Source organism: Halorubrum sp. CSM-61 (genome assembly GCF_003781945.1).
GTDB lineage: Archaea > Halobacteriota > Halobacteria > Halobacteriales > Haloferacaceae > Halorubrum.
The window spans coordinates 1-55,492 of record NZ_RJJW01000013.1 but is presented as its reverse complement, the minus strand read 5'-3'; the positions used below and the strand labels follow the sequence as shown (position 1 = coordinate 55,492).

The window sequence follows — 55,492 nt, the reverse complement described above, 5'->3', positions numbered from 1 at the left end:
GGGCGCAGCTCCGGGAGCGCCTCGGTCTCAACGATCCCCTCTGGGAACAGTACGTCGACTTCATCACCGACTTCATCACCTTCAACTTCGGCCAGTCGTGGGTGGTCCAGGCCGAGCGAGACATCCTCGACATCGCCGTGAACGCCGCGCCGGCGACGCTCTGGCTCGGCTTCTGGGCGATCCTGCTGCCGCTTTTCATCGGGATCCCCCTCGGCTTCTACGCCGGGCTCAACCCCAACACGCTCGGCGACTACACGGCCTCCCTCGGCGGCATCGTCTGGCAGGCCCTGCCGAACTTCTGGCTGTGCGTGATCGCGCTGGCGGTGCTCCGGCGAACCCGGAACGGCGGCGGACCCTTCGGGTTCGACTGGTACGCGTTCGGTCCGGACTTCGCGTCTCGGAACATCAGCATCACCGGGACACCGAACCTCGAGTGGTTCTCGACCACCGATATCCTCATGTTCCCGGTGCCGTACGTCAGCGACTGGACGGCGCTGGCGATCGACGTCAAGCTCATCCTCCCGCCGGCGATCATTCTCGGGTCGGCGTCGATGGCGGCGGAGCTGCGCATCGGACGGACCGCGATGCTGGAGACGGTCAACTCGAAGTTCGTCGAGACCGCGAAGGCGAAGGGGGTCACCGACCGGGTGATCGTCTGGAAACACATCTTCCGGAACGCCCTGATCCCGCTGTTGCCGGTCATCACGAGCGAGGCGTTCCTCCTCATCGGCGGCTCCGTGATCGTCGAACAGATCTTCAACATCAACGGGCTCGGGCGGATCTTCTTCCAGGCGCTCACGCAGGGTGACCTGCCGATGGCCGGGGCCCTGCTGTTCCTCTTCACGCTGATCATCTTGGGACTCAACATCCTCCAGGACTTCCTGTACACCGTCATCGATCCCCGGGTGGGGTACGAACAATGAGTACGACACAGAGCGATTCCACGGACGGACTCGAGGAACCGGACGACGACAAGCTGTTCCGAGACCGCGTCCGGGAGAACCCGCGGCCGGCGATGGCGTGGCTCGCCGGGCTCGCGTTCCTGCTCTTGCTCGAGATCGGTCGCGTGTTCGCCGGCGTCGGGCAGGCGTTCGGGATCGTCGGATTCACCGTCGAGCTCCTCGCGAGCGTTCCGACCTCCGTGGGCGACAACGTGGCGGGGACGCTCGGCTCCGCGGCCGGGTTCGTCGCGACCGCGGTTACGGCCGTCCTGATGGCCTTCGCGGTCACGGTTCCCGTCGCCGGAAGCGTGCCCGACGGCGCCGTCGACGTCCTCGGACTCGACCTCTCGCGACGGGGCCGCCGCTGGGCGAAGCGCGCCGAGCTGACGTTCGTCCTCGTCGCCGCAGCCGGACTCGTCGCGTACACGCCGGTCGGCGGCGCGTTCTCCGCGCTCATCGGCGCGATCACGGGCGGCGTCGACGCGCTCGCCGCCTCCCTCCCCTCGATCACCAGCCGCGATCTGATCCCGAACACGGGACACCGGCTGCCCGAGGGGGGCTGGGAGGGGACGTTCCTCGGCCTCTCGCCCGCGACCGCGTGGGCGATCCGGACGGGGCTCGTGTTCGCGTACGCGACGACGGCCCTCGTCTGGCTGTGGCGGGGCTTCGACGTCTACCGGACCCACTACCGGCTCGCGGACTGGACGCCGCGAGACGACACGGTCCGCCGGTTCCGGAACAACTACTGGGGGCTGTTCGGCTTCGCGATCGTCTTCCTGTTCGTCGTGATGGCGCTGTGGGCGCCGGCGGTGAGTCCGGTCGAGGCGCAGCACAACATCTACGAGCCGAACTCCCACGAGTTCCAGTACCTCTCCGAGGACGGCGAGGTCACCTCGACCACGCACGTGTTCGCGAACCTCCAGAGCCGCTCCGACGGCCAGAACACGATCGGACCGATGAGCTACGACGACTACGACAGGTGGGCACCGCTGGGGACGACGAACCGAGGCCAGGACATGATGACGCATCTCTCGTACGGCGCCCGGACCTCGCTCGTCATCGGGTTGACGGCGATCGGGCTCGGCGCGCTCATCGCGGTCGTCCTCTCGCTCCTCTCCTCGTACTACAAGGGAGTCACCGACATCGTGACGGTGATGGCGAGCGACACCATTCAGGCCGTCCCGGCGCTGCTCCTCATCATGCTCGTCTCGGTCGTCTTCCAAGAGGCGAACCACCCGATCGCGCAACCCCTCGACGGCGGACTCCTGTTGGCGCTCATCTTCGCGTTCGCCTACTGGCCGGGGATGTGGCGTTCCATCCGCGGCCCCTCGTTACAGGTGTCCGAACAGGAGTGGGTCGACGCCGCGAAGAGCTACGGACAGACGCCCTTACAGACGATGCGAAAACACATGGCACCCTACATCGCCGGCTACATCCTGATCTACGGATCGCTTCTGATCGGCGCCGTGATCATCTCGACCGCGGCGCTGACCTTCCTCGGACTGGGAATCAACCCGCCGACCCCCGAGTGGGGGCGGCTCATCGACGGCGGGCAGTCGTACGTCGCCACCGACTCTTGGCACGTCGCGACCATTCCCGGCATCGCGATCGTCTTAGTGGTCATCGCGTTCAACGCGCTCGGTGACGCGATCCGCGACGCGATCGATCCGGAGGCCGACGTGGACGAGAGCGAGGCCGCCGCCACCGGAGGTGGTGCGTGATGGCCGCCGAGGAGCGGTCCGCGTCCGCGACCGGGACGGCCGACGGGGCTCGGGACGACGACCCGCTCATCGACGTCCGGAACCTCCAGACCGCCTTCTTCACCGACAAGGAGACGATCCGCGCCGTCGACGGGATCGACTTTTCGATCGACTCCGGCCAGACGGTCGGCATCGTCGGCGAGAGCGGGAGCGGAAAGAGCGTCACGGCCCGCTCGCTGATGGGGCTGATCGAGTCGCCCGGGCGCGTGCTCCGGGGGAGCAGCGTCCGCTACCGCGACCTCGACGCGGTCCGCGAGTTCGCCCGCACGTTCTCGAAGCGGACGGTCGCGGTCGAGGCGCTCGACGCGAGGTACGACCCCGCCGAGGTGTTCGGTGAGACCGACGCGACCCCCGAGGAGTTCGGCTACGCGGAGCCCGGCGACGTGCCGGTGGTCGACGTGGCCGCGGCCGGGTACACCGACGAGGTCGGGATCACGGACGGCGACGAGTGCGTCTTCGTCCTCGACGGCGACGCCGGCTCGCCGGAGTCGATCCGCGACGGGTTCGTCGAGATCACCCGCCTCTCCGGCGAGGCCCAGCGCAAGATGCGCGGCGGCCGGATCGCGATGGTGTTCCAGGACCCGCTGACCAGCCTCAACCCCGTCTACACGGTCGGCAACCAGATCGAGGAGGCGCTGGAGCTCCACCAGGGGCTCTCCGGGAAGGCGGCCACGCAGGAGGCCGCGGAGCTGCTCGAAGCGGTCGGGATCCCGGACGCCCGCCGGCGGGTCAACGAGTACCCGCACCAGTTCTCGGGCGGGATGCGCCAGCGCGCCGTCATCGCGATGGCGCTGGCGTGCGAGCCCGACATGCTGATCTGCGACGAGCCGACCACCGCGCTCGACGTGACGATACAGGCCCAGATCCTGGACCTGCTCTCGGAGATCCAGGAGTCGCGGGACGTGGCGGTGATGTTCATCACCCACGACATGGGCGTGATCGCCGACGTCTCCGACCGGGTCAACGTGATGTACGCCGGCGAGATAGTCGAGTCCGCCGACGTGGAACCGCTGTTCGCGGACCCGAAACACCCGTACACGAACGGGCTCCTCAGCTCGATCCCGGGCGGGCAGCTCGGCGAGCGGCTGTCGACGATCGACGGCAGCGTTCCGACGCCGAACGAGCCGGCGACGTACTGTCGGTTCGCGCCTCGGTGCCCGAAGGCGTTCGACGAGTGCGATTCGGTCCATCCGGTCCCGACGCCGGTCGACGAGGAGACGGACGACCACACGGCCGCGTGCCTGCTGTACCCCGAAGGCGTCCCGACGGAGGAGGCCGTCGCGCGTCATCGGGAGCGGAACCGACGAGGTGATCGAGAATGAGTCGACACACAGCTCCGACGACGCCGGGCGACGAGGGGAGACCCGCGCCCGACACGATGGTGAAGGTGCGGGACCTGAAGACGTACTACGAGGGGGGCGGCCTGTTGGACGACCGTCCGGTCAAGGCGGTCGACGGCGTCAGCTTCGACATCCGGCGGGGAGAGACCCTCGGGCTCGTCGGAGAGTCCGGCTGCGGGAAGACCACCCTCGGTCGGACGCTCATCCGGCTCGAAGAGGCGACCGACGGCGAGGTGCTGTTCGACGGCACCGACATCACGTCGCTGCGCGGCGACCAGCTCTACGAGTGGCGTCGGAACGCACAGATGGTGTTTCAGGACCCGGACTCCAGCCTGAACGACCGGATGACGATCGGCGAGATCGTCCGAGAGCCGCTCGACGTCCACGACTGGAAGACGCCCGCCGACCGCCGGGAGCGCGTCAAGTCCCTGCTGGACGAGGTCGGGCTCTCGCCCGAGCACTACTACCGGTACCCGCACCAGTTCTCGGGCGGGCAGCGCCAGCGGATCGGCATCGCGCGGACGCTCGCGTTGAACCCCGAGTTCATCGTGCTCGACGAGCCGGTGAGCGCGCTCGACGTCTCGGTGCAGGCCGAGATCATCAACCTCCTGGAGGACCTCCAGGAGGAGTTCGATCTCACGTACCTGTTCATCGCGCACGACCTCTCCGTCGTCCGGCACATCTGCGACCGGGTCGCGGTGATGTACCTCGGCAACATCATGGAGATCGGTCCGACCGAGGAGCTGTTCACCGACCCCGCGAACCCGTACACCCACGCGCTCCTCTCGGCGATCCCGAAGCCGGACCCCACCGCGAGCCGCGACCGGATCACGCTCCACGGGACGCCGCCGAACCCGCGGTACCCGCCGACGGGCTGTCCGTTCAGCACGCGCTGTCCGGTCCGCATCCGCCCCGACGAGCACGAGAACCTCGACGACGAGGTCTGGGAGGGGATCAACGGGCTCCGCGAGATCATCCGCGAGCGCATGCGCGCCGACCGGTCGATCCGGGAGCGCGTCCGCGAGCGGTTCGGTCTGGAGACCCGGTTCGCCACGATCGACGAGACGTACGACGAGCTGTTCGGCGACCTCGCGGTGCCGGACGAGGTCGATCGCGTCCTCTCCGAGATCACCGACGCCGCGGGCGACCACGAGGAGCGGGAGGCGCTCGACCGGCTCAACGCCGAGTTCGGGAGCGTCTGTGACGGCGTCGACCCGGACGGCGGCGACGAGCCCGTCGAACCCGAGTACTACGAGGTGAGCGACAGCGGCCGCCTGAGCTACTGTCACCGCCACGACGAGCGGTACCGGGAGACGGCGACCGTGATCGACGACCGCAGCTAGCCATGGACGTTCCCCGGCGGCTCTCGAAGCGCGCTCGCGCGTGGGCCGACGCGTTCGCGTACGCGTTGGCGCTCGCGAGCGTCGTGACCCTCGGCGCGCTGGCGCTCGGGCTCGCGACCGGCGGTGGATTCGTCCGGGGGAAGATGTTGGCGTTCGTCGCCGGCTGGCTCCTCGTCGGCTACGCCACGGTACGGCTGTGGCCCGCTTCCGTCGACGACCTCGACGGGCCGGCGGTGAGTGCGCGCGGCACGCGCCTCGAGGGGCTCGTCCGCGCGGTCCCGCCGCTCCGGTGGATCCGGCTTCCGGCCCCGCCGGAGCGGGTCCGGGTCGCCGGGAAGGTGTTCCTCGCCGGCGTCGCGACGCTCGCGGGATCGCTGCTGATGGAGACGGCGTTCGGCGTCGCCTGAACGGGTCGAAAAGAGTTATCCTTCTCCCGCGACCAGTCGCAGACAACAATGGACCCCGAGGAAGACGCCTTCGCCCGTCAGCGACAGCGGTACGGCGAGGAACACATCGCCGCGTGGGAGCAGACGCTCGAAGAGACCGACATGCTCGCCGAGGACCGCCGCGAGGACGGCTGGGAGGCGACCGTCGTCATGGTCCCCCACACAGACACGGTAAGCAGGGACATGAAAGAGCACGACCGGTTCGGGCTGATGCACGTGGTCCCGAACAACTACGCCGACGCGTTCGTCGAGGCGTACGACGAGGAGGCGTACACCGAGTACCTCGTGTACGGTGACGCCATCGACGGGGTGATGTACGTCGCCATCGAGCTCATCGACCCGGAGGAGGAGCGGTCGATCTTCGTTCCGTGTAAGTACGACATGACGACGTCGGAGGGGATGACGCAGTCCGCCCTCGACGAGGGCGCGCTGTACAGTCACTTCAAGACCATCTCCGGGGAGATCCTCGGCCGCTTCCGGTACGAGGAGTTCGAGCCGCTCGTCGCGCCCCCGAACGAGGACGCCGCCACGAGCACGGTCACCGTCGGCGACGGTACCGACGACGGCGACGCCTGACCGGCCGCGTCACTCCGTGCGATCGTCGGTCCCGTCGCCCTCATCGTTCGCTTCTCCGTCGACCTCCCCGATCGCCCGCACGGTTCCGACCCCCTTGCTCGACCCCTCTCGGAAGACGAACCGCTGGCCCTCCTCGATCAGGTACGGGCGGAACTTGAACCGGACCGTCGTCCGCCCGGTGTCTCCGGGGAGGAGCCGCCCGCCCTCGGGCGAGAAGACGGCCGCCTCCGAGACGGTCTCGACGTGGACGACCGGCTCGTACCCCTCCCGTATCCGCGTCGGGTGGTTCAGCACCATCACCTCGGCCTCGAACTCCCGGACCGGTCGGGGGTCGCTCCCGCGGGGGACCAGCGCCATCCCGCGCTCGATCTCCGCCTCGTCGACGCCCTTCAGCGCGATACCGACGATCCGGCCGGCGGTCGCCTTGTCGACCCGGTGGTAGTGCATCTCGATCGACCTGACCTCCACCTCGCGGAAGGAGCCGTCGGCCATCGGTCCCAAGAGGAGCTCGTCGCCGGCCTCCACGGTACCGGAGTTGACCGTGCCGGACGCGACCGCGCCGACGCCGGTCACCTTGTAGCTCCGGTCGACGTACATCCGGAACTCCGCGCGCTCCGGCGTCGCCCGCTTCGGGAGCGTCTCGAAGAGCCTGTCGAGCGAGTCGATCCCCTCCTTCGCCACCGCGCTGGTGCGGAGCAGGGGAACGACGCCGTCGCCGGCCTCCGCGACCGCCGTGTCGATCCCGTGGCGGTCGACGAGGAGGGGGGTCTGGCCGACGTCCCGGAGCATCGACTCGACCTCGCGCTCGGCCTCGGCGAGCCGCTCGTCGCTCACGGCGTCCGCCTTCGTGATCGCGACGACCGTCGGGAGCTCGGTCGCCAGCAGGATGCCGAGGTGCTCGCGGGTCGTCTTCGTCGGCCCGTCGTCGGCGGCGACGACGAGGAGCCCGTAGTCGAGCTTCTGGCCGACGAGCCCGCGGATCGTCGTCCGGAGCCACGGCTCGTGGCCGACGGTGTCGACGAACGAGACCAGCCGGTCCGCCTCCTCGACGATCCGCGCGCGGTCGGACTTGCGGTGCGGGTTGTCCATCCGGACCGGCTCGTCGCCGTCCTCGTCGAAGCCGTAGACGGCGTACGACAGGTCGGCGGAGAGCCCGCGTTCGACCTCGTGGGGCTGCACGTCGAGGAAGCCGCGCGTGCCGCCCTGCCCGTCGTCGGCCCGGCCGGTGACGAGGGTGCCGACGAGCGTCGACTTCCCGTGGTCGACGTGGCCGGCCGTGCCGATAACGAGGTGGTCGTCGTCGGTCTCGAACATCCCGCCGTCGCGGAGGGTAGCGAGGCCGACGAGCCCTCCCGTACTCCCGTCGCCGTCACCGGACTCCGTTCGGTCGCTCGCGACGCCGGGCGACGCGCCGGCGGAGCCGGCGCTCCACGTCTCCACGTCGGCGATGTGGGCGTCCGCCTCGTCGGCCAGAAGCGAGAGCACGTCCATCGTCTCGGAGAAGGCGTCGGGGGCGATTCCGGCCAGCCCGCCGTCGTCGGTGACGCCGAGGACGTAGGTGGCCTCGCCGTCGCCGGAGAGCACGCGGTGGCGGAGCTGGGCCACGAGCGACTCCATCCGGCCCTCCGCCAGGTGGACCTCGCGAGTCAGGCGCTCCTTGAACTCGATTTCTCCGCCGTCCCGTTCGCCGCGCTCGATGGCCCGCCGGAGGGCGGACCGGTCAGCGCTCATGTCCGCTCGTAGGCGACAGCCGGGCTTAACGGTTTTCGTGCGATGGGTCCCCATGCCACGTGATCGGTATCGAGGGCTCGGAAGCGGTCCGGAGTCGTCGCCGCCCCCGACCGACGACCTCGACGCACCTTTTAAGCGATCGCCGGATGGAACGGACGTATGGACACATCGGTCCCCAGCGTCGCCGAACGGCGCGATCGATAGACCGATAGCTCGCGCTTTCGGCGGATCTCGACTCGCGGCACAGAAGACGACTGTCCCTTCGATCACTTCGCAGTCGGGGCTCCGTCCCGGCTCACTCGGCGGTCAGGTCCACGTACGTTCTCCGGACGGTCACGGGCGTCACGTCGGCGACGTCGGCGGCCTCCCGCTGGGTGCACTCGGCGTCCAGCTCGCGGGCCGCGGTGTACAGGCAGGCGGCGGCGACGCCGACCGGGTTGCGGCCGTTCGCGATCCCCTCCTCGACGGCGCGCTCGGCCAGTTCGCCGGCGCGGCGCTCCACGTCGGCGCCGCAGCCGAGGTCGCTCGCGAACCGCGGGAGGTACTCGGCCGGGCCGGTCGGCGCGATCGGCAGCCCGAGCTCGCGGTTCATCGCGTCGAAGGCCGCTTGATGCTCCTCTTCCGTCGCCTTCGCCTCGGCGCAGATCTCGCCGACGGTGCGGGCCACGTCCGCGGTGCGGCAGGCGACGTACAGGCAGGCGGCCGCGAACCCCTCCAGCGACCGGCCGCGGAGCAGGCTCTCGTCCTGCGCCGAGTCGAACAGCGTGCAGGCGGTGTCGCGGACGCTGTCGGGGAGCTCCAGGACGCCGGTCAGCCGCCGGATCTCGGTGTACGCGTACACCTTGTTGCGGTCGCGCTTCGTCGAGATCTGCGCGCGGTTGTGCTGGGTGCGCATCCGGGCGAGCCGCCGCCGCTTGCGCCCCTTGACCTTCGTCGACCGGCCGATCTCGGTCGAGAGTCCGCGGTCGTGTCGCGAGCGCGTCAACGGGGCGCCGGTGCGCTTGGGGTTCGTGTCGTCGTCGTCGAACGACCGCCACTCGGGGCCGTGGTCGATCCGGTCGGACTCGACGACGAGCCCGCAGTCGGCACAGACGCGCTCCGCGGCGTCGACGCGCGTCCGACCGCCGCATTCGGGGCAGGTCTCGCGGGCGGCGGTCTCGCCGGCGTCCGCGGTTTCGTCCGCGCCGGTCGTCGCGGCGCGGTCGGTCTCGTCAGCGCCGGTCGTCGCGGCGCGGTCGGCGGTGGCAGTCTCGCCGGTGTCGACGGTCGCGGCGCGGTCAGTGGTGCCGGCGCGGCTCGCGGTCGCGGCGTCGTCGGTCTCGGTGCGGGGCGAACGGGTCTGGGTCGAGCGTGCCTCACTCATCACACGTCGAACTCGGGCCCGATGCCTTACTTAAACCCGGGAGAATTCGGGGCGGATCGGCCGGAACGGCGCGCTCGAACCGACCGGTAACCGATCGGTGATATCCCGACTTACCCCGCCGCAGTACGGTGGTTTTAACCCTCCGAGCGAACCATCGGTTCGCATGACGCTGTCGGAGATCGCGGACGGCCTCGAAGTGACCGCGAGCCAGCGCGACCGGGGTGTCGCCGTCGCGGACGACACGGAGACCCCGCTCGTCGATCGGCTCGCGGAGCACGCGGACGACCTCCCGTGCACGCCGGAGGCGACGGCGACGCTCGTCGACGCCTACACCGCCGGACGGAGCGTCGGCGACGCCGCCCGCGAGGCCGGCGTGACGCCGATGACGGGCGCGAAGGCCCTCCACCGCTGCGGCGTCGAGGGCGTCTGTCCGCTCGCGCCGACTCGCCGAGAGGTGGTCCGCGACTGGCTGGACGGCCGGATCGCGCGCAGCGAGGCCGTCGCGCTCGCGGGCGGAGACGAGGCGGACTTCGCGCTGGCGACGTACGTCGAGACCCACGACCCGCCGTCGGAGATCGTCGAGGCGGTCGACGCCCACGTGGCCGGTTCCGCCCCGCTCGGCGGCGGCTCCGCGGGATCGGCCGGACCCGCCGGAAGCGACGGCGACGCGCTCGGCGGCGCGCTCGGGTCGCCCGACGGTCTCCGCTGAGCGCCGGGCGCGCTCTCCGCTCGCTTCGCCCTCTCTCCACTTCTCGCCTCTCCTCGCCTCCACTCAGGGCGTCAGCCGATCGACTAGCCCGGGCTCCTCGAACTCGATATCGACGGTCGCGTCGAAGGCGTCTTCGAACGCCGCCGCGACGGCACGCGCGTATTCTCCGTCCCTCGTCGCCGCCGTCGGCGCGCTCGCGACCGCGGGATCGGTCGGCGGGAGGCGAACGTCGGCGTCGCCCTCCGCGTCGCCTCCGACGGTCCCGTCCGCTCCGACGCCCCGCGCCACCGCGATCGACCGGTCCACCCCGCCCCCTACGTCGGCGACGCGGCCGCGGAGCCGCTGGAGGGCGTCGCGCCCGTGCGTCGTCGCCGGGTACACCGCCGCCGTCCGGTCCGCGGCGGTGACCCCCGCGACCGCCTCGTTCGAGCCGACCGGCGCGGCGTCGACGATCACGGCGTCGTAGCCCGTCGCGGCCTCGTCGATCCGCCGTTCGAGCTTCCGGGCCGCCTCCGCGGTCTTCGCCCGCGCGGCGCGCTCGAAGGGGGCGCGGGCCGGGAGCGCGTCGGCGCGGCCCGGGAGGTCCGGGGCATCGCCGTCTCTTCCGCCGGGGTCCCCGGCGTTCCCGACGTTCCCGGCGCGTCCGCCTCCCGCGACGATCGGGTACGTCGCCGCCGACAGCGACGCGCCGGTCTCGTCGGTTATCAGGGTCGTGAGGTCGGTTCCGATCCGGCCGGTGACGTACTCGGAGAGCCCCTGCGTCGTGAACGCGGCGTCGACGACCGCCACGTCGCGACCGTCGCGCGCGCCGAGCGCCGCCAGTTCGACCGCGGTTCGCGTCGTCCCCGCACCGCCGGTCGCCCCGACGAGCGCGAGCGTTCTGGTGTGCATGGCTCCGCTCACTGGAGTCGATTGTTAAGCGTCGCGGATCGCTTCAGCGCTCGACACAATATTTATATCATATTTATTAATAACGGATTGATACATGGCCGCTATCGCAGACGGAAAGTGGCGCGCGCTCGCGCTCGTCGGCGTCGCGGAGCTGTTCGCGATGACGCTCTGGTTCAGCGGCACGGCCGTCGGGCCGGAGTTGGCCGCGGCGTGGGGACTCTCCGCGGCCGAGACGGCCTGGCTGACCAACGCGGTCCAGCTCGGCTTCGTCGCGGGAGCCCTCGCGTCGGCGTCGCTGACGATCGCCGACGTGGTTCCGCCGCGGTACCTGTTCGCCGGCTCCGCCCTGCTCGGCGCGGCGGGGACGGCGGCCATCGCGGCGCTCGTCGCCAGCGGTCCGCCCGCGATCGCCCTGCGATTCCTGACGGGCGTCGCGCTCGCGGGGGTGTATCCCACCGGCATGAAGATGATGGCGTCGTGGTTCGACGGGGGCCGAGGGCTCGCCATCGGCGTTCTGGTCGGCGCGCTGACGGTCGGATCGGCCTCGCCGCACCTCCTCCGGGCGGTCGGCTGGATCGGTCGCCCCGACGCGGTCCTGTACGGCACGGCCGCGCTGGCGGCGCTCGGCGGCGCGCTCGTCCTCGCGTACGAGGACGGGCCACACCAGCCGGAGACGGCGCCGTTCGATCCCGGCGCGATCCGGCGGATCGTCACCGACCGCGGCGTCGTCCTCGCGAACACCGGCTACTTCGGTCACATGTGGGAGCTGTACGCGGTCTGGACGTGGATCCCGTTCTATATCGCCGCGAGCTTCGAGGTCGGCGGGATGGCCGACGCCGACGGCCGCGCCGCGCTGCTGGCGTTCGCGACCATCGCTATCGGCGGCGTCGGCGCGTGGCTGGCCGGATCCGCGGCCGACCGCTGGGGTCGGTCCGCCGTCACCAGCCTGTCCATGGGCGTCTCGGGGACCGCCTGTCTGCTCGCGGGCGTCGTCTTCGGTTCGCCGCCGCTCGTGGTCGTCCCGTTCGTCCTCGTCTGGGGATTCTTCATCGTGGCCGACTCCGCGCAGTTCTCCGCCGCCGTCTCCGAACTCGCCGACGAGAGCTACGTCGGCTCCGCGCTGACCCTGCAGACCGCCGTCGGCTTCCTCATCACCATCGCTTCGATCCAGCTGGTCCCCCTCGTGCGGGACGCCGCCGGCTGGCGGTGGGCCTTCGCCCCGCTCGTCGTCGGCCCGCTCGTGGGAACCGGCGCGATGCTGTGGCTCCGCACGCTTCCGGAGGCCGACCGACTGGCCGGGGGACGGGGGTGACGGACCGGCGGGCGTTCGACCGCCGGTCGGCGCCGTGAGCGACCGCTCGGATCGACCGCCCGGATCGACCGCTCACTCGGCGATCGCCTTGGCCACCGCGTCCAGCTCGTCGTCGGAGAGCTCGGGCCGCTCGCCGCCGACGGCGTGGAGGGGCGCGCCGCCGTCCCCCTCGAACCGCGGGATGATGTGGACGTGGACGTGCGGGACCTCCTGGCCGGCCGCCTCGCCGTCGTTGATGCCGACGTTCGCGCCGTCGGCGCCGACGGTCGACTGGACGCGCGGCGCGAGCTCCGTCACGGCCGCGAAGAGGTCGCTCGCGAGGTCGTCGTCGAGGTCCCCGACGTGTTGGGCGTGCGACTTCGGGATCACGAGCGTGTGCCCGCGCGCGAGCGGGTTGGCGTCGAGGAACGCCAGCACGTCGTCGGTCTCGTGGACGGTTCGAGCCGGGATGTCGCCGTCGACGATCGAACAGAAGACGCAGTCTTCGGACATACGCGAGAGGTCGTCGCCGCGACCCATCAAGGTTTCCCGGGGCGCTACTCCGGTTTCCCCTCGCCCTCGCGGACGGTCCCGCCGACGACGATCGCCGCCCCGATAATGACGAGGTTCTTGATGATGTACTGCCCCTCGACGGTCAGCTCGTGGGGGAACGTGACGAACACGACCTCCGGCAGCAACACGATCGGGAGGAACGTCCCCGGCATCTGGAGGAACAGGAGCAGGATACCGACCCGGATCAGCGGTCGGTACAGCAGACACAGCCCGATGAGCACCTCCCAGACACCCAAAATCGGGACGAACAGCTCCGCCGGCACCACGTACACCGTCGCCGCGACGAGGTCCGCGGCCGGGCTCCCGCCGATCACCTTCAGGCCGCCGAACCAGACGAAGACGATCCCGAGCGCGACCCGTAGCGCCGGGATCCCGAGTCGGTTCATCTGCCGCGTTATCTCGCGATCGACGCGGTCGAACCGCTCTCGGGCCGTACGGAACCTGTCCGTCTCTGTCGAGTCGCCGTCGGCTGTCTGGGGTGTTTCCATAATCGCTCGTGTCTTCTTGGCGCTAGAGATGCAAAAACCTAGATAGAGCGGATCAACTACCCCACCCTACTTCGCTCACCCTGACGGGTTCGCTCGTGGAGGGTGTCGCCAGAACTCTTCGAGTTCTGGCTGCTAACCAGAAGTCACAGACTTCTGGTGATGGGGCTTGTCCATGAACTCGGCCTCAAACCCTTCCGGGTGGGCGTTGAGTTCCACTCCGCACAGCACCTCACACCTCCCCAGCCTCGCGGTTCGCGCTCTCCGAGCGCTCACCGCGTCCAGCGAGGGACGGAGTCCCTCGAGTAACCGCTCGATCCGGCAAAACAGCCGAACGGTCGATTCAGGACCGGAAACCCGGATACAATCCGATTTAAACCGGCTTAACGGAGTTCCCTTTTTATAGGGTAACGGTGCCAGGGCCCGAGTGGACATGAGCAAACGCACGATTGGTCTGCTGTTGATCGCGGTCGTCGCGCTCGGCGCGATGACCGGCGTCGCGGCCGCCGACGGACACCTCGGCGTGGCCGTCGACAAAGACGCGGACGGGACATCGACGGTCACGGTGACCGAGAACGACACCGCGGTCGAGAACGCCACCGTCGACGTGAGCGTCGTCGACTCCGCCAACGAGTCGTACGCGGGGTCGGACGAGTACGTGACGGACGCGAACGGAACCGTCGACCTCCCCGCCCCCGAGGAGGACGTGACGGTGAACCTGACCGTTGAGTACGAGAACGACACCGTCACTCAGACGGCCGACCTCGAGGCCCCTGACGGCCTCGAGCTCGACGTGTCGAACACCGACGGCGAGCCGGTCGTGACGGTGACGGACAACGACACCGCGGTCGAGAACGCCTCGGTGAACGTCACCGCGGCCGACAGCCAGAACGACACCTACGTCGGCGCGGGCGACTACGAGACCGACGAGAACGGCACCGTCACCCTCGACGCGGCCGAGGAGGACGTGACGGTCGACGTGACCGCGGAGTACGACAACGACTCCGTCTCGACGACGGTGGACCTCGTGGCCCCCGCGGGGCTCGCGATCGATGTCGAGAACGCCAGCGGGGAGCCCGTCGTGACCGTCACCGACGACGGTGAGGCCGCGGAGAACGCCTCGGTGGACGTGACGACCGCCGACGGACAGAACGCCACCTACGCCGGCGAGGGCAGCTACGAGACCGACGAGAACGGCACTGTCACCCTCCCCGCAGCCGAGGATAACGTCACGGTCGACGTGACGGCGACCGACGAGAACGACTCCGTCTCGACGACGGTCGATCTGGGTGAAGAGGACGGTGAGGCCGAGGACCAGCCCTTCGGCCAGCTCGTGCAGGACTTCATCGACCGCCTCGAGGACCGCGAGGGCGGTATCGGTGCCGCCGTCTCGGACTTCGTGACGGAGAACAACCCCGGGAACGCCCCCGACCACGCGGGCGGCCCCGGCGGCCCGGACGACGCGGGTAACGGAAGCGACGCGGGCAACGCCAGCGACGGTCCCGGGAACGCCCCCGACCACGCGGGCAACGGGAACGGCAGCGAGCAGGGCCCGCCGGACCACGCCGGACCGAACGGTGACGACGGTGACGACGCGAACGAGAGCGACGACGACACCCGCGGACCGCCGAGCGACGCCGGTCCGGACGGTGACGACTCCGACGACGCGGCGGAGGACGACGCCGACGAAAACGACGAAGATGACGATGACGACGATGACGACGATGACGACGATGACGACGACGGCAACGCCGGGAACGGCCCGGGTAACGGACAGGGCAACGGCCCCAACAACTGACGGCGCGTCCCGCGTCGGTCCGATGCGCGATCGCTGACGGCTCTTTTTCCGGACTCACTCGGTGTCGGCAGGGTTTAGTGCGCCGTGAGCGAACCGCATCGTATGAGCGAGACTTCGTATCCGCCGGTGTCACAGCACCTCTCGGACCTCGAAACGGCCCGCGAGGAGGGACGCCGGAAGATGGACTGGGCGCTCCAGCACATGCCGATTCTGAACGCCCTCCGCGAGGAGTTCGTCGACGAGCAGCCGCTCGCCGGCGAGACGATCGCGATGGCGATGCACGTCGAGGCGAAGACGGCGAACCTCGTCGAACTGCTCGCCGAGGGCGGCGCCGAGGTCGCGATCACCGGGTGTAACCCGCTTTCGACCCACGACGACGTGTCAGCCGCCTTAGACACCCACGAGTCGATCACCTCCTACGCGGTCCGGGGCGTCGACGACGAGGGGTACTACGACGCGATGCACGCCTGTATCGCCCACGGGCCGACCATCACCGTCGACGACGGGATGGACATGGTGAAGCTCGTCCACGAGGAGTACCCCGACCTGATCGACTCCATCGTCGGCGGCGCCGAGGAGACGACCACCGGCGTCGACCGCCTGCGCGCGATGGACGCCGACGGCGAGCTCCACTACCCCGTCTTCGCCGTGAACGACACGCCGATGAAGCAGCTGTTCGACAACGTCCACGGCACGGGCGAGTCGTCGCTCGCGACCATCGCGATGACGACGAACCTCTCGTGGGCCGGCAAGAACGTCGTCGTCGGCGGGTACGGCCAGTGCGGGAAGGGCGTCGCCAAGAAGGCCTCGGGCCAGAACGCGAACGTCATCGTCTGCGAGGTCGACCCCCGGAAGGCCCTCGAAGCGCACATGGAGGGGTACGAGGTGCTGCCGATGGTCGAGGCCGCGAAGAAGGGCGACGTGTTCATTACGACGACCGGCAACCGCGACGTGATCACCCGCGAGCACTTCGAGGAGATGGGGGACGGCGTGCTCCTCGCGAACGCCGGCCACTTCGACGTCGAAGTGAACCTCGACGACCTCGACGAGCTGGCCGTGGACCGCTACGAGGTCCGCGACGGCGTCGAGGGCTTCGAGATGGCCGACGGCCGCGTCCTGAACGTGATCGCCGAGGGGCGGCTCGTCAACCTCGCCGCCCCCATCGCCCTCGGCCACCCGGTCGAAGTGATGGACCAGAGCTTCGGCGTGCAGGCGGTCGTCGTGCGCGAACTCGCCGAAAACGGCGAGAGCTACGAGCCCGGCGTCCACGACGTGCCCGACGAGCTCGACCGCGAGGTCGCGGACATCAAGCTCACCGCCGAGGGCGTCGCGTACGACGACCTCAGCGACGAGCAGCGCGAGTACATGGACAGCTGGGAGCACGGGACATAAAGCGGGTCAGCGACGACCCCTGAGAAAGGCCTTTGTGAGTCTGCATACAACCGTATGCACATGTCGAAGAGCATCCGCCTCTCCGAGGAGGCATACGATCGGCTCGCGGCTCACAAGCGGGACGATGAGACGTTCTCCGACGTCGTTCTCCGGCTCGCCGGCGAGCGATCGCTGCTGGAACTCGCGGGGGTTCTGAGCGACGACGAAGCCGACGCGCTCCGCGAAGCTGTCGAGGAACGACGTGATCGACGCGCCGCTGAGCTAGAGGACACCGCCGACCGGCTTCGAGAGGCGTAGCGTGCTGCTTGACACCTCGTTCCTCATCGATTTGATGAACGGAGACGAGGACGCCGTCAAAAAGGCTCGGGAGTTGGAGACGGAACTCGTCCAGCAGCGCATCTCCTCGATGACGCTGTTCGAACTGTACTACGGTATCGCCCGAGCGACCGAGTCAGAGAGCGAGCGTCAAACGGTCGAAGACATCCTCGCCTCGAAGCCGATCCATCCGGCCGACACCGCCGTCATGCGGAAGGCCGGGCGGCTCGCGGGTGAGCTACAGAACGAAGGGACGCCTGTGGGCGACGGCGACGTGATCATCGCCGCCACTGCCGAAGTCGTCGACGAACCGGTACTGACCCGAAACGTCGAGGACTTCGAACGACTGGACGTCGAGATTGAGAGCTATTGAGTATAAATGGCGCGCCCCGGCGAGCGGTCCTCTGGGCCGCGAGCCGCGAGGGACCGAAGGTCCCTCTGGCAGCCGGCGGCGAAGCCGCCGGCGACGCCGGTGCGAGGGAGTCGGTCGCCGCAGGCGACCGACGAGGCTGGGGAGGCGTGAGGTGCTGTGCAGTTGCGGGTGGGACTCAAAGGGGCAGTCGTTGAGGCGGGCGCAGGGGACGCAAGGACCGCAAGGAGGGAGCGGTAGCGACCGACTGAGGACCGCAGCGAGCGTGCGCCCGCCTCAACGACTGGGGCTTTGGAAGTGTCCGCCGTCGATCCGTCGGTAGCCATTTATAAGCGATCGACAGAGACGCCGATTTCGTACAGCGCGCCATCGCCAACGACGACTTACGACCGACCACCCTCACAAACCTCTCCCTCGCGCCCTTTTTGAGCCGCAACCCCCTACACGCAGTAGTGACAGTCACTAGCGTCCACGACCCGAGCCACCGCGAGGCCCTCTGGGAGCTGGAGGACGCCTTCGAGCGCGGCGACCTGATAAGCGTCTTCGGTCGCTGTACCGTCAGCTACGAGGGCCGCGCCGCCTCCGACCTCGGCGACGGCGACCGACTGCTCGTGTTGAAGCCCGACGGCGCCGCCCTCGTCCACACCGACGAGGGGCGTCAGCCCGTCAACTGGCAGCCCCCGGGGTCCGAACACCGCGCCGCGGTACGCGGGGGACGGCTTCGCGTGCGCTCGACACGAACCAACCCCGACGAGACGCTGACGGTCCGCTTTTCGGACGTGCACCACCTCTCCGCGATGTCGGTCACGGGCGGGCGCGACCTCACGCTCCACGGGAGCGAGGAGGATCTCCGGACCCGGATCCTAGAACGGCCCGAACTCGTCGAGCCGGGGTTCGAACCCCGCGAGGTCGAGCGTCCCTCCAGCGCCGGACCGATGGACGTGTTCGGCGTCGACGCCGACGGCACCCCGGTCGTCGTCGAACTGAAACGGCGGCGGGTCGGCCCGGACGCGGTCGGCCAGCTCGCCCGGTACGTGCGGGCGCTCAGAGAGGAGTTGGGGGTGGAGGAGCGCGACGGCGACGACTCCGCCGCGGACCGCGACGACACCTCCACCGTTCGCGGCGTCCTCGTCGCGCCCTCGATCACCGACCGGGCCGCCGAGCGGCTCGCGGAGCGCGGGTTCGACCACGTCGCGCTCGAACCGACGCCGGGGGAGTGATCGAGCGGCGCGACCCGGTCCGAGGGCGCGATACGGGGGCATGTCAACACGCGCCGCGATCCGGTTGCGGGCCCGCACAGGTCTCGAAGCATCCGACGGTGACGCCTCGCTATCGAAGGCTTTATCGCCGCTGCACCGGCTACATCGGACAAGTAGCCATGTCTGATAAACCCGCCTCTATGTATCGGACGATCGATAAGCCGTCGTACACCCGCCGCGAATACATCACGGGTATCCCCGGATCGAAGATCGCCCAGCACAACATGGGCGACCTCTCCGCGGAGCCGGACGACTACCCCGTCCAGATCAGCCTCCGCGTCGAGGAGGAGCTCCAGATCCGACACGGCTCGCTCGAGAGCGCGCGCCTCTCGGCGAATCGCCACCTCATCAAGGAGCTCGGCGAGGGCAACTACAAGATGACCCTCCGCAAGTTCCCCCACCAGGTCATCCGGGAGAACAAGCAGGCGACCGGCGCCGGCGCGGACCGCGTCTCCGACGGGATGCGACAGGCGTTCGGCAAGCCGGTCGGGACCGCCGCGCGGCTCGACAAGGACGACGTCGTCTTCACGGCGTACTGCGACGTCGACCAGGCGCCCGTCGTGAAGGAGGCGTTCCGCCGCGCGTACAACAAGCTCTCGCCGCCGTGCCGGATCACGGTCGACCGCGGCGAGACGCTGCTCGTCTCGTAGAGACGATCGGTTTCCCGTCCGTTCGAGGCGGGTTCTTTTTCCGCGCGATCGCGACGCGTAGCCGCGGCGACGCGCGCACGGCACCGGTTTCGAGTCCCGAGCCGAACACCTGAAATACCTCGCTCGCGTACCGAACCGCAGTGTCACAGCAGTTGGCCGAGGTCGAGACGCTGTTCCTCCACGAGGCGCGGAGCGACTACACCGTCGTCGCGAACCGCGACGGCAACCGCGTGCTCCGCGGGCGGCTCGAACTCAAGGAGACCTCCGCGGGCCCGCGACCGGGCAAGTTCCGGGTGATCCGCGACGGCGAGGACCAGCCCCGTCAACCCGACGAGTTCGTCGACCTCGCCCGCGCGGCCGGCCGGATCCGGATCTCCGAGCAGACCTCGCCGGAGAACCGGACGCGGCTGAAGGCAATGCTCGACGGCTACCAGTTGGAGGCGACGGCGGTCCGGACCTGCCGGCGCTGCGCGAGCGACGGGCGGTACGGTCCCATCACGAGCGAGAGCGCGATCGAGCACAACGGCGAGCTGATCTGCCGGGACTGCGCCCGCCGGGAGTTAGAGCGGGAGCTGTCGTACAAAGGCGAGTTCACGGGCGCCGCCGAGGAGCGCCTCGAAGAACTGCTCTACGAGTCGGGCGACTTAGACCGGATCGTCAACCTCCTGCAGGGCGGGCTCGACCCCGACCTCACGAAGTACGACGAGGTCTCCGCGAACGTCGACGACATCTCGCCGGTCCGGACCGAGGACCTGGACCTCCACCCCGATCTGTCCGCGCACCTCCAGGGCCGCTTCGAGGAGCTGCTCCCGGTCCAGAGCCTCTCGGTGCGGAACGGCCTGCTCGAGGGGAACGACCAGCTCGTCGTGAGCGCGACCGCGACCGGGAAGACCCTCGTCGGCGAGCTGACGGGGATCGACCGGGCGCTGAAGGGGGACGGCAAGCTCCTCTTCTTGGTCCCGCTCGTCGCGCTCGCCAACCAGAAGCACGAGGACTTCGAGGACCGCTACGGCGACCTGCTGAACGTCTCGATCCGGGTCGGCTCCTCGCGGGTGAACGACGACGGCAACCGCTTCGACCCGAACGCGGACGTGATCGTCGGCACCTACGAGGGGATCGACCACGCGCTCCGGACCGGCAAGGACCTGGGCGACGTGGGGACGGTGGTCATCGACGAGGTCCACACCCTGAAGGAGGGCGAGCGCGGCCACCGGCTCGACGGGCTCATCTCCCGACTGAAGTACTACAGCGAAGAGCGGATGGCGACCCACGAGGGCTACGACGGCACGCAGTTCGTCTACCTCTCCGCGACCGTCGGGAACCCCGAGTGGCTCGCCGAGAAGCTCCGGGCGACGCTGATCGAGTACGAGGAGCGTCCCGTCCCCATCGAACGCCACGTCACCTTCGCGGACAGCCGCGAGAAGGCCCAGATAGCCGACAAGCTCGTCAAACGCGAGTTCGACACGAAGTCCTCGAAGGGGTACCGCGGGCAGACGATCATCTTCACGAACTCCCGGCGGCGCTGCCACGAGATCAGCCGGAAGCTCCGGTACGACTCCGCGCCGTACCACGCCGGCCTCGACTACAAGCGCCGGAAGACGGTCGAACGCCAGTTCGGGAACCAGGACCTCTCGGCGGTCGTCACGACCGCGGCGCTCGCGGCCGGCGTCGACTTCCCCGCCTCGCAGGTGATCTTCGACTCGCTGGCGATGGGGATCGAGTGGCTCTCCGTCCAGGAGTTCTCCCAGATGCTCGGCCGGGCCGGCCGGCCGGACTACCACGACCGCGGCCGGGTGTACCTCCTCGTCGAGCCCGACGGCGTCTACCACAACTCCATGGACCGCACCGAAGACGAGGTCGCCTTTACGCTGCTCAAAGGCGAGATGGAGGACGTGGCGACCCACTACGACGAGACCGCCGCGGTCGAGGAGACGCTGGCAAACGTCGTCGTCTCGGGTAAGAAGGCCAAGCGACTCAACGACCGGATGATCGGCGAGGTACCGACGAAACACGCGATCGGGAAGCTGCTGGAGTGGGAGTTCATCGACGGCTTCGATCCGACGCCCCTCGGTCGGGGGATCACGAGACACTTCCTCGCGCCCGACGAGGCGTTCTTCATGCTCGACGCGATCCGGAAGGGGACCGACCCCTACCAGATCGTCGCCGACCTCGAACTGCGCGACGACGAGGAGTGAGGCGCGGACGGGAAACCGGAGGGGTCCCGCGTCCGCGCAACGAAACGCTTTACCGGACGATGCGGGTACGTATGGGTGCGGGGCCGTGGGGTAGTGGTATCCTCGCTGCCTTGGGTGCAGTGGACCTGAGTTCGACTCTCAGCGGCCCCATCCGTTATTCTTGCCCGGTACAGACGATCTGTTCCAGTTCTGCATGAAGATCCGGGTGGTGTTGTCTGAGAACCTCTACGTCAGTTTGGAGTTCTTCGTGAATCCGGTTTCGGATTCGTGACACGGCCTGATACTGGTCCGAACCAGTGGTCTCCGATCGGAGGTGTTCACGCTCGGTCTCGGTAAGCAGAGCACGTGTTCGTGCCATAGCCCGTGTACACTCCTGTCTGGTAACTGTTTGACGCTGTTCGATCAAAAGATTTGTAAATATACAAATGTAAGTGTCATGACTCCCAAACCGGATACCGAATCACGACAGATATGGAGTCACACAGGCGAGGCGATCTCACCGAGCAAATTGTCATCACGGAGTTAAAGAAACGAGATATTAGCGTATCAACACCGGTAGGCGACAACGAACGATACGATCTCGTCTTGGAAACACCGGACGGCGGGCTGTTGCGTGCACAGGTCAAAACGGGGCGATTGAAAGAGGGGGTCGTCCGATTCAAGGGAGTAAGTCAGCATACGAACTCGTCTGGCCACGTCTACAAGCAGTACGGTGACGATGTCGACTGTTTCCTCGTACACTGCGACGAGACAGGAGAGACTTATCTTGTCGATTCGGGGGAGGTTGGCACCTCGATGCACTTGCGTGTCGATCCGCCCACCCAGAAAACTAACCAGATCAATTGGGCCGGGGACTATCGTCTCGACCAGCAGTGGCCACCAAGTAACCACAACAGACGTGAGGCAGCGGTCTCCGCGGCTATCGGCGCGCTTGAGAGTGTAGGGGGCTCCGTATACGTCGATCCGACCAAAGAGGACAGCCGGAATCTATTGTTTGTGGACACAGACGGTGAAACACATCAGATTGGAGTCGAGACCGGATGGATCGTGAACGGTCGAGTCAGGTTCACGCCGAGCGAATCCGCGGAGTACCATCTCATATATTGTGAGGACTTAGGTGATCTACTGTCCGTACATTCTGACGAATTTAATGAATCGATCTCGTTCCGGGTAGACAACAAAGGTACCCGAAACACAAGATCGAATCCGGCCGGTGAGTACACGTTTGAGAACAACTGGCCCCCAGAAGTTGTCGGGAGTTCACCGACAGATCAAACGCCGGAGCTGACACAGTTCATCAGTAGACTGGAAGAAGGCCAAATGGCGTACGACCGAGTAGAATGCGACGGGGAAAAGACGGCAACGGTGTATTGTGAGGAGTCGACTTTTCGAGTCCGCGTCGAACCGGCGTGGATTGAGGAAGGGCTACTCCGGTTCAATGCAAACGGCAACGATGCCGAGTACTACTCGTTCAAGAATCATGAAAAAGAGGAGTGGTATCTCGTGTCAGATGATTCGTTTGAGAGCTCCATCTCGCTTCGGATAGAGCCGCCCGAAAAAGAGGATAGCCGGATTAATTTTTCAGAGAATTACCTATTAGAAAATTTGAGGCCAATATAAATGGACATGCCGTCTCGGCTATTTTCCAAAGAATCAGCACCGAAAAAGGACCTTACCGCTCTAGCACCGTCCCGCTGGCGCCGACGACGTAGTCGCGGTCGCCGTCGAACGCCGCGACGGCGCGGAGGTTCTGGCCAGAGGGCGTGTCGACGACGCTCCAGTCCCCGCCCTCGCGCTCGACGACGGTGCCGCTCCCACCGACGGCGACGCCGCCGGCGTCGCCCGTGATCACGTCCTTGAGGCCGGCCTCGGCGATCCGGTCGGACCGCCACTCGACGCCGTCGTAGGCGTAGAGCGAGCCGCCGCCGACCACGGTCACGTCGTCGGGGGCGTCGGCGTCGAGTCCGGCGAAGGTGGTGTCCGCGTCCTCGACGCCGAACGGCTCCCACGTGGTGCCGTCGTCGGTAGCGAACACCGTCCCGTTCGTGTCGATCAGGGTCCCCGCGCGGGCGCCGTGGAAGTCGACGGCGGGGATGCCGGCGCCGGAGCCGGGCGTGAGGTAGTTCCAGGTGCCCTCCTCGCCGTTCTCGAAGCTGTAGTACACCAGTCCGGAGTCGTCGACCACGTACACGTCCGCGTCGCCCGCGGGGCCGGTGACCGCGACGGAGTTGAACTGGTTGGAGGCGTCGTCCGGCTGCGACCGGTCGACCAGGTTCCCGGTCGTCACGTCGTACTCACCGACGGCGCCGCTGTTGCCGACCATCCAGAGGCGCTCGCCGTCGTCGGTGACCCCGGCGCCGCGGAGGCCGTTTCCGTTGCCGGAGACGCCGCCGCGGAACGCGGTCTCCCAGCCGGCCGCCGTCCGCTCGATCAGCACGCCGCCCGCGCCGACAGCGTGCGGGTTCGTGGCGGTGTACCGGACGTCGTGGAGGCTCTCGTCGACCGGGGTCTTCGCGACGGTCCAGTCCGAGGCCGACTCCTCGTCCGCCGACGCGACGCCGGGGACCGCGGCGGCCGCGACCGATGCGCCTGCGAGCTTCACGACCGAACGTCGAGTGTGTCGGGTCATCGCATCCGGTCGATGTGGCGGAAGGGTAGTAAAAACCGGAAACCGTGGCGTTGAATTGAACCGATTTCGGGCGACTTGAACGGAGTTGATCGGATCAACGGCCGTTGCTTTCAAGTAAGCGATCGAAACGAACAGTGCTTTGAAGTGGAAAAGCGGATTCGGGGGGCGGTGGCGACCTCGATCGGGTTCGAGGCGGGGCGAGCGGAACCGGCGCGCGGACGACCGCGAGGCCGACGCGACTCGCCGATCGGTCCGCCGCCTTTCGAAATCCTTTTGTCTCGAATCGGCGTTGGTCCGAGTGCGAGCCGCCTTAGCTCAGACTGGGAGAGCACTCGACTGAAGATCGAGCTGTCCCCCGTTCAAATCGGGGAGGCGGCATATTTCGAGACGGTGAGCGTAGCGAACCGTCGAGAAAACGACGCCGAGTCGATTTGAGCAGGCGAGTCGCAGCGCGCGAACGGAGTGAGCGCGATCGTCTTCCGGAGTTCAAATCGAGGAGGCGGCATATTCTGAACACCTGAGCGGCGCGAGGGCGATCGGAGAGAGCCCTCGACGGGGAACGGCGAAGCCGTGAGCAGCGAACGGTTGAACCGCTCCCGGCCGATGCGAGCAGGAGTCGGTCCCAATTTCACAATCGGGGGTCGTCGCCGGGAGGGCCGACACGGGACTCGTTCTCTGCCAGACGGATTCAGTGAGACCTAACGACGCCGTACGGGGGCATAACAATACGCGAACGCGGTCAACGTGTGGCCGATGAGAGACCAGATTACGAGCGTAACGCTATCCGAATCGCGGTTCACGGTGGCGCGACCGTGCTCGAACGCAACCGAACGCGGTACCACTCGATCACGATGAAACGCTCACTCAAAGACCAGTTGATGAGGAAACGGTCGGAGCTCGAAGACCGCCTCGAAGAGGACGAGTCCGAGGAAGGCGATCCGGTGACGGAAGCGATCGCTGACGCCCTCTCGTCGAACGACAGGATCATCGAGATCAGGCCCGCGAAACGGTCGGGAGGGATGAGACTGAAAAAGCTCTTGCTGTTGGGAGCGGGGGCGCTCGGGTTCGCCTACTGGTCCCGGAACTCCAAGAAGCCGGACGAGGTCGTCAGGGGCGTCAAAGACATGACGGCCAACCGGATCCACCAGGCCGCAGAGAGCATCGAAGCGGGGAGCGAGGCCGCCTCCGAACGGATCGAGGAGGGCTCGGAGCGGGCCAGCGAAGCGGTCCAAGAGGCCGGCGAGAAGGCGGCGGATCGGGCGGAGGAAGCGGGCGGGAAGGCGTCTGACAAGGCCGAAGAGACCGGGAAGAAGGCGTCCGACAAGGCCGAAGAGGCCGGTGAAAAAGCATCGGAGAAGACTGAAGAAGCCGGTGAGAAGGCGTCCGACAAGACTGAAGAATCAGGCGAGGAGGTAGTAGAGGAGATGGTGGAAGGCGACGAGAAGGCGGCGGACGAAACCGACGGCGCCAGTAGTTCCTCGGAAGCCTAATCGCTCTGGGCACGGACCACTCCCGATCAGGACGCCGTCCGGTACGCCCCCGCTTCGCTCTCTTCGGTGGGAACGGGAGGAACCGATAAGCGACGATTACCGGGCGATAGCGTCAGGGAGAGGGGTGGAGGGAACGCGCGGTAACCGCCGTGTTCGGCGTGGCGACCCCGCGAACGGGGACGTGAGTTCGCGAGGACCGCCTCGCGTTCGGCTCGCTAAGTGGTTTGTAACCTTAGCGAGAGGCCGATACCGATAGTGAACGATGACTCCACGACCCGTCGCGTCTGGTTCGGCCTCCCGTCGAGCGGTGCTGAAATCGGGCGTAGCGGTTGCCGGCGGTAGCCTCTGTGTGACGGGCGGCGTGGCCGCTCGTTCACCCGAGACTGTGAGCGTGCTGACCCAGAACCTCTTTCTGGGAGCGGCGCTCGCGCCGGCACTGGAAGCGGAGACGGAGGCCGAGTTCGAGAGGACGACCGAACGCATCTACCGAAACGCCCTCGAGAGCCGTTTCGACCTGCGTGCCGGGGCGTTGGCGGATCGGGTCGCCGACGTCGAGCCGGACGCGATCGGGCTTCAGGAGGTCGCCCGTTTCGAGGAACGGGGCGGCGAGGCGACGACGCGCGATTATCTGCAGACCTTCCTGGAGGAACTCGAGTCGAAGGGGCTGTCGTACGGCGAGCGCGCCGCCGTCGAGACGTTCGACGCCGAGTTTTCGGTCGCGGACGACTCGCCGCTCGATCGGGTTCGGTTCTCGAACCGCGACGTGATCCTCGCCCGCGAGGGAGTGGAAACGAGCGGGGCCGACGCGGGGGCGTACTACACGGGAGGCAGGGAGTTCGGCATCGGGCGCGGGTACTGTTCGACGACCGTGGAGGGCGCGTTCACGTTCGTCAACACCCACCTGTCTCCGCCCGGCGTCCCCGTTCTCCAACGCGTTCAAGCGGCGGAGCTGGCGGCGCGGTTTCGGGACCCGCCGACCGTCCTCGTCGGGGACTTCAACAGCGGCCCGAACACGCCCACCGCCCGGGCGTACGACGTGTTGACGCGGCGCTACACCGACGCGTACGCCGCGGCGAATCCGGACGAGAGCGGCCACACGTGCTGTCAGCGACCGTCGCTCACCAACGAGGAATCGACGCTGAACCGGCGGATCGATCACGTGTTCACGCGGGGCGATGTGAAAGCGCTCGGGGCCGAACGCATCGGGAACGATCGGACCGCTCGCGTCGAGGGGCGGTGGCCGTCCGACCACGCGGGAGTCACGGCGGAGCTTGAGCTGCCCTGATCGCGGCGGTGTTCGATCGAAGGGGTAGGGGGATCGCCGTCGGGTCATGCGCTCGGGGGAACGCTCAATAGCCGTGCGCGGCTACCGTCGCGGATGAGCGACGAGACGGAGTCAGACGGCGACCCGGTCGGACCGCTCGCCGGTCGGAAACGCCCGCTTCGCTACGCGATGAGCGCGGCCTACGTGATCGCGGGGATCGCGCACTTCCTCGCGCCGAAGGCGTTCGCGCGGGTCGTCCCGCCCGGGCTCCCGAGACCGCGCGCCCTCGTGTACCTCTCCGGGATCGCGGAGGTCGGGTTGGGCCTCGGGGTCGCCTGCGATCGGACGCGACGCGGGTCGGCGTGGGGGATCATGGCGCTGCTCGGCGCCGTCTTCCCCGCGAACGTGTACATGGCGACCGACGGCGTGGCGGCAGAGCTCGCTCCCGACCGCCTCTCGGGGGTCGCCCGGGCGGCGGCGTGGGCGCGGCTCCCGTTGCAGGGCGTGTTGCTGCTGTGGGCGTGGTGGTACACGTGCCCGGAGTCCGAATTCGGATCCGGAAGCGACGACGCCCAGACGGGGTGATCAGACGAGTCGCGAGCTCGAGGGGAGCGAGGAATCGGTTTTAAACCGGACGATTATGAAGGACTAGTCTCTCTGCGAACGAGGCCGTAGCAAACGGTGTATGCTCGATATTGTACTCCACACGGGCCTCGAACACCCGGATATTTGGTGGATCGTCGTGCCGAGCCTGTTGACTTTCCTCGCGGGGGTCGGTATCGGATCGGCGGGCCGAAACGAGACGAGCGCGCGAGTCACCGACGGGATCGACGACAGCTGACCGCGGAGCGGCGAGCGGTCGCGCGCGGGAGTATTGGCCTCGAACGACGTGTTACACACCACAACGATGGCCACATCCGAAGACGACGAACCGACGACACCAGAACTGCCCGAGGAGCGCCTCGAAGAGAGCCAGCCGCAGTGCCCGTTCGGCGTCGGTGGGAGCTGTTGTCGCATCTGTTATATGGGCCCGTGCCGCGTCAGCGACGGGGCACACGGCATGGAGCGCGGCGTCTGCGGAGCGACGCCGGGGACCGTAGCGGCACGGAACGTCTACCGGGAGATCGCGTCCGGGGCGGCGAGCCACGCGGATCACGCCCGAGAGATCGCGACGGTACTCGCGGAGATCGCCGACGGCGAGCTGTCGGCGTACGACATCGCCGACCCCGAGAAGCTTCGGACGATCGCGGCGGATCTCGGTCTCGACGCGGAGGGGGACGTCAGCGCGGTCGCCGAGCAGGTCGCCGAGGCGGCGATCGAGGACTTTCAGGAGGGTGGAGAGACGCTGAATTGGCTCGACCGGATGCCGGACGAGCAGCGCGAGTACCTCGCCAAGCAGGGGATCGAGCCGCTCCCGAGCGCGGACAAGGAGGTCGCGCGGGCCATGCATCGGACGACACAGGGGAACGACGCGGACCCGAAACACCTCTTGACCGGTGCGGTCGAGGCGGGTCTCACCGACGGATACGCCGGGCTGACGATGGGAACCGACCTGCAGGACGTCGTGTTCGGAACGCCACAGCCGGTCCAGACGGAGGCCGACCTCGGGACGTTGAGAGAGGACGCCGTCAACATCGCCGTCCACGGCCACTCACCGGTCCTCAGCGAGATGGTGGTCAAGCACGCGAACGAGCTTGAAGACGAGGCGATCGAGGCCGGCGCAGACGGGATCAACATCGTGGGGATCTGCTGTACGGGCAACGAGCTGGCCGAGCGACAGAAGGTACCGTTGGCCGCCCACAGCAGTCAGGCGGAACTCGCGGTCACGACGGGGGCGCTCGACGCGATGGTCGCGGACATCCAGTGTATCTGGCCGGGGATCGGCGACGTCGTCGAGTGTCATCACACGCGGCTCATCACGACCGTCGACTACGTCCGGATCCCGGGAGCCGAACACGTCTCCTTCGATCCGGAGACCGCGGCGGAGGACGCAGAGGAGATCGTCCGTCGGGGCATCGCGGCGTTCGGCGACCGCCACAGCCGACAGGACTACACCGTCGAGATTCCGGACCGGACGACGGACGCGATGGTCGGGGTCTCGGACGATTTCGTGTTGAACGTGCTCGAGTCGGCGAATCCCGAGAACCCGTCGCGCCCGCTCGTCGACGCGATGGAGGCCGGTGACCTCAACGGAATCGTGGGGATCGTCGGTTGTCCGAACCCCAAGATGCGCACCGCGGACATGACCGAGATCCTGATCGAGGAGCTGCTCGCCGAGAACGTGCTTCCGGTGGTGACCGGTTGTATCGGCCACATTACGGCCCAGAACGGGTATCTCGATCCGGCGATGACCGACGAACTCGCGGGCGACGGACTGGCGGCGGTCCTGAACGACCTTGGCGAAGCGGCCGGACTCGACGGACCGCTGCCGCCGGTCTGGCACATGGGATCGTGCGTCGACAACTCCCGGATCGGGAACGTCGTCCGCGCGATCTCGGAAGACGCCGGAGTGCCGACCCGGGAACTCCCGGTCGTCGCGAGCGCTCCAGAGCTTATCGCCGAAAAGGCGGTCAGCATCGGCACGTGGGCGCTCGCGCTGGGGTTACCGCTGCACACCGCACCCACGCTCCACATGGACCACAGCGAGGAAGTCACGCGGATCATGACCGAGGATTTAAAAGACATCACCGGAGGGTTCGCGATCCAAGAGGAGGACCCGAAGGCGGCCGCCGACGCTATCGCGAGCGCGCTCGACGACCGCCGGACGGCCCTGTTCGAGGAGGCCTGATCCGCCATGTGCGACGCGTGCGGACGCCACGGAGACGGGAACAGCCACGACGGATCGAACGGTAGCCACGGTCAGGACCACCGAGAAGACCACGAGCATACTCACGGTCACGACCACCGAAAAGACCATGACGGCCGAGTCACCGAGCCGGATGCGACCGTCGACACGGACGGAACGGTTCGGATCGCGATCACGGGGAAAGGCGGCGTCGGAAAATCGACGGTGGCGGCCGCAGTCGCCCAACGGCTGGCTAACGGGCACGAAACCACGGCCATCGACGCCGACCCGGACATGAACCTCGCGACATCGCTGGGCGTCGAGGAGCCGAGTCCGGTGACGGACGAACGCGATCTCATCGAGGATCGGGCGGGAACCGGTGGTGGTCTCATTCGGCTGACACCGGACGTGAAAGACGTACTGGAGACGCACTCGGCGGAGTTCGGACCGGAAGGGCGGCTGCTGACGATCGGAGCGCCGGCCGCGGGGAACACCGGTTGCATGTGTCCCGAGAACAGTTTCGTGCGATCGCTCGTGTCGAGTGCGCTCGCCGAAGAGTACGTGGTGATGGACATGCCCGCCGGGATCGAACATCTCGGGCGCGGTACCGCCGAGGCGGTGGACGCGTTCGTCGTCGTCGTCGAACCGTCTCGAACCTCGATCGACACGGCCGAGCGCATCACGGAACTCGCGGCCGATCTCGGCGTCGACACGGTCAGAGCGGTCGTCAACAAGACGCGAGGGAACGCCGAGACGGTCGCCGACAAGCTCGACGTACCGGTGATCGCGACGCTACCGTACGACGAGGAGATCGCGGCCGCCGGACTCGGCGGCGACTCCCCGGTTCGAGCGAGCGCGCGCCTACGTGACGCCGCCACCGAGGTCGTCGGCGCGTTTCGGACGACATCGGGCGACCACGACGAGGCTGAGGGAGGGGCGAAACCCGCGAACTAGGCGCCGGGAGGGAGCGGCGCCGCGCATCGGCGGCAGTAGCTGAAGCCCGGCTCGTTGTCCGCCCCGCAGTGAGGGCACGTCGCGGCCGGATCGTTCGAGCCGTCCGATTCGCCCCGCTCCCGTTCCTCCCCGCGATCGTCCCTGGAGTCCGCCGGCGGTTCTCCTCCGAACTCCTCGTCTTCCGTGTACTTCTCTATCTCCCCGGCCCGCCGACGGCGCTGCCGGTCACGCCCGTCGCGGACGATTCCGCGGAGCACGCGGAACCCCAACCCCAGCGCGACGAGCAGCAGCGCTCCCGCGACCGCGAGGTAGACCGGCCCGAGGTCGATCATGCGGATCCTACGGGCCGGAGGCTTAGGTATTGTGTGGCGATCGCATGCAACATACTCGATCACGACACCGAGGCCTCAGTACCGCAGCGTCGCGTCGAGGATGCCGGCCGTCTGCCCGGCGGCGACGAGCCACGCCGCCGGCACGAGCAGCGCCGGCCCGTTCTCGCGGAGCGACCGGAACACGGCGGATCGATCGCGGTGGCCGAAGATAAACGTCTCCCCGGTGGCGGTCGCGCTCTCGAACTCGAAGGAACCGACAGGTCGGTCGTCGTGACGAGCCGGAGGCGAATGTACGGCCACCGATAGTCTCGGTAACCACACATTTCGACGACAAACGTCCGGCGACACCCGTGGTAACTGTACACTCGCAATCCTTATCTCCCGAGGGGGCGTCCGTTAGGATGCAATGGCGACCGGAAAGGTTGATTTCTTCAACGACACTGGCGGCTACGGATTTATTGAGACTGACGACGCTGACGACGACGTGTTCTTCCACATGGAAGACGTCGAAGGGCCGGACCTCGAAGAGGGCCAGGAGCTCGAGTTCGACATCGAGTCCTCGCCCAAGGGGCCGCGCGCGTCCAACGTCGTTCGGCAGTAAGCCGATCCGATACGGTGGGTCGGTCCGGCTGACGCCGAACGCGACTCTGACACGCGACAACGAGACTTCTGCCCGCCCCCGGATTCACGTCCGACGCGGGTTCTTATTACGACACCGAGCGTCGCCGCCGCCGATCGAGGCGGCCCGCGACGACGAGCGATCGCTCAGACGTGCTGACCGAAGAACCCGCGCCCCTTCGTCACCTCGACGTCGCCCTCGACGCGGACCTGACACGCGAGGCGCACGTCGTGGCTCGGGTGGTGCGGCGGGGCCCACAGGCGGGCCTTCTCCTTCTTACCGGGCTCGCTGACCTCGCCCTCGACCTGCACGGCGCAGGTACCGCACGACCCCATTCCGCGGCAGTTGAGCTGCTCGGCCCGGCCGTTGTACACCGAGAGCCCGGCCTCCTTGAGCACGTCGCGGAGATTGTCCCCCTCTTCGCACTCGATCTCTTCGCCTTGGTAGGATACGGTCGGCATGGACGATCGAGAGGTACGTGACCGAATCACAAAGAATCGTCGGGGGCGGCAGCTCGGTCCCCGGCGTCGCGACCGGTTCGTCGGACGACGCGACGCCGAGCGGCTCGCGGGCGGCGCCGGAGCGGGAGCGCCCCGACGCGAATCTCGTCTGCCGGGCGTCGGACGCCGGACGGGGCGTTTTTTACCCTCGGCACCGCAGGATGGGCATAATGGGACTCAGGTGTCTGCTCGGGCACGACTTCAACGAGCCCGAACTACAGCGCGAGCGCGAGGAGGACGGGAACGAGGTCGTCACCACCGTCACCGAGGTGAAGACCTGCGCTCGCTGCGGCGAGACGCAGGTGGTCAGCGAGAACACCGAGGTCACGACGATGGAGCAGCTGACCGACGAGGCCACCGCCGCGGGCGACGAGCCGACGGGGCCCGACGCCGGTTCGGAGCGCGAGACGCCCGGCACCCGCGTCGACGAGGGCGTCGAAGTCGGGACCGACGCGGGGACCGCGGCCGCGGTCGGGGTCGATGACGACGGCGACGTCGGCAGCGATGACGCCGTGATCCTCGACGACGACATCGGGAGCGCCGACGGCGCGGCCGACGGCTCCGACCACGGCGCGGCCGACGCCGGGTCCGCGGAGGCGGAGCCGGGCAAGCCCGGCGAGTCGGCGACGGACGCGCCCGCCGAGAGCGACGGCGCGGAGCTGATCGACGACGGGCCGTCGGGCGCGGGCGGCGAGGGGGACCGCGGGAGCGACCTCGACGACGACACCCTCGGACGCGACGAGGGCGAGTACGCGGCGTATCCCGAGGCGGAGACGAACGACGCGCCCGCCGACGAGGAGCGCGCCGAGACCGACGACGGCGTGATCCTCGACGAGGATGGCGAGCCCGACGACGACCGCGAGCGCGGCGCGTGGCCCGACGTGGACGAGTCCGAGGACGGCGACGGCGAGGCGACGCCGTGGCCCGAACACGGGGGGGAGGACGAGGGGTTCAGCGCCGAGGTCGGCGAGGGCGGCACGGGCGAGGTGGAGTTCGGCGGGGGGCTCACGCCCGAGGCCGCCGACTCGCCGACCGACGACGAGGACGCGGAGTACGTCGAGGCGCCGGCGCGATCGACGGGCGAGGCGGACGGCGCGGCCGGGACCGGCGGCGCGGTCGACGAGGGCGCCGGGATCACCCGCGGCGAGAGCCCCGACCTCGAGACGTCGGGCTCCGACGTGACGACGGAGTACTACTGCCCCGAGTGCGAGATGACCCGCGCCGCCGACGGCAACTCCATGCGCGCGGGCGACATCTGTCCCGAGTGCAAGCGCGGGTACGTCGACGAACGACCGGTCTAGCGCCGACCCGTCGCGAGACACTCTTCTCCCGAGCGCTCTCCCGTCCCGGAATCTCCGCCCGCCGACGAACCGGGCGAAGACCCCGTGACGAAACTGGTTTACGGCCCCCTGTCGAACGAACGCGGCATGAAGGAGTACAAGATGCGCCGCGGCGAGCATCTGGACGACCGCATGCCCGACCTGAAAGGCTCCGTCGAGGAGTACTTCGGCGAGGTCACCGACACGGAGGAGTGGCAGGGTCACGAGCTGTACGTCGTCGAGGACCCCGACAACCCCGTGTTCGACCGTATCGTGGCCGGTGCGGCCGAGTACGGCAGCAAGAAAGACAAGCTCGCGGTCCACTTCGAGGAGCGCCCCGCCGAGGACGTGATCGCGGAGGGGAACGCCGACGCCGCCGCCGACGCGGTCGACGCCAAGAACGACTTCCTCCTGGAGGCGACCGGACGCGACGCGAAGTCCCGGCGCGACTCGCTGAAGCGCGAAGTCGAGGACGACGCGCCCGACTACTGAACGGTCAGTTCGCCTTCTGTGGTTCCGCTTTTCGACGATTTCTGCGTGTCGCCAGCGGCGGTACCATCGATCCGATGACTGTCAGGATCGATCGGTGTAAAAGTTTATTCGATATTGAGTTAATCTTCGGTGACTTTAAGCCATCGGGGGACGAAGGGGAAGTATGAGCATCGAGACAGTCATGCTAGCGGTCGGAACGGAAGACGAGGAAGAGGCCGAACAGCTCGCCGAGGAGGCTATCGCGATGGCCGAGCCCGCCGGCGCCGAGATCGTGTTGACCCACGTGTTCACCGACGAGGAGTTCGACGAGGTCAGGTCGCGGCTGGGCGTCGACGGATCGAGCGAGGGGTCGACCCCCGACGCCGTCGCCGAGCGACACACGACCACGCGGGCGCTCTCGAAGGCGCTCACCGAGGCCGGCGTGTCGCACTCGGTCCGCGGCGCCGTCGGCGACCACGCCGACGAGGTCGTCGAGGCGGCGGCGGCGGTCGACGCCGACCGCGTCGTCGTCGGCGGACGCCGTCGGTCGCCGACCGGGAAGGCCGTCTTCGGGAGCGTCGCGCAGGAGGTCATCCTCTCGTCGCCGTGTCCGGTGACGTTCGTGCGCTCGGCATCGTAATCTCTCAGTCCGCGTTTTACGGCCGTTAGGCGCCGAATATACACGGAATAAAGGGCGACACGCACCGGCGCGTGTCCCCTGAAGCGTCCCGCTTAAGTGATATCGGTTCGCTGTTTTATCCGATGTACTACGTGGGCGTCGACCTCGGCGCGACCAACGTCCGAGCGGTCGTCGGCGACGAGACCGCGACGGTCCTCGGATCCGACTCGCGAGGGACCCCGCGCGGGCCGAACGGGATCGCGGTCACCGAGGCCGTCCTCGGCGTGGTCCGCGGCGCGTGCGACGACGCCGGTATCGACCCGACCGCGGTCGTCGCGGCCGGGATCGGCTCGATCGGGCCCCTCGATCTGGCCGCCGGCGTCGTGCAGGGACCGGCGAACCTCCCGGACACCGTCGAGCGGATCCCCCTCGTCGGACCGGTCTCGCAGCTCTTAGACACCGACGAGGTCCACCTCCACAACGACACCATCGCCGGCGTCATCGGCGAGCGGTTCCACTCCGAGCGCAACCCCGACGACATGGTGTACCTCACCATCTCCTCGGGGATCGGCGCCGGCGTCGCCGTCGACGGCAACGTGCTCTCGGGGTGGGACGGCAACGCGGGCGAGGTCGGTCACATGACGGTCGACCCGCACGGCTTCATGACCTGCGGGTGCGGGCTCGACGGCCACTGGGAGGGGTACTGCTCGGGCAACAACATCCCGAAGTACGCGCGCGAGCTCCACGAGGAGGACCCTATCGAGACCTCGCTTCCGATCGAGGACCCCGACTTCTCCGCGATCGACGTGTTCGAGGCGGCCGGCGAGGACACCTTCGCCGACCACGTGATCGAGCAGGTCGCCCACTGGAACGCGATGGGGGTCGCCAACGTCATCCACGCGTACGCCCCGCTGGTCGTGAGCGTCGGCGGCGCGGTCGCGCTCAACAACCCCGAGCGGGTGCTCGACCCGATCCGCGAGAAGCTCGCCGAGATGGTGTTCATCAACGTCCCCGAGGTGCGGATCACCGAGCTCGGCGACGAGGTGGTGGTGAAGGGGGCGCTCGCGAGCGCGCTCACCGGGGGCACGGGCGACCGGTCCCGGGTGGAGTCCCCGCCGGGGTGAGGTCGAGTCGCCGCCGGGACGAGGACGAGCGGAACGCCGCCCCAGCGACGGGCCCGGTCAATCTTCGAACTCGGTCATCTCGGGCTGGACGTCCGGATCGACCGCGTCCCGCGTCTCGAGGTACGCGTCCCGGTACCGGCGGAGCTTCCGCAAGAGGACGTACCCGAACGCGCCCTGGAATACGATCACGAAGACGAACAGGGAGACGAGCTGCGGGAGCCCGGTCGCCAGCGAGAGCACCGTCGTCACCGGCCCCACGAGCGAGTTGTACAGCGCGTGGATCACGGCGGCGATGACGAGCCCCTTCACGACGATCGGCCCGCGGTTCTCGGGGTTGAACTTGGCGAGCCCGAGGTAGTACCCCGCGAACGCGGAGTAGATGACGTGTCCCGGGCCGGCGAGCGCGCGCAGCGCGGCGATCCCGTCGCCGGCGCCGAGCGTGGCGAGACCGAGCGACAGTTCCCCCAGATCGACGGTCTGCGCGATGTACACCAGGTTCTCGATGACGGCGAACCCGAGCCCGGCGATGGCGCCGTACACCGCGCCGTCGATCACCGCGTCGAACCGGTCGTCGGTGTACGCGTACAGCCGGACCGCGAGCAGCTTCACCGTCTCCTCGACCGGACCGACGATCACGAAGAAGAAGAGGACGAGCCCGGGGAACCCCAGCGGCCGGAAGTACGGCTGCGCGAGGTCGTTGAGGACCGCCGCGAACGTCGCGGTCAGGATCGACAGCAGGAACGTCGCCACGAGCAGCGAGAGCGGTTCCCCGGTGGTCACGTCGGAGACGTACACGTACGCGGCGAGCCCGAGCGCCGGGACCGCGGAGAGCCCGACGAGCATCGCGACCGCCGGGTCGAAGACGAGCCCCAGCCCGAAGGAGCCGAGGATCGCGAGGAGCCCGAGGAGCGCGACGAAGACGACGAACGCCTTCGCCGACCGGGTGATGAGCCAGTGTAACGCGACCGAGAGCCCGTCGAGGGAGGTGCGCTCCTCCCACGTGGCGATGTCGTAGAGGTCGCGGTCGTCGTCGGCGCGCGACTCGACCGGATCTGACCGTGATGGCATGGCACCGATTTCGGGCCGGGGCGACTTAAGCCCGGCCAGAATTCGGGATCGAGCCGTCACCGAGGCCGACGCGACGACCCGACAGTATTGAAACCGCCGCGACCGAAGGGGCGGTATGCACTTCGACGCACGGACCCAGCGGGCCCTCCGCGAGGCGGGACTGGGCACGGACGCGATCGCGACGGCGTCCGACCGGGTCGCCGAGCTGGTCGACGAGGACGCCGACCGCCTCCGGGAGTTCTTCGCGCCGGACGGCCCCTACCACTCCGACATGGAGATGGCCCACAGCGCGGCCGAGATCCAGGAACACGCGACGGCGGACGTGGACCTGTTCACCCACGGGAGCGACCTCCGCGGCTACCTCTCGCTCGACGGCTGGGGCGTCCCGGTCGAGGGCGGGCGGGTGTTGCGGACGGCGGAGGCGGGGGGAGATACCCCAGAAGGAGACGAGACCCCCGTCCTCGTCGAGCTCTCGCTCGGCGCGACCGTCCACGACCGCGTCCGGTTCGCGCGCGACGCCGACGAGTTATGAAGGCCCGCGTGCGCGGCATCTACGCGACGGCGCTCACGTGGGTCCTGCTCGAGGCGGGCCACGACGTCGTCGACGCCTCCCCGCCGATCCGGCGGCGCTTCGACGCCGAGTTCGAGAGCGCGCCGCCCGACGCCCGGATCGCGACGACGGCGGACAGACAGGGCGTCGGCGCGCACGGCGACCCGGACGCGGTGGGGTCGCTCCGCGACCTCCTGACCGACGCGGGACTCGACGCGCTGGCGTGGGCCGATCCGACCCCTCCCGGAACCGTCCTCGACGGGGAGGTGACCGAGACGCTCGGCGGGGGTGCGGTGGTGCGGCTTCGCGTCGGCGGAGACGAGAGCGCCGCCGGCGACAGCGCCGAAGGCTCCGCGAGGACCGCCGAGGGGTACCTCCCGTACGGGAGCGTCGACGACCGGATCGAGACGGGCGATCCGGTCCGGGTGCAGGTGCGCGAGTCCGCGGCGCCGTGGACCGACCGCCGCCCGGATCTGGACGGGTCGTTGCGGGCGGGCGGCGGGCTCGTCGCGCTCGAACCCGGCTCCGGCACCCGCGTCGACGTACGGAACGACGAGGCCGCCCGGGAGCTGTCGGGGATGCTCGACCTGCTCGGGTTAGAGCCGCCGGAGGGGTGGCGCGCCGTCTGGAAGCCGCCCGCCGTCGACGCGGACACGGAGGAGCTCGAGGCCGGACTCGACCGGGCGGTCGCGGCCGCGGAGGGGCTCGACGCCGCCGTCGACGCGGCGGGCGGCGTCGGCGTCCTCGACGGGTCCGACCTCGTCCGCGAGGAGCCGCTGGCGACACCGAACGCCGGCGTCTGGGCGTGGTTCGGCCGCGAGAGCCGGTTCGGACTCGACGACCGCCGCCGCGAGGCGACCGCGACGATGCCGGGCCACCACCGCGTGAAGGCGGGGTCGGCTGACGCGTCCGCGGGGGTCGACCTCGCGGAGGCGCTCTGCGAGCCCGACGCGGACGCCGCGTTCCCGTTCGGGGTCGTGACCGACGCGTTCGGGCCGGCCGAGGGCGACGCGCTCCGGCTCGAACACGGCAAGCCCGACGGGCGGCTGATCACGCTGGGCGAGGCGACGGTGACCGCGGTGGACGCCGACGGCTCGGTGACGGTCGAGCGGGAGATGACCGGCGGCGGGACCTACGACGGGCTGGGCGTGCCCCGCGAGGCCGGCGACGTCGCCGAGACGAGCCTGAAGGAGGGCCGGTGGTGGTACCCGACCACGTACCGGGGGCGCGACGGGACGGTGCGCGGGACCTACGTCAACGTCTGTACCCCGGTCGAGCTGTTCCCGGACGCCGCGCGCTACGTGGACCTCCACGTCGACGTGGTGAAGCTCCCCGACGGGACCGTCGAACGCCTCGACGACGACGAGCTGCGGGAGGCGGAGGCCGCCGGGGAGGTGCCGGAGCCGCTGGCGGAGAAGGCGCGGAGCGTGGCGTCGGCGCTGGAAAAGGCGCTGTGAGGCGGCGACGACGGCGACGCGCTCGCGTCGGCCAGTTCGCGCCGTAGCCGCCGGATCGGTTTAAAAGTGGTTCGCGGACTCGGTCTCGTGTTTCAGCTCGCCGCCGCGGCCGCCCTCGACGGTGGAGGCGCCCTGATCGCCGGAGGAGGCGGTTCGCACCGTCACGTTCTCCACCTCGTCGAAGTCCATGATCAGGTCGCGGCGGATGTTGTCGGCGGTGATGTTCGAGATGCCGCAGCCGGAGCAGGTGCCGCCGAGCTCGACAACGACCTCGCCGGTCTCGGCGTTCGCCTCGCGCACGACGCTCGTGCCGCCGTGCATCTGGATGATCGGCATCTGTCCGACCATCCACTCCTCGACCCGGTCCGCGAGGCTCTCGTCACTCATTGCCACGTCTTGGCGGCCGAGCCTATGGAAGCTTGCGGTTTGCGAGCACGGCGAGAACGAGAAAGGAACTGTATCACCGTCGATCCTTCGGGAGAGAGTCAGATCACTCCTCGGGACGGTCTCGGTCGTCCCCGTCGTTGGGGAGCCGGGTCGGGTCCGCGGGGTCGTCGCCGTGCATGGAGTCGTCGCGTTCGAGGAGGTAAAGGAGCGGCCCGAGCGCCGCGATCACGAGCACGCCAGGGAGCGGCGCGTCGGGGACGAGGAGGACGGTGACCGCGGCGACGCCGGACGTGACGAGGACGAAGGCGGCCCACAGGCGCGGCGACCCGAGGTCGACGCCGACCCGCTCGGCGTCGCGGTAGACGAGCGCGGTCGCGACCGCGGCGAAGAGCGCGGCGATGCCGGCGCCGAGGACCGTGATGAGGGACATAGCGATCGTTCGGTCGAGAGGCGAAAAAGGGTGTCGCGAACGGGCGACGGACGGAACGGAGCGAGAGGGAGAGCGGGGGAATCTACGGGACGCCTACGGCGCCTCGCCGGTCTCGATGGAGAACGAATCGCGGGGGTACGCGACGCAGGTCAGGGTGTAGCCGTCGTCGATCTCGGCCTCCTCTAACATCTGCTGGTTGTCGTGCTCGACGAAGTCCTCGCTCGGCCCGTCGGCGATCCGGCCGGCACAGGAGACGCACTGGCCCTGCCGGCAGGCGTACGGGAGGTCCCACCCCTCGTCTTCGCCCTGATCGAGGATGGGCTCGTCGTTGGAGAGCTCGACGGTCTCGCCCTGCTTGACGAACTCGACCTCGAAGTACTCGACCTCGTCTTCGGGGATGTCGCCGGGGCCGGAGCCGCCGGACTCGCCGTCCTCCAGCTCGCCTCCCTCGCCGTCCGCGCCGCCCGCGGGAATCGCACCGCCGCCACCGCCGCCGCCGACGGCGCGGTTTCCGGGCTCGGGGAACTCGGTCTCGGGGACCGTGGCGGCGCGGCGTTCGAGAACCTCATCCGAGATGTCCGTCGCGGGCTCCCAGCCCGTCCCCTTCAGCGAGCTGACGAAGACGACGAGCAGCGTCGCGAGCGCCCCGAGAGCGATCGCGGGGACGTTCGCGATGTTCGCGATGAGCGGATTGAGCATACGAACGGATATGGAGAGGTGGCATAAGGCCGTTTTGATCGGTCCAATCGGGTGAGAGCCCCGACGCTGCCGGTACCTCGATCGCCAACCACCGACGGAGCGGTCCATTTATCGGCCGAGCGGTCGACTGGACCCGCATGGAAGTGAAATCGCGGCACCACCTCCGGAGCGACGACATCGCGGCGATCCGCGAGGCGGTCGCCGACCACCTCGGCGTCGACATCGACGGGGACACCTTCGAGTTCGTCGAGTTCGTGGACGCGGACTACGAGCTCGTCCTCGTCGACGGCGAGCCGGCGGTGTTCTACGTCGACGACGACGAGCCGTTCCTCACCGTGCGGGGCGCGAACGACTACGAGCCGGAGACGGGGATCGTCACGGTCGACGCGGGCGCCATCTCGTTCGTCTCCGACGGCGCCGACGTGATGCGCCCCGGCATCGTCGAGGCCGACCCGGAGATCCGCGAGGGCGACCTCGTCGTGGTCGCCGAGGAGACCCACGAGAAGGTGCTCGCGGTCGGCCGCGCGATGGTCGACGGCGACGAGATGGCCGGCGACAGCGGAAAGGTCGTCGAGTCGATCCACCACGTCGGCGATGAGCTGTACGAGTTCTCGGCGTAGACGGGCGCGAGCGGGATTTTGCTTATAAACGACGACAGCGATCGCCACGGCTATTTATAAATGAACGAGGCGGTGGCGCGTGCCTCCGAGCGGCCGGCAGGCCGCGAGGAGCACGCGCGAGGGAGTCGGTGGTCCGGAGCGAAGCGGAGGACCACCGACGAGGCTGGGGAGGTGAGAGGTGCTGTGCGGTGCGGGTGGGACTCAAAGGGGCAGCCGGGAGGCCGGCGCAGGCGACGTAAGCACTGCAGGGAGCGAGCACCGCGAGCGACCGAAGCGCGTGGTTCGAGAGAGCGAAGCTCTCTCGTCATCACGAAAGGCGCTCCGCGCCTTTCGAACGACAGCGAGCGTACGTCGGCCTCCCGGCTGGGGCTTTGGAGGTAGTCATCGCGGAGGAGCCGATCACGTACTGCCGACCGGCTGGGGCTTTGAAGGTGTTCACCGTCGATCTACCAGCAACCGCTTATAAACGGTCGACCGAGTCGACCACACCGCAACGGCCGAAACTGTATCACACGTATTCGCGATCGCTCCGCGTCTTTTAATCACCTCGCCTGCGAGTCCCACGGTAATGACCGCGATTCGGGTGCTGAGCTACAACGTCCGCTACGCCAACCGCGGGGACCACCACGACGCCTGGCACGATCGCCGGGACGCCGTCGGTCGGCTCGTCCGCTTCCACCGCCCGGACGTCGCCGCCTTCCAGGAGCCGCTGCCCGACCAGCGCCGCGACCTGCGAGAGCGACTTCCGAGCTACGAGTTCGTCGGTCGGGGCCGCAAGGCCGACGGTGAGGGGGAAGGGTGCCCGATCGCGGTCCGAACGGACCGCTGGACGGTCGTCGACCGCGACACGTTCTGGCTCTCCGAGACGCCGGGCGAGCCGTCGACCGGCTGGAACGCGGACTACCCGCGGATCGCGACGTGGGCGCGGGTCCGCGCGGTCGACGGCGACGCCGCGCTCCTCGTCGTCAACACGCACTTCGACCACGTCAGCGCGCGGGCGCGCCGCGAATCGGCGCGGTTGCTTCGCGAGCGGCTCCCGGAGATCGCGGGAGACGCGGCGAGAGGAGAGGAAGCCGAAACCGACGGGACGCCCCCCGTCGCCCTCGTCGGCGACTTCAACTGCACGCCGGGGTCCGATCCGCATCGGATCCTCGTCGGCGACGGTCCGGCGGGTGAGTCCGACACGGCGCCGACCGACGGCGACCGACTCCGCCTCCGCGACGCGGCCGCGGCCGCCGACCTCCGACACGGCCCGGAGACCAGCCTCACCGACTTCGCGCGCCTGATCGACGGGCGGCGGATCGACCACGCGCTCGTCTCGTCCGAGGTGGGCGTCGAGGCGTTCGCGACCCTCGCGGACCGCGACGACCGGGGGCGGTACCCCTCCGATCACCTGCCGATCATCGCGCGGCTGGACCTCTAAAAGGACCCGCGCCGACCTACTCCTCGTCGTCCGCGTACTTCGCTACCACCGTCTCGTAGCCGCGCTTGGCCGTCTCGTACGTCTCGCGGAGGTCGGCCACCGGCGTCTCGCTCGCGTCGACGCGGAGGTCGTTGTAGTACGGGTCGTCGGCCTCCTCCTCGGTGTTCGTCACGAGCAGCGCCGCGGACTGGACCGCCAGGTCCTCCCGCTTGTCGCCGCCGGCCTCGTGGCCCGCCGCGAGCGCGTCGATCAGCCGCTCGGCCAACGGGGCGTCGCCGTGGGCGGCCGACTCGTAGGCGGCCGCGGTGTCGTCGATCACGTCCTCGCCCGTCAGCAGGTTGCCCGCGACGGTGTAGTTCTCGCCGACGACGTGGCCGTACCAGTCGTTGCACTCCTCGCCGGAGAACGCGAAGGTCCCGTCGGCGTCGACGCCGTGGAGCTGGCGCTGGGGTTTCCCCTCGTCGGCGTTTAAGAGGGCCTCCAAGGCGTCGTCGACCGCGAGCCCGTCGGCGAGGTACTCGATTCCCTTCCGCCCCAGCTCGACGTTGACGAGCGACTGGGTCGCCACCGCGCCGTCCGCCGACGCGAACGGACACAGCGTCCCGACCCCCGGTAGGCGCGTGGTTACCGCCACGCCGTACCGGATCCGGTCGCCGCCGTCGTCGTCCGTGTACCGCTCGCGAACGCAGATGCTGAACGTCACACCGGTCGTGGGACGGCGACCGGCAAAAGACTGCGCTCCGGGGGCGGCGTTTCCGGTTCCGTCCGCGATCGGGGATCCGAACGAGCGGAGGTTCGAACGAGCAGAGATCCGAACGAGTGGGGATCTGGAACGATGGAGAACCGAGGGAATGGGGATCCGGGCCGGGCGAAACGCCGAAACGGGAGTTTCACGGCCGCTAAGGGGAGTCAAACCGCGTCACCGAAGACGGTCGAAGTAGTACGAGAGATGCCAACGGGCGACACACTTATGCGTGCGAATCCCTCCCATACATATAGCCTCGGTTACGGGCGAACGGCGATCCGTCCCGGGTCGTCCTCGACGACAGCGGCGTTCGCGGCTCGATGAGCCGTCGTTTCAGGCACGCAGAGCCGTGCGGCCGCGCGTCGAGGGGCCCGCGGCGAGTCGCCGCCCGACCGAGCAATCAGAGACCAGATACAATGCCAGACCGACACACGCTCGAACGGCTCAGCGAGGAGTACCGGACGAACGTCCCGGACGACCTCCGGGAACCCCGCTCGTTCGACTGGTACCTCGACGCGCTGTACGAGGAGCCGCGGATCGCGCGGAACGCCCACCAGCGCGTCGCGGACATGTTCGACCGCTACGGCACCCGATACGACGAGGAACGCGGCGTCGTCGAGTACGGGCTCGCCGCGGACGACCCCCTTCACGACGGCGAGAACGTCTTCTACGGCCGCGAGGTCCACGAGGCGATCCACGAGTTCGTCAACAAGGTGAAATCCGGCGCCCGCGGCCTCGGACCCGAAAAGCGGATCAAGCTCCTGTTGGGCCCCGTCGGCTCCGGCAAGTCGCACTTCGACTGGCTGGTCCGCCGGTACTTCGAGGCGTACACCCGCGAGGAGGCCGGCCGGATGTACACCTTCCGCTGGGTCGACCTGTGTTCCGTGATCGAGGACCAGGACCCCGGCGACGACGCGGTGCGCTCGCCGATGAATCAGGACCCGCTCGTGCTCGTCCCGTGCGAGCAGCGCGAGGGCGTGATCGACGAGATCAACGAGCGGCTCGACGCCCCTTACACCCTCAGGAACGACCAGCACCCGGACCCGGCCTCGGAGTTCTACCTGAACGAGCTGCTCGCGCACTACGACGACGACCTGGAGCGCGTCTTAGAAGAGCACGTCGAGGTCGTCCGGCTCGTCGCCGACGAGAACCGCCGGGAGTGCATCGAGACGTTCGAGCCGAAGGACAAGAAGAACCAGGACGAGACGGAGCTCACCGGCGACGTCAACTACGCGAAGCTCGCGGTGTACGGCGAGTCCGACCCGCGCGCGTTCGACTACGCCGGCGCGTTCTGTAACGCGAACCGCGGGCTGTTCTCCGGCGAGGAACTGCTCAAACTCCAGCGGGAGTTCCTCTACGACTTCCTCCACGCCTCCCAAGAGTCGACGATCAAGCCGAAGAACAACCCCCGGATCGACATCGATCAGGTGATCGTCGGCCGGACGAACATGCCGGAGTACCGCGAGAAGACCGGCGACGAGAAGATGGAGGCGTTCAACGACCGCACCAAGCGGATCGACTACCCCTACGTGTTAGAGTACGACAGCGAGGCGGAGATCTACCGCAAGATGCTCGACAACGCCGACGTGCCCAACGTCCACGTCGAGCCCCACGCCCTGGAGATGGCCGGGCTCTTCGGCGTGCTCACCCGGTTAGAGGAGCCGACCGACGAGACGGTGGGCCTGTTGGACAAGGCGAAGGTGTACAACGGCGAGCTGGAAGACGAGGAGATCGATCGGCGGAAGCTCCGGGAGGACGCCGCCGAGTCCGCCGACGTGGGCGAGGGGATGGACGGCATCTCCGCCCGGTTCGTCGGCGACGAGATCGCCGAGGCGATCATGGACGCCACCCACCGCGACCGCAACTACCTCTCGCCGCTGTCCGTCTTCGACCACTTCGAGGCGAACCTCGGCGGCCACGGATCGATCGCGGAGTCGGACCTCGACCGCTACGAGCGCCTCCTGGAGACCGTGCGCGAGGAGTACCGCGAACGCGCCATCGAGGACGTGCGACACGCGTTGGCGTACGACGTGGACGAGCTCCGCCGGCAGGGCGAGAAGTACATGGACCACGTGATGGCGTACATCGACGACGACACCGTCGACGACGAGCTGACGGGGAGGGAGACCGAGCCGGACGAGACGTTCCTGCGCGCGGTCGAAGAGCAGCTCGACGTGCCCTCGGACCGCAAGGACGACTTCCGGCAGGAGGTGTCGAACTGGGTCTCGCGGCGCGCCCGCGAGGGGCGCGGCTTCGACCCGCGGGAGAACGACCGGCTCCGGCGCGCCTTGGAGCGCAAGCTCTGGGAGGACAAGAAGCACAACATCAACTTCTCGGCGCTGGTCTCCGCGACCGACCTCGACGACGAGGAGCGGAGCGCGTGGGTCGACGCCCTCGTCGACCGCGGCTACTCCGAGGACGGCGCCGCCGAGGTGCTGGAGTACGCGGGCGCGGCCGTCGCCCGCTCGGAGATCGAAGACGGCGGGGACTGAGATGACCGAACGCGACACGCCGGACGGGGACGCGTTCGTCCGCGACGCCGACGAGACGCTCCGGGGGGCGTACGACCCGCCGATGAGCCTCGAGGAGTACGTCGACCGGGTGTTGGAGAACCCGACCGCGGCCGCCTCCGGCGCGCGGTACCTGCTCGCGGCCGTCGAGTCGCGGGGGACGCGCGAGGTCCGCGAGCGCGGCGAGCGACTGGAGCGCTACCGGTTCTTCGACGACCCGTTCAACGACGGGGAACACGCCGTGCTGGGCAACACCGCGGCGCTCAACGCGTTCGTCGACGATCTCCGGGCCGCCGCCGCGGGGCGCGGCAACGACGAGACGATCGTGTGGATCGACGGCCCCACGGCCACCGGGAAGTCGGAGTTCAAGCGCTGTCTGGTGAACGGCCTCCGCGAGTTCTCGAAGACCGAGGCCGGGCGGCGCTACACCGTCGAGTGGAACGTCACCGGCGCCGGTGGCGGGATCGGCGGCGGGGGCGGGGGAGGCGCCGCGTCGCTCTCGTACGGGGACGGCGGCGACGCCGGGGCGTGGTACCGGAGCCCCGTCCAGACGCACCCCCTCTCGGTGTTCCCGGAGGCGGTCCGGGAGTCGATCGCCGAGGCGGTCGACGACGACGACTACCCGATCGCGGCCGACGTGGACCTAGACCCGTTCAGCCGCGAGGCGTACGACCACCTGGAGTCCGCGTACCGCGACGAGGGGCGCCGGGACCTGTTCTCGGCGATCACCGACCGCGACCACCTGCGCGTGACGAGCTACGTCGTCGACGTGGGCGAGGGGATCGGCGTGCTCCACGCCGAGGACGACGGGAGCCCGAAGGAGCGGCTCGTCGGCTCGTGGATGGGCGGGATGCTCCGCGAGCTCGACTCGCGCGGGCGGAAGAACCCGCAGGCGTTCAGCTACGACGGCGTGCTCTCGCAGGGGAACGGGGTCGCGACCGTCGTCGAGGACGCCAGCCAGCACGCCGACCTCCTCCGCCGGCTCCTCAACGTCCCCGACGAGCGGCGCGTGAAGCTCGACAAGGGGATCGGGATGGACGTAGACACCCAGCTCGTCGTCATCTCGAACCCCGACCTCGACGCCGAGCTCAACCGCCACGCCGAGCGCGAGGGGGCGGACCCGCTGAAGGCGCTGAAGCGTCGCCTCACCCGCCACGAGTTCCGCTACCTCACGAACCGGCGGCTGGAGGCGGAGCTCCTGCGGCGCGAGGTCGGCGGACCGCGGGGCGTGCCGACGGTCGACGGGGTCGAACGCGACGAGGGCGTCGAGTCCGCCCCGCACGACCCGGCCGAGCGCGACGGCGACCCGGCCCGGGACCCCGCGAGCGAGCCCGGCGCGGCGGCGCTCACGATCGGCGTCCGCGACGGCGACGGCGGGGTCACGGAGCGCGAGCTCGCGCCCCACGCGGTCGGGGCGGCCGCGCTGTACGCGGTCGTCACGCGGCTCGACACCGACGACCTCCCGGCGGGGATCGACCTCGTCGAGAAGGCGGAGCTGTACGAGGCCGGCGAGATCCGGCGCGAGCGGGGCGGCGAGGAGGAGCGGATCGCCGTCGACGACGTCGAGTTCGGCGACGGCGACGGCCGGAACGGACTCCCGGTCACCTACGTCCGCGACGTGGTCGCGGAGCTCCTGGGGGCGGACGCCGACCGCAGCCACCCGGAGCTGCCGGTCGAGCGGGTGATCACGCCGACGGACGTGCTCGACGCGATGGCCGAGGGGCTCTCCGACGCGCCGGTGTTCTCGCGGTCGGAGGTCGCGGAGTTCGAGAGCCGGCGGTCGCCCGTGGCCGAGCGCGTGCGCGAGCGCCAGCGGGCGGACGTGGTCGACGCGGTCCTCGCCGAGGAGACCGTGCCGGAGGCGACCGTGGCCGAGTACGTCGAGCACGTGTACGCGTGGGACGCCGACGAGCCGGTCGAGACCGAGCGCGGCCCGGAGGAGCCGGACGCGCTCGCGATGAAGGTGTTCGAGACGGAGACGCTCGGCCGGTTCGACGAGAGCGACTACCGCGGGACGGACCCGAGCGAGTCTGTCGCGAGGTTCCGGCGCGAGCGGGTGATCCGCGCGCTCACCCGGTACGCGTGGCGGAACCGCGGCGACGCGTTCAGCGTCGACGACGTCGAGCTCGCCGAGATCCCGGAGCTGAAGGCGGTGCTGGAGTCGAACGACCTCGCCGGCGTGAAGCGGCGGTTCCCGGACTTAGACCCCGCCGAGTGGGCCGACCCGCCGGCCGACACCGAGACGGGGCGCGTGAAGGCGGCCGCGATCGACCGGCTCGTCGACCGCGGGTACAGCCCCGCGTCGGCCGAGCTGGCGAGCCGCGCCGTGATGCGGCGCGTCCGCGACGAGTGGGCGGGACTGGCCGCCGACGGCGACGCGCCCGACGCGGACGCCTCGGACGGGCCGAGGGACGACCGCGGCGGCCGGAAGGGGGGTGGTCGGACGTGGGACTGACCGAGGACCGCGAGCGCTTCCGCGAGGTGGGCGAGGAGCGCCGCGAGGACCTCTCGGAGTTCATCAGCCACGGCGACCTGGGCGGCTCCGGCCCCGACCGGGTCCGGATCCCCGTCAAGATCGTCGACCTCCCCGAGTTCGAGTACGACCGGCGGGAGGCCGGCGGCGTCGGGCAGGGACAGGGCGGGCAGTCGCAGCCCGGCCAGCCGGTCGAACCCGAGCCCGGCGACGAGGAGGGCGACCCCGGCGAGGAGGGCGGCAAGCACGAGTACTACGAGATGGACCCCGAGGAGTTCGCGCGCGAGCTCGACGAGGAGCTCGGGCTCGACCTCGAACCGAAGGGGAAGCGGGTCGTCGAGGAGACGGAGGGCGACTTCACCGACACCGCCCGCTCCGGCCCGCGCGGCACCCTCGACGTGGACGAGTTCTTCAAGCGCGGGCTGAAGCGCCACCTCGCGACCGACTTCGACGAGGCGTACGTCCGGGAGGGACTCCGCGTCGCCGGCGCCGACGTGGACGACGCCTTCGCGTGGGCGCGTGATCAGGGGATTCCCGTCTCGCGGGCGTGGATCGCCGACGCGGCCGCCACCGCAGTCGACGAGCACGGCGGGCCCGTCGAGGCGCTGGATCGGTGGGAGAGCTTCGACGAACTCGACGAGGAGGTCGACCGCGAGCCCGCCACGCACCGGATCCGGCGGGAGGGGCTCGACAGCGTCCCCTTCCGCCGGGAGGACGAGCGGTTCCGCCACCCGGAGGTGATCGAGAAGCGCGAGCGCAACGTCGTCGTCGTCAACGTCCGAGACGCCTCCGGCTCGATGCGCGAGACGAAACGCGAGCTTGTCGAGCGCGTGTTCACCCCGATGGACTGGTACCTGACCGGGAAGTACGACGCCGCGGAGTTCCGGTACGTCGTCCACGACGCTGAGGCGTGGGAGGTCGACCGCGAGGAGTTCTTCGGGATCCAGTCGGGCGGGGGGACGAAGATCTCCAGCGCCTACGAGCTGGTCGCGGAGATCCTCGAAGCGTACCCCTACGACGAGTGGAACCGCTACGTGTTCGCGGCCGGCGACTCCGAGAACGCCGGCAGGGACACGACCGAATCGGTGATCCCGCTGATGGAGTCGATCGACGCCAACCTCCACGCGTACGTGGAGACCCAGCCGGGCGGCGCCGCGGCGAACGCGCGCCACGCCGACGAGGTCGAGGACGCGCTCGGCGACGCCGACGACGTCGCCGTCGCGCGGGTGTCGGAGCCCGACGACGTGACCGACGCCATCTACGAGATCCTCAGCACCGAGGCCGAGGGCGGCGGCGCGACCGCCGGCGAGGCGGCGCGCGAGCGGACCGACGGGGGTGAGCGCCGATGAGAGACGAGCGCGTCGAGGCGAAACGCGAGGCGGCGTCGCTCGACGAGCCCGCGACGGAGGCCCGCGACCTCGCCGAACGGCTCGGGCTGGAGCCGTACCCGGTGCGGTACTGGGTCGTCGACCACGACGAGATGAACGAGCTGATCGCGTACGGCGGCTTCCAGCGGCGGTACCCCCACTGGCGCTGGGGGATGAACTACGAGCGGCAGCGGAAGAAGGACCGCCACGGCCTCGGGAAGGCGTTCGAGATCGTCAACAACGACGACCCGAGCCACGCGTTCCTCCAGGAGTCGAACGCGCCCGCCGACCAGAAGGCCGTGATCACCCACGTCGAGGCGCACGCCGACTTCTTCGCGAACAACCGGTGGTTCGGGCTGTACGCCGACCGCGGCGAGGGGGGACCGAACGCGGCGGCGCGACTGGAGCGCAACGCCGACCGGATCGCCGCGATCGCCGACCGCTCGGGGGTCGACCGAGACGTGGTCGAACGCCTGATCGACGCCGTGAGCGCGTTAGAGGACACGATCGACCAGCACAGCCCCGTCGACGCGGCCCGGTCGGTCGAGGGGCCGGGGATCGCCGAGGACGTGAGCGACGCCGACGGCGACGCGCTCGCCGCGATCGAAGACCGGATCGCGGATCTGGACCTCACCGAGGAGGTGCGCCGCGACGTGTTCGACGACGAGTGGCTCGAGGCCAGAGGGGAGGGCGTCGAGCCGGAGGAGCCGCGCCCGGACGTGCTCGCGTTCCTCCGCGACCACGGGAAGCGGTACGACCCCGACAGCGGGAAGGCGGTCGACCGCGAGCCGTGGGAGACGACCGTCATCGACGCGCTCCGCGAGGAGGCGTACTACTTCGCGGGACAGAAGCAGACGAAGGTGCTCAATGAGGGATGGGCAACATATTGGGAATCTGTTATGATGGGCGGCGAGGGGTTCGCCGGCCCCGACGAGTTCCTCACGTACGCGGACCACATGTCCCGCGTGCTCGGGTCGCCCGGACTTAACCCCTACAAGCTCGGGTTCGAGCTGTGGACCCACGTCGAGCTGCGGGCCGCCCGGCGCGACGTGATCGACAGGCTGCTCCGCGTCGAGGGGGTGACGCCCGAGAACTTCCACTCCGAAATCGACCTCGACGAGGTCGCCAACGCGCTCGAGCCCCATCCGGCGATCGCCGGGGCGGGGCCGGCGACGCTGGACGAGCTCGTCGACCTCGCCGCCGACGGCGACCCGCGCGTCGACGCCGAGGCGGTCGATCGGGCGCTCTCCGCGCGGGACGGGGAGCGGCCGGCGACCGACGGCGACGGCGAGACCGCTCCCGACGCCGGCCCGGACGTCGAGCGCTACCCGTGGAAGCTGCTCACGCGCGAGGGGCTCGCCGAGCGCCACTACGTCCTGTCGCGGCCGGAACACCGGAGCGCCCTCCGGAACGTCTCGCGGGAGACGCTGGCCGAGCGGGCGCGGTACATGTTCGACGTCGACCGGTACGCGACCGTCGAGGAGGCGCTCGACGACGTCAATCGTGCGGCCGGCTGGGACCGAATGCTCGAGGTCCGCGAGAGCCACAACGACGTGACGTTCATCGACGCGTTCCTCACCGACGAGTTCGTGCGCGAGGGGAACTACTTCACCTACGAGTACAGCCGGGCGACCGAACAGCACCGCGTCGCCAGCGTCGACGCCGACGACGTGCGGAAGAAGCTCCTGTTGCGGTTCACGAACTTCGGGAAGCCGACGGTCGTCGTGCTCGACGGCAACTTCCGGAACCGGGGGGAGCTCCTCTTGGGCCACCGGTATAACGGGGTCGCCCTCGACGAGGCGGCGGCGAAGGAGACCCTGAAGCGCGTCTTCGAGCTGTGGGGCCGTCCGGTGAACCTCGCGACGGTCCGCGTCGAGTACTCCGAGGAGGCGCTCCGACGCGCCAAGCGGCGGGGCACCGAGCCGGAGGGCGAGGAGGTCGGCGTTCGCTTCCAGTACGACGGCGGCGAGGTGACCGAACACGACCTCGACCCGGAGATCCGCGAGCGGATCGCGGCCGACGAGATCGACTACGACACGAAGCCCGACGACTGGCTGGCGTGACGAGCGGACGGAAACGGTCCGACGGGCCGGGTCGGTACCGGCCTACGCCAGGTCCGCGACCAGCGCGGCGACGGCGTCCGTCTCCTCCTCGTTGATCCCGTGACCCATCCCCTCGTAGATCCGCTCGTCAACGTCCGCGCCGAGCGCCTCCAGCACCTCGGCGGTCTCGTGGACCCGCTCCTCGGGGATGTGCGGGTCGACGTCGCTGCAGCCGAGGAACGCCGGCGTTCCCGCGAGCGCGTCGGCGGCGTCTCCGTCGGTCTCGGCCGCGGCGTGGGAGACGTAGTCGTCGAGGTCGATCGACTCGCCGATGAGCCCGCCGCTCAGGACCGCGAGCCCGCCGTACCGCGTCGGGTTCCGCGCGACGAACTCGCTCGCGAGACAGGCGCCCTGCGAGAAGCCACCGATAAGGACGCGCTCGGCGGGAATCCCCGCGTCCGTCGCGGTCGCGACCGCTCGGCCGACCGCCCGCAGTCCGGAACTCCGGCCGGGCTCGTTGTCCGCGACGGGGGCGAGGAAGGAGTTCGGGTACCAGGTGTTGGCGGCCGCCTGCGGGGCGAGTAGTGAGAGACCGGAGGTCTCTCTGGCAGCCGGCGGCGAAGCCGCCGGCGACAGCCCGACGTCGCCGTCGCCCGCGATCTGCTCCCCGAACTCGACGATACTTCGCGCGGTCGCGCCGCGACCGTGGACGAGGACGACGGCCGCGTCCGCCGAGTCGACCGGGGTTCCGGCCGTCACCAGCGGCTCGCCCGCGTGCGGGTCGTCGCCCGCGTGCGGCGATCCCCGGCTCATACGCCGACGCCCGCGTCCGCGTCGGGGAGGTCGTACTTGTTCACCGGCAGTCCGAGCTCCTCCAAGGCGGCCTCCATGTGGCGGTCCTGCGCGAAGTCGGCCCCGTCCTCCTCGCGGATGCGCTGGGCGGTCGCGAGCACCTCGCCCTTGCGGTCGTCCGGGATCTCGTACTTGTCCGAGGAGAGCTCAATGACGAGGCCGTTGTTGTCCTGGGTGTAGATCGAGTGGAATATCCCGCGGTCGAACACGTTGTACCCCTTGCCGGCCTCCTCGAGAGCCGCCATGATGTCCTCGTACTCGTCGGGGTCGACGCTGAAACAGAGGTGGTGAACGGCGCCGGTGCCGGCGCGCTGACCGCGGGCCGAGGGGCGGTCGTCGCTCACGAAGAACGTCAGGATGCGCCCGTCGCCGGTGTCGAAGAACAGGTGCGTCTGCGAGGGGTCGTCGAGGTTCGGCTGACGGAGGACGAGCGGCATGCCGAGCAGGTCGCGGTAGAACGCGATCGTGTCGGCCTCGTTGCTCCCCCAGACGGTGATGTGATCGGTGCCGGTGGTGTGGAACGGTGCGTCCGGACGCTCCGGCGTGACCGGAGCCGGGATATCGTCGCTCATACCACTGCCAACGAGTCGAACACGTATAAAAGCGAAAGGGACCGCCGGGCCACCCGCTGACATCGGTGTTATCCGGCCGAACGTCGGAGCCCGCTGGGACCTCGACGGAGTGCGAACACCGCCACCGAAACGGCGTCGCCGCCGAAGCGAACTTCTTAATCCGGACAGCGCGAACCGAAGGACATGGAGATCCTGCTACACTCCGGACTCGAACACCCGAACACCCTGTGGATCGCGGTCGCCGCGGTCGTCTCGTTCGTCCTCGGCGCCGTTTCGGCCACGTACGGCCGGCGGCTCGCCGCCCCGTTCCGGAACTCCGCCGAGGAGTGATCGCGACGAACCGGGGCGGGACGCGGTTGGTCGAGCCGAGGACTTAGGACCGTTCCCAGACCGGGGGGGCGACTCCGAGCGCTCGAACGACGACCGGATAGCCGAACGCGACGAGGAACACGAGGAGCATCGACGGGAGGAACGAGAGCGACCCGACGACGCGCTCGGCGATCGCCAACACGACGAACATCACGACGAACATCACACCCCAGTGGGGGGCGAGCTGACGGACTTTCTCCGCGGTATCGGTCTCGGTCATACGCCTCGTAACGGGTCCGAACGGTATAGCTTGCCGGTCGCTGACGAGGCCGTCGATCGAGCGCGACGAGACGACGGAAGGGAACCGGGACAAGAACGGCGACCGAACGGAAACCGTGAAAAAAAGAGAGAAGCGACCGCAGCGAGAGAGTCAGTACCGCGAGGGGACGAACGCCGCCGCGAGTAGGAGCACGACCGAGAACAGCGAGAGAATCAGCACGCGCGTCAGTCCCGAGTTGTACTGCTCGAACTGATTGATCCCCGCGACCTGCGCCTCGTACTCATCCATGTCCGACGACAGCGTCAGCGTCGAGGTACCGTCGGGGAAGTTCGCGACGAAGTCCGTTTCACCGAGGGTTACCGTGGACTCGTCTTCGACCTCGATCGTTTCGTTCCCCTGTTCGATCGTCGCCACGACCGAGGTCTCGGCGCTCCCACCGTGGCCGCCTCCTCCCTCCTCGACTTCGGAGATCTCGGCGACAACGTACTCCGTGCCGTCCACTTCGAACGTGTCACCGGAGGACAGTTCGTGGTCGGGGTTCTCGAACGCGACCTCCGGACTCTCAGCCGTCACAGTGAGCACACCCGCCACGCCCGCGACGAGAAGGAAGAGCGCGGCGTACACGGCCACAGCGCGTCGTTGCATAGTTCCAGCATGGGTCACCCGGTGTATAACGGTTACTAAGCCGTGCTCTCGAACCGCGAAGCCGAGGCGGAGTAAAGCCCCCGACAACGCGGTTCCGACGGTAGACGGTCGCCAACGGTTGACGGTGCGTTCCCGATCGAGCGCAAGTAGGTCCGAACACGAGACAACCAAAACAGATCGAATACAAGTAAATATTCACTAACGTCGTAGAGTCTCCCGTAGAATCCGCTTGGCGGATAGACTCTGCAACAGTACTTTAATTGTGCACCACCGATCCCCAACAATGACGGATCCCGAGAGGGCGACGCCACCGGAAGTTCTCGACAGCAAGCGCGACGCGACCCGGTACCAAGTCCTCGTGGAAATCGCCGCCCGGCAACCCGCAGTGAGCCAAACTGAGATCGCCGACGCGATCGGCGTGACGTCGCAGGCCGTCAGCGACTACGTCAGAGATCTCGTGAAGCACGGCTACGTCGAGAAGGAAGGGCGCGGACGATACGGAGTGACGAAGGAGGGCGTCGACTGGCTGATCTCCCGAACCGACAGCCTAGAGACGTACCTCGACCGCGTCAACTCGGACGTCCTGGGGAGCGTCGACGTCGACGCCGCGATCGCGATGGACGACGTCTCCGAGGGGAGCGACGTCGGTCTCGTCATGCGCGACGGAGTCCTCCACGCGAATCCCGCGGGCGGGACGGCGACGGCGGTCACCGTCACCGCCGCCGCGACGGGCGACGCCGTCGGCGTCGCGGACTTCGAAGGCGTCGTCGACTACGACACCGGCTACGTCACGGTCCTCCCCGTTCCGGCCGTCACGGACGCCGCGTCGGTTGCCTCCGAGATACTCTCGGATATCCGCCCGTCGGAGGGCCTCCTCGCCGTCGCCGGCACCGAGGCGTACGCGCTCGCGACGCAGGCGGACGCGAACCCGGACATCCGGTTCGGGACGGCCGACGCCGTCGCCGAAGCCGCGGTGCGAGGGCTGGACGTGCTGTTGGTGGTCACGACCGATCAACTACCGAAACACACCGCGCGGCTCCGCGACGAGAACATCCCGCACGAAGTGCTCGACGCCGGCGACTTCTGAGACGCAGTCGAAACGGAGTTCAAAAAAGCCAAGGGCCGGATTTGAACCGGCGTTGGGCGGCTCTGCAGGCCGCTGCGTCTGACCAGACTCTGCCACCTTGGCGCTATCGAACGTACCGCAGTCGAGCGTTTAAGCCTAGCGGTCGCGTGTGGAGGGCGCTACCGCTCGCTACACATGAAAACAGCCCACGGACGCTGCGTCCGTGGGCTGAAAGCGGGAGTATTCTCCCGAATGATTGGGCAGGCGGCGAACCGCGGTTCCCAGAGGATCGCTCACTCCAGTACTTCCCGGTACGCTGGTGGGCTTAACTTCCGTGTTCGGAATGGGTACGGGTGTTTCCCCACCGCTGTGGCCGCCTTTATGCCGACTCTCGGTCTCGAACCGAGACTCCCTCACTCCGAGAGAGACGCCTGTGTCGGTGGTTCTGCCGACCGTGTATACG

The 55,492-nt window shown here is 68.8% G+C and carries 54 protein-coding genes, 3 tRNA genes and 1 rRNA gene (1 of these 58 cut by a window edge); 39 read left to right on the top strand and 19 right to left on the bottom strand.

What is annotated here, in order from left to right; genetic code table 11:
* The 6 genes in view from EDM04_RS17470 to EDM04_RS17445 are tightly spaced (at most 48 nt apart) and all read left to right on the top strand, a layout consistent with a single transcriptional unit that may run on beyond the window.
* Positions 1-923: the 3' portion of an ABC transporter permease gene (locus EDM04_RS17470; RefSeq protein WP_123624377.1), read on the top strand. The gene continues 148 nt to the left of window position 1, outside the view; 923 of the gene's 1,071 nt are visible here — the last part of the coding sequence; its start codon lies off the left edge, out of view; its stop codon occupies positions 921-923.
* Positions 920-2,662 carry an ABC transporter permease gene (locus EDM04_RS17465; protein ID WP_123624375.1) on the top strand — a complete coding sequence of 581 codons (1,743 nt, stop codon included), beginning with the start codon at positions 920-922 and terminating at the stop codon, positions 2,660-2,662. Before EDM04_RS17470 ends, EDM04_RS17465 begins: the two co-directional genes overlap by 4 nt.
* A complete protein-coding gene (locus EDM04_RS17460; RefSeq protein ID WP_123624373.1) occupies positions 2,662-4,023 on the top strand; it encodes an ABC transporter ATP-binding protein in 1,362 nt (453 codons plus the stop codon). Before EDM04_RS17465 ends, EDM04_RS17460 begins: the two co-directional genes overlap by 1 nt.
* Complete coding sequence (locus EDM04_RS17455) at positions 4,020-5,384, top strand: ABC transporter ATP-binding protein (RefSeq protein WP_123624371.1); 1,365 nt, start codon at positions 4,020-4,022, stop codon at positions 5,382-5,384. Before EDM04_RS17460 ends, EDM04_RS17455 begins: the two co-directional genes overlap by 4 nt.
* A 2-nt stretch (positions 5,385-5,386) precedes the next feature.
* Entirely contained in the window at positions 5,387-5,791 is a 405-nt protein-coding gene (locus EDM04_RS17450; RefSeq protein WP_123624368.1) for a hypothetical protein, read from the top strand.
* A 48-nt stretch (positions 5,792-5,839) separates the two neighbouring features.
* Positions 5,840-6,406: a hypothetical protein gene (locus EDM04_RS17445; RefSeq protein ID WP_123624366.1), complete on the top strand. Its 567-nt coding sequence runs from the start codon at positions 5,840-5,842 to the stop codon at positions 6,404-6,406.
* A gap of 9 nt (positions 6,407-6,415) precedes the next feature.
* On the opposite strand, the gene EDM04_RS17440 is transcribed toward EDM04_RS17445, so the two are convergent.
* A complete protein-coding gene (locus EDM04_RS17440) occupies positions 6,416-8,137 on the bottom strand; it encodes a GTPBP1 family GTP-binding protein (protein ID WP_123624364.1) in 1,722 nt (573 codons plus the stop codon).
* A 295-nt stretch (positions 8,138-8,432) separates the two neighbouring features.
* Positions 8,433-9,500 (bottom strand): transcription initiation factor IIB family protein, encoded by a 1,068-nt coding sequence (locus EDM04_RS17435; RefSeq protein WP_123624361.1) that lies wholly within the window; start codon positions 9,498-9,500, stop codon positions 8,433-8,435.
* A gap of 163 nt (positions 9,501-9,663) precedes the next feature.
* Between EDM04_RS17435 and EDM04_RS17430 the strand changes: the two genes are divergently transcribed.
* Complete coding sequence (locus EDM04_RS17430; RefSeq protein WP_123624359.1) at positions 9,664-10,209, top strand: hypothetical protein; 546 nt, start codon at positions 9,664-9,666, stop codon at positions 10,207-10,209.
* Between the two features lie 63 nt (positions 10,210-10,272).
* Here EDM04_RS17430 and EDM04_RS17425 read toward each other — a convergent pair whose 3' ends face one another.
* Positions 10,273-11,100 carry a ParA family protein gene (locus EDM04_RS17425; protein ID WP_123624357.1) on the bottom strand — a complete coding sequence of 276 codons (828 nt, stop codon included), beginning with the start codon at positions 11,098-11,100 and terminating at the stop codon, positions 10,273-10,275.
* A gap of 94 nt (positions 11,101-11,194) precedes the next feature.
* Here EDM04_RS17425 and EDM04_RS17420 point away from each other — a divergent pair, with 94 nt between their 5' ends.
* Entirely contained in the window at positions 11,195-12,412 is a 1,218-nt protein-coding gene (locus EDM04_RS17420; RefSeq protein ID WP_123624355.1) for a nitrate/nitrite transporter, read from the top strand.
* A 72-nt stretch (positions 12,413-12,484) separates the two neighbouring features.
* Here the strand turns inward: EDM04_RS17420 and EDM04_RS17415 are convergent, their stop codons facing one another.
* Together EDM04_RS17415 and EDM04_RS17410 are read right to left on the bottom strand one after the other, a co-directional pair.
* Positions 12,485-12,904: an HIT family protein gene (locus tag EDM04_RS17415; RefSeq protein ID WP_123624353.1), complete on the bottom strand. Its 420-nt coding sequence runs from the start codon at positions 12,902-12,904 to the stop codon at positions 12,485-12,487.
* Positions 12,905-12,948: 44 nt separating this feature from the next.
* A complete protein-coding gene (locus EDM04_RS17410; RefSeq protein ID WP_123624351.1) occupies positions 12,949-13,452 on the bottom strand; it encodes a DoxX family protein in 504 nt (167 codons plus the stop codon).
* A 430-nt stretch (positions 13,453-13,882) separates the two neighbouring features.
* On the opposite strand from EDM04_RS17410, the gene EDM04_RS17405 reads away from it, so the two are divergent.
* From EDM04_RS17405 to EDM04_RS17360, 9 genes are all read left to right on the top strand, one after another.
* On the top strand, positions 13,883-15,247 hold the full coding sequence (locus EDM04_RS17405) for a DNA primase (RefSeq protein ID WP_123624349.1): 1,365 nt from the start codon (positions 13,883-13,885) through the stop codon (positions 15,245-15,247).
* Between the two features lie 102 nt (positions 15,248-15,349).
* Entirely contained in the window at positions 15,350-16,639 is a 1,290-nt protein-coding gene (locus tag EDM04_RS17400) for an adenosylhomocysteinase (protein WP_123624347.1), read from the top strand.
* A gap of 60 nt (positions 16,640-16,699) precedes the next feature.
* Positions 16,700-16,936: an antitoxin VapB family protein gene (locus EDM04_RS17395; RefSeq protein WP_123624345.1), complete on the top strand. Its 237-nt coding sequence runs from the start codon at positions 16,700-16,702 to the stop codon at positions 16,934-16,936.
* 1 nt (position 16,937) lies between these two features.
* Entirely contained in the window at positions 16,938-17,327 is a 390-nt protein-coding gene (locus EDM04_RS17390; protein WP_123624343.1) for a type II toxin-antitoxin system VapC family toxin, read from the top strand.
* A gap of 449 nt (positions 17,328-17,776) precedes the next feature.
* Positions 17,777-18,544, top strand: a complete 768-nt coding sequence (nucS, locus tag EDM04_RS17385; protein WP_123624341.1) for an endonuclease NucS — start codon at positions 17,777-17,779, stop codon at positions 18,542-18,544.
* Positions 18,545-18,702: 158 nt separating this feature from the next.
* Positions 18,703-19,233, top strand: a complete 531-nt coding sequence (locus EDM04_RS17380) for a 50S ribosomal protein L16 (RefSeq protein ID WP_123624339.1) — start codon at positions 18,703-18,705, stop codon at positions 19,231-19,233.
* 140 nt (positions 19,234-19,373) lie between these two features.
* Positions 19,374-21,428, top strand: coding sequence for a DEAD/DEAH box helicase (locus EDM04_RS17375; protein WP_123624337.1), 2,055 nt, complete (start codon positions 19,374-19,376; stop codon positions 21,426-21,428).
* Positions 21,429-21,507: 79 nt separating this feature from the next.
* A tRNA-Pro gene (locus EDM04_RS17370) sits at positions 21,508-21,578 on the top strand.
* Positions 21,579-21,899: 321 nt separating this feature from the next.
* On the top strand, positions 21,900-23,048 hold the full coding sequence (locus EDM04_RS17360; protein WP_123624333.1) for a group I intron-associated PD-(D/E)XK endonuclease: 1,149 nt from the start codon (positions 21,900-21,902) through the stop codon (positions 23,046-23,048).
* Positions 23,049-23,100: 52 nt separating this feature from the next.
* On the opposite strand, the gene EDM04_RS17355 is transcribed toward EDM04_RS17360, so the two are convergent.
* The gene (locus EDM04_RS17355; RefSeq protein ID WP_123624331.1) at positions 23,101-24,057 is read right to left on the bottom strand and encodes a hypothetical protein; all 957 of its coding nucleotides are present in this window, start codon (positions 24,055-24,057) and stop codon (positions 23,101-23,103) included.
* A gap of 304 nt (positions 24,058-24,361) precedes the next feature.
* Here EDM04_RS17355 and EDM04_RS17350 point away from each other — a divergent pair.
* The 7 genes from EDM04_RS17350 (at position 24,362) to EDM04_RS17325 (ending at position 30,550) form a co-directional block, all read left to right on the top strand.
* Positions 24,362-24,435, top strand: a tRNA-Phe gene (locus EDM04_RS17350).
* Between the two features lie 434 nt (positions 24,436-24,869).
* Positions 24,870-25,547, top strand: a complete 678-nt coding sequence (locus EDM04_RS17345) for a hypothetical protein (protein ID WP_123624328.1) — start codon at positions 24,870-24,872, stop codon at positions 25,545-25,547.
* 349 nt (positions 25,548-25,896) lie between these two features.
* A complete protein-coding gene (locus EDM04_RS17340; protein WP_164471164.1) occupies positions 25,897-26,832 on the top strand; it encodes an endonuclease/exonuclease/phosphatase family protein in 936 nt (311 codons plus the stop codon).
* A 93-nt stretch (positions 26,833-26,925) separates the two neighbouring features.
* Positions 26,926-27,396: a DoxX family membrane protein gene (locus tag EDM04_RS17335; RefSeq protein WP_123624324.1), complete on the top strand. Its 471-nt coding sequence runs from the start codon at positions 26,926-26,928 to the stop codon at positions 27,394-27,396.
* A gap of 100 nt (positions 27,397-27,496) precedes the next feature.
* A complete protein-coding gene (locus tag EDM04_RS18640) occupies positions 27,497-27,652 on the top strand; it encodes a hypothetical protein (RefSeq protein WP_164471163.1) in 156 nt (51 codons plus the stop codon).
* 66 nt (positions 27,653-27,718) lie between these two features.
* On the top strand, positions 27,719-29,599 hold the full coding sequence (cooS, locus tag EDM04_RS17330) for an anaerobic carbon-monoxide dehydrogenase catalytic subunit (RefSeq protein WP_123624322.1): 1,881 nt from the start codon (positions 27,719-27,721) through the stop codon (positions 29,597-29,599).
* Between the two features lie 6 nt (positions 29,600-29,605).
* Positions 29,606-30,550, top strand: a complete 945-nt coding sequence (locus EDM04_RS17325; RefSeq protein ID WP_123624320.1) for an ArsA-related P-loop ATPase — start codon at positions 29,606-29,608, stop codon at positions 30,548-30,550.
* On the opposite strand, the gene EDM04_RS17320 is transcribed toward EDM04_RS17325, so the two are convergent.
* A complete protein-coding gene (locus EDM04_RS17320; RefSeq protein WP_123624318.1) occupies positions 30,547-30,882 on the bottom strand; it encodes a zinc ribbon domain-containing protein in 336 nt (111 codons plus the stop codon). The genes EDM04_RS17325 and EDM04_RS17320 overlap by 4 nt on opposite strands.
* 406 nt (positions 30,883-31,288) lie before the next feature.
* Here EDM04_RS17320 and EDM04_RS17315 point away from each other — a divergent pair, with 406 nt between their 5' ends.
* A complete protein-coding gene (locus EDM04_RS17315; RefSeq protein ID WP_004048101.1) occupies positions 31,289-31,483 on the top strand; it encodes a cold-shock protein in 195 nt (64 codons plus the stop codon).
* Between the two features lie 164 nt (positions 31,484-31,647).
* On the opposite strand, the gene EDM04_RS17310 is transcribed toward EDM04_RS17315, so the two are convergent.
* The gene (locus tag EDM04_RS17310) at positions 31,648-31,962 is read right to left on the bottom strand and encodes a 2Fe-2S iron-sulfur cluster-binding protein (RefSeq protein ID WP_123624316.1); all 315 of its coding nucleotides are present in this window, start codon (positions 31,960-31,962) and stop codon (positions 31,648-31,650) included.
* A gap of 209 nt (positions 31,963-32,171) precedes the next feature.
* On the opposite strand from EDM04_RS17310, the gene EDM04_RS17305 reads away from it, so the two are divergent.
* The 4 genes from EDM04_RS17305 to EDM04_RS17290 all read left to right on the top strand — a co-directional run bounded on the left by EDM04_RS17305 (position 32,172) and on the right by EDM04_RS17290 (position 35,534).
* Positions 32,172-33,302 (top strand): hypothetical protein, encoded by a 1,131-nt coding sequence (locus EDM04_RS17305; RefSeq protein ID WP_123624314.1) that lies wholly within the window; start codon positions 32,172-32,174, stop codon positions 33,300-33,302.
* 126 nt (positions 33,303-33,428) lie between these two features.
* Positions 33,429-33,812 carry a DUF5611 family protein gene (locus EDM04_RS17300; protein WP_123624312.1) on the top strand — a complete coding sequence of 128 codons (384 nt, stop codon included), beginning with the start codon at positions 33,429-33,431 and terminating at the stop codon, positions 33,810-33,812.
* 163 nt (positions 33,813-33,975) lie between these two features.
* On the top strand, positions 33,976-34,431 hold the full coding sequence (locus EDM04_RS17295) for a universal stress protein (RefSeq protein WP_123624310.1): 456 nt from the start codon (positions 33,976-33,978) through the stop codon (positions 34,429-34,431).
* A 122-nt stretch (positions 34,432-34,553) separates the two neighbouring features.
* A complete protein-coding gene (locus EDM04_RS17290; RefSeq protein WP_123624307.1) occupies positions 34,554-35,534 on the top strand; it encodes an ROK family protein in 981 nt (326 codons plus the stop codon).
* Between the two features lie 57 nt (positions 35,535-35,591).
* Here EDM04_RS17290 and EDM04_RS17285 read toward each other — a convergent pair whose 3' ends face one another.
* A complete protein-coding gene (locus tag EDM04_RS17285) occupies positions 35,592-36,602 on the bottom strand; it encodes a PrsW family intramembrane metalloprotease (RefSeq protein WP_123624305.1) in 1,011 nt (336 codons plus the stop codon).
* Between the two features lie 115 nt (positions 36,603-36,717).
* On the opposite strand from EDM04_RS17285, the gene EDM04_RS17280 reads away from it, so the two are divergent.
* Together EDM04_RS17280 and EDM04_RS17275 are read left to right on the top strand one after the other, a co-directional pair.
* A complete protein-coding gene (locus EDM04_RS17280; protein ID WP_123624303.1) occupies positions 36,718-37,134 on the top strand; it encodes a hypothetical protein in 417 nt (138 codons plus the stop codon).
* Entirely contained in the window at positions 37,131-38,609 is a 1,479-nt protein-coding gene (locus EDM04_RS17275; RefSeq protein WP_123624301.1) for a DUF402 domain-containing protein, read from the top strand. The genes EDM04_RS17280 and EDM04_RS17275 overlap by 4 nt, the downstream gene beginning before the upstream one ends.
* Before the next feature lie 60 nt (positions 38,610-38,669).
* Here the strand turns inward: EDM04_RS17275 and EDM04_RS17270 are convergent, their stop codons facing one another.
* The 3 genes from EDM04_RS17270 to EDM04_RS17260 form a co-directional block, all read right to left on the bottom strand.
* Complete coding sequence (locus EDM04_RS17270) at positions 38,670-38,996, bottom strand: NifU family protein (protein ID WP_123624299.1); 327 nt, start codon at positions 38,994-38,996, stop codon at positions 38,670-38,672.
* A 103-nt stretch (positions 38,997-39,099) separates the two neighbouring features.
* Entirely contained in the window at positions 39,100-39,426 is a 327-nt protein-coding gene (locus EDM04_RS17265) for a hypothetical protein (protein WP_123624297.1), read from the bottom strand.
* 93 nt (positions 39,427-39,519) lie between these two features.
* Complete coding sequence (locus EDM04_RS17260) at positions 39,520-40,125, bottom strand: 2Fe-2S iron-sulfur cluster-binding protein (RefSeq protein ID WP_123624295.1); 606 nt, start codon at positions 40,123-40,125, stop codon at positions 39,520-39,522.
* A gap of 137 nt (positions 40,126-40,262) precedes the next feature.
* Here EDM04_RS17260 and EDM04_RS17255 point away from each other — a divergent pair, with 137 nt between their 5' ends.
* Both EDM04_RS17255 and EDM04_RS17250 read left to right on the top strand, forming a co-directional pair.
* Positions 40,263-40,745, top strand: a complete 483-nt coding sequence (locus EDM04_RS17255) for an RNA-binding protein (RefSeq protein ID WP_123624293.1) — start codon at positions 40,263-40,265, stop codon at positions 40,743-40,745.
* Between the two features lie 568 nt (positions 40,746-41,313).
* Entirely contained in the window at positions 41,314-42,168 is an 855-nt protein-coding gene (locus tag EDM04_RS17250) for an endonuclease/exonuclease/phosphatase family protein (RefSeq protein WP_123624291.1), read from the top strand.
* A gap of 16 nt (positions 42,169-42,184) precedes the next feature.
* On the opposite strand, the gene EDM04_RS17245 is transcribed toward EDM04_RS17250, so the two are convergent.
* On the bottom strand, positions 42,185-42,871 hold the full coding sequence (locus tag EDM04_RS17245) for a DUF1028 domain-containing protein (RefSeq protein ID WP_123624289.1): 687 nt from the start codon (positions 42,869-42,871) through the stop codon (positions 42,185-42,187).
* A gap of 458 nt (positions 42,872-43,329) precedes the next feature.
* Between EDM04_RS17245 and EDM04_RS17240 the strand changes: the two genes are divergently transcribed.
* From EDM04_RS17240 to EDM04_RS17225, 4 genes are read left to right on the top strand one after another with little or no spacing between them, the layout of a single operon-like run.
* Entirely contained in the window at positions 43,330-45,405 is a 2,076-nt protein-coding gene (locus EDM04_RS17240) for a PrkA family serine protein kinase (RefSeq protein WP_123624287.1), read from the top strand.
* Position 45,406: 1 nt separating this feature from the next.
* Positions 45,407-47,878, top strand: a complete 2,472-nt coding sequence (locus EDM04_RS17235) for a kinase anchor protein (RefSeq protein WP_123624285.1) — start codon at positions 45,407-45,409, stop codon at positions 47,876-47,878.
* On the top strand, positions 47,869-49,245 hold the full coding sequence (locus EDM04_RS17230) for a DUF444 family protein (RefSeq protein ID WP_123624283.1): 1,377 nt from the start codon (positions 47,869-47,871) through the stop codon (positions 49,243-49,245). The genes EDM04_RS17235 and EDM04_RS17230 overlap by 10 nt, the downstream gene beginning before the upstream one ends.
* Positions 49,242-51,326: a SpoVR family protein gene (locus tag EDM04_RS17225; RefSeq protein ID WP_123624281.1), complete on the top strand. Its 2,085-nt coding sequence runs from the start codon at positions 49,242-49,244 to the stop codon at positions 51,324-51,326. The genes EDM04_RS17230 and EDM04_RS17225 overlap by 4 nt, the downstream gene beginning before the upstream one ends.
* 42 nt (positions 51,327-51,368) lie before the next feature.
* Here EDM04_RS17225 and EDM04_RS17220 read toward each other — a convergent pair whose 3' ends face one another.
* Positions 51,369-52,118 carry an alpha/beta hydrolase gene (locus EDM04_RS17220; protein ID WP_123624279.1) on the bottom strand — a complete coding sequence of 250 codons (750 nt, stop codon included), beginning with the start codon at positions 52,116-52,118 and terminating at the stop codon, positions 51,369-51,371.
* Complete coding sequence (locus EDM04_RS17215; RefSeq protein WP_123624277.1) at positions 52,115-52,729, bottom strand: VOC family protein; 615 nt, start codon at positions 52,727-52,729, stop codon at positions 52,115-52,117. Before EDM04_RS17215 ends, EDM04_RS17220 begins: the two co-directional genes overlap by 4 nt.
* A 183-nt stretch (positions 52,730-52,912) precedes the next feature.
* Between EDM04_RS17215 and EDM04_RS18635 the strand changes: the two genes are divergently transcribed.
* Positions 52,913-53,059, top strand: a complete 147-nt coding sequence (locus tag EDM04_RS18635) for a hypothetical protein (protein ID WP_164471162.1) — start codon at positions 52,913-52,915, stop codon at positions 53,057-53,059.
* A gap of 43 nt (positions 53,060-53,102) precedes the next feature.
* Here the strand turns inward: EDM04_RS18635 and EDM04_RS17210 are convergent, their stop codons facing one another.
* Positions 53,103-53,318, bottom strand: a complete 216-nt coding sequence (locus tag EDM04_RS17210; RefSeq protein WP_123624275.1) for a hypothetical protein — start codon at positions 53,316-53,318, stop codon at positions 53,103-53,105.
* A gap of 150 nt (positions 53,319-53,468) precedes the next feature.
* On the bottom strand, positions 53,469-53,948 hold the full coding sequence (locus EDM04_RS17205; protein WP_123624414.1) for a hypothetical protein: 480 nt from the start codon (positions 53,946-53,948) through the stop codon (positions 53,469-53,471).
* 298 nt (positions 53,949-54,246) lie between these two features.
* Between EDM04_RS17205 and EDM04_RS17200 the strand changes: the two genes are divergently transcribed.
* Positions 54,247-55,050 carry a MarR family transcriptional regulator gene (locus EDM04_RS17200; RefSeq protein ID WP_123624273.1) on the top strand — a complete coding sequence of 268 codons (804 nt, stop codon included), beginning with the start codon at positions 54,247-54,249 and terminating at the stop codon, positions 55,048-55,050.
* Positions 55,051-55,076: 26 nt separating this feature from the next.
* Here EDM04_RS17200 and EDM04_RS17195 read toward each other — a convergent pair.
* Both EDM04_RS17195 and rrf read right to left on the bottom strand, forming a co-directional pair.
* Positions 55,077-55,152: transfer RNA gene (locus EDM04_RS17195), tRNA-Cys, on the bottom strand.
* A 136-nt stretch (positions 55,153-55,288) separates the two neighbouring features.
* A 5S ribosomal RNA gene (gene rrf, locus EDM04_RS17190) occupies positions 55,289-55,410 on the bottom strand.
* Between the last annotated feature and the right edge of the window lie 82 nt (positions 55,411-55,492).

Excerpts from the sequence above, each read along its gene's own strand:
- EDM04_RS17295 (WP_123624310.1), top strand. The coding sequence starts at position 33,976 with ATGAGCATCGAGACAGTCATGCTAGCGGTCGGAACGGAAGACGAGGAA.
- EDM04_RS17430 (WP_123624359.1), top strand. The coding sequence starts at position 9,664 with ATGACGCTGTCGGAGATCGCGGACGGCCTCGAAGTGACCGCGAGCCAG.
- EDM04_RS17395 (WP_123624345.1), top strand. The coding sequence starts at position 16,700 with ATGTCGAAGAGCATCCGCCTCTCCGAGGAGGCATACGATCGGCTCGCG.
- EDM04_RS17255 (WP_123624293.1), top strand. The coding sequence starts at position 40,263 with ATGGAAGTGAAATCGCGGCACCACCTCCGGAGCGACGACATCGCGGCG.
- EDM04_RS17200 (WP_123624273.1), top strand. The coding sequence starts at position 54,247 with ATGACGGATCCCGAGAGGGCGACGCCACCGGAAGTTCTCGACAGCAAG.
- EDM04_RS17455 (WP_123624371.1), top strand. The coding sequence starts at position 4,020 with ATGAGTCGACACACAGCTCCGACGACGCCGGGCGACGAGGGGAGACCC.
- EDM04_RS17380 (WP_123624339.1), top strand. The coding sequence starts at position 18,703 with ATGTCTGATAAACCCGCCTCTATGTATCGGACGATCGATAAGCCGTCG.
- EDM04_RS17320 (WP_123624318.1), bottom strand. The coding sequence starts at position 30,882 with ATGATCGACCTCGGGCCGGTCTACCTCGCGGTCGCGGGAGCGCTGCTG.
- EDM04_RS17425 (WP_123624357.1), bottom strand. The coding sequence starts at position 11,100 with ATGCACACCAGAACGCTCGCGCTCGTCGGGGCGACCGGCGGTGCGGGG.
- EDM04_RS17450 (WP_123624368.1), top strand. The coding sequence starts at position 5,387 with ATGGACGTTCCCCGGCGGCTCTCGAAGCGCGCTCGCGCGTGGGCCGAC.
- EDM04_RS17440 (WP_123624364.1), bottom strand. The coding sequence starts at position 8,137 with ATGAGCGCTGACCGGTCCGCCCTCCGGCGGGCCATCGAGCGCGGCGAA.
- EDM04_RS17215 (WP_123624277.1), bottom strand. The coding sequence starts at position 52,729 with ATGAGCGACGATATCCCGGCTCCGGTCACGCCGGAGCGTCCGGACGCA.
- EDM04_RS17445 (WP_123624366.1), top strand. The coding sequence starts at position 5,840 with ATGGACCCCGAGGAAGACGCCTTCGCCCGTCAGCGACAGCGGTACGGC.
- EDM04_RS17260 (WP_123624295.1), bottom strand. The coding sequence starts at position 40,125 with ATGCTCAATCCGCTCATCGCGAACATCGCGAACGTCCCCGCGATCGCT.
- EDM04_RS17335 (WP_123624324.1), top strand. The coding sequence starts at position 26,926 with ATGAGCGACGAGACGGAGTCAGACGGCGACCCGGTCGGACCGCTCGCC.
- cooS (WP_123624322.1), top strand. The coding sequence starts at position 27,719 with ATGGCCACATCCGAAGACGACGAACCGACGACACCAGAACTGCCCGAG.
- EDM04_RS17290 (WP_123624307.1), top strand. The coding sequence starts at position 34,554 with ATGTACTACGTGGGCGTCGACCTCGGCGCGACCAACGTCCGAGCGGTC.
- EDM04_RS17310 (WP_123624316.1), bottom strand. The coding sequence starts at position 31,962 with ATGCCGACCGTATCCTACCAAGGCGAAGAGATCGAGTGCGAAGAGGGG.
- EDM04_RS17240 (WP_123624287.1), top strand. The coding sequence starts at position 43,330 with ATGCCAGACCGACACACGCTCGAACGGCTCAGCGAGGAGTACCGGACG.
- EDM04_RS17355 (WP_123624331.1), bottom strand. The coding sequence starts at position 24,057 with ATGACCCGACACACTCGACGTTCGGTCGTGAAGCTCGCAGGCGCATCG.
- EDM04_RS17225 (WP_123624281.1), top strand. The coding sequence starts at position 49,242 with ATGAGAGACGAGCGCGTCGAGGCGAAACGCGAGGCGGCGTCGCTCGAC.
- EDM04_RS17325 (WP_123624320.1), top strand. The coding sequence starts at position 29,606 with ATGTGCGACGCGTGCGGACGCCACGGAGACGGGAACAGCCACGACGGA.
- EDM04_RS17275 (WP_123624301.1), top strand. The coding sequence starts at position 37,131 with ATGAAGGCCCGCGTGCGCGGCATCTACGCGACGGCGCTCACGTGGGTC.
- EDM04_RS17360 (WP_123624333.1), top strand. The coding sequence starts at position 21,900 with ATGGAGTCACACAGGCGAGGCGATCTCACCGAGCAAATTGTCATCACG.
- EDM04_RS17315 (WP_004048101.1), top strand. The coding sequence starts at position 31,289 with ATGGCGACCGGAAAGGTTGATTTCTTCAACGACACTGGCGGCTACGGA.
- EDM04_RS18640 (WP_164471163.1), top strand. The coding sequence starts at position 27,497 with ATGCTCGATATTGTACTCCACACGGGCCTCGAACACCCGGATATTTGG.
- EDM04_RS18635 (WP_164471162.1), top strand. The coding sequence starts at position 52,913 with ATGGAGATCCTGCTACACTCCGGACTCGAACACCCGAACACCCTGTGG.
- EDM04_RS17435 (WP_123624361.1), bottom strand. The coding sequence starts at position 9,500 with ATGAGTGAGGCACGCTCGACCCAGACCCGTTCGCCCCGCACCGAGACC.
- EDM04_RS17280 (WP_123624303.1), top strand. The coding sequence starts at position 36,718 with ATGCACTTCGACGCACGGACCCAGCGGGCCCTCCGCGAGGCGGGACTG.
- EDM04_RS17285 (WP_123624305.1), bottom strand. The coding sequence starts at position 36,602 with ATGCCATCACGGTCAGATCCGGTCGAGTCGCGCGCCGACGACGACCGC.
- EDM04_RS17405 (WP_123624349.1), top strand. The coding sequence starts at position 13,883 with ATGAGCAAACGCACGATTGGTCTGCTGTTGATCGCGGTCGTCGCGCTC.
- EDM04_RS17460 (WP_123624373.1), top strand. The coding sequence starts at position 2,662 with ATGGCCGCCGAGGAGCGGTCCGCGTCCGCGACCGGGACGGCCGACGGG.
- EDM04_RS17465 (WP_123624375.1), top strand. The coding sequence starts at position 920 with ATGAGTACGACACAGAGCGATTCCACGGACGGACTCGAGGAACCGGAC.
- EDM04_RS17220 (WP_123624279.1), bottom strand. The coding sequence starts at position 52,118 with ATGAGCCGGGGATCGCCGCACGCGGGCGACGACCCGCACGCGGGCGAG.
- EDM04_RS17270 (WP_123624299.1), bottom strand. The coding sequence starts at position 38,996 with ATGAGTGACGAGAGCCTCGCGGACCGGGTCGAGGAGTGGATGGTCGGA.
- EDM04_RS17420 (WP_123624355.1), top strand. The coding sequence starts at position 11,195 with ATGGCCGCTATCGCAGACGGAAAGTGGCGCGCGCTCGCGCTCGTCGGC.
- EDM04_RS17400 (WP_123624347.1), top strand. The coding sequence starts at position 15,350 with ATGAGCGAGACTTCGTATCCGCCGGTGTCACAGCACCTCTCGGACCTC.
- EDM04_RS17250 (WP_123624291.1), top strand. The coding sequence starts at position 41,314 with ATGACCGCGATTCGGGTGCTGAGCTACAACGTCCGCTACGCCAACCGC.
- EDM04_RS17305 (WP_123624314.1), top strand. The coding sequence starts at position 32,172 with ATGGGACTCAGGTGTCTGCTCGGGCACGACTTCAACGAGCCCGAACTA.
- EDM04_RS17210 (WP_123624275.1), bottom strand. The coding sequence starts at position 53,318 with ATGACCGAGACCGATACCGCGGAGAAAGTCCGTCAGCTCGCCCCCCAC.
- EDM04_RS17410 (WP_123624351.1), bottom strand. The coding sequence starts at position 13,452 with ATGGAAACACCCCAGACAGCCGACGGCGACTCGACAGAGACGGACAGG.
- EDM04_RS17265 (WP_123624297.1), bottom strand. The coding sequence starts at position 39,426 with ATGTCCCTCATCACGGTCCTCGGCGCCGGCATCGCCGCGCTCTTCGCC.
- EDM04_RS17235 (WP_123624285.1), top strand. The coding sequence starts at position 45,407 with ATGACCGAACGCGACACGCCGGACGGGGACGCGTTCGTCCGCGACGCC.
- EDM04_RS17415 (WP_123624353.1), bottom strand. The coding sequence starts at position 12,904 with ATGTCCGAAGACTGCGTCTTCTGTTCGATCGTCGACGGCGACATCCCG.
- EDM04_RS17300 (WP_123624312.1), top strand. The coding sequence starts at position 33,429 with ATGAAGGAGTACAAGATGCGCCGCGGCGAGCATCTGGACGACCGCATG.